We start from the raw sequence: 55,304 nt of genomic DNA, 5'->3' as shown, positions 1-55,304 counted from the left end.
GGGTGGACGCCGCCGTCAGGGCCCGGCGAGGGGGCGTGCCTGGGCGATGAGCAGCGCGACGTCGTCGTGGACGGCGGGACCGCGCAGTCGCCGGAGCAGCAGGTCGCAGGTCTCCTCCGCGGACCGGCGGGAGGGGGACAGCAGGCGCAGGAGGTCGCCCAGGCGCTGGTCGATGGGATCGTCGCGGGTCTCCACCAGGCCGTCGGTGTACAGGACGAGCTGATCGCCGGGATTCATGGTGAGGGCAGCGGTCTCGAAAGGACCGCTGCCGACTCCCAGCGGCGTGCCGGTGGGCAGGTCGAGCAGTTCGGGCGGTCTGCCGGCGCGCACCAGGACCGGGGGCAGGTGGCCGGCACAGGCGACGTGCAGGCGGGAGTGGTGCGGGTCGTAGACCGCGTACACACACGTGGCGATGTAGGGGTCCAGGCCCTGGGTGATCTTGTCGAGGTGGGTGAGGATCCGGCTCGGGGCGAGGTCGAGGTCGGCGAGGGTGGAGGTGGCGGTGCGCAGCCGGCCCATGGCGGTGGCGGCCGGGATGCCGCTGCCCATGACGTCGCCCACCGATAGGGCGGTCCGGTCGCCGCTGAGGGGCAGGACGTCGTACCAGTCGCCGCCGACTTCGCTGAAGGCCTGGGCGGGCCGGTACCGGGCAGCGATCTCCAGGCCGGGGCGGCGGGGCGAGGGCTGGGGCAGCAGGCTGCGCTGGAGGGTTTCGGCGGCGCTGCGGATGTGCTGGTGCAGGATGGCGTTGTCGATGCTGAGCGCGGCGGAGGAGGCCAGTTCACAGGCGAGGGTGAGATCGTCCTCGTCGAACGGCTGCGGGTTGCGCGCGCGGGCCAGGCCCATCACGCCGATGATCTCTCCGCGCGCGATGAGCGGGACGGCCATGTCGGTGTGGACGCCGGCTTCGGCGAGCAGGCCGGCGGCAGCGTCGTCGGCCGCGATGCGGCTGAGATCGCCGCTGTCGAGGTGGGTGATCAGCAGGGGCTTGCGGGTGCGCAGGCAATGGGCCGCCGGGTGGTCCGCGTGGTACGTGATGAGGTGGCCGGGCCCGATGATCGCCTCGGAGGCTCCCGTGGGGTAGGCGGTCTTCACCGCGAGGGCGCGGAACAGTGCCGGGCCCTCTCCGCGGTCCGGGCGGCCCGTCCGCAGGACGGAGTCCAGGATGTCCACCGCGATCATGTCGGCCAGGTCCGGCACCAGGACGTCCGCGAGTTCCTGGGCGGTCCGCTCCAGCTCCAGGGTGGTCCCGATGCGGGCCGAGCCGTCGGCCATCAGGCGCAGACGCTGCTGGGCGCGCTCGGCCTGCCTGGCTGCTTCGTACCGGTCGGTGACGTCCACCACCACGTTGGCGATTCCGAGCACGTGTCCGCCGTGGTCCTCCAGCCGGTAGAGCGAGACGGCCCAGGCGTGGTCGTTGTCCGGGTCGGCGCGGGTACGGCCCACCACCTGCTCGTCCACCATGGGGCGGCCGGTCTCCAGGACCTCCAGCATCTGGTTCTCCGCGGTGGTGAAGGGCGCGCCGGGCAGGATCTCCCGGAAGTGGCGGCCCACGTGGTCGGCTTCGGGGACGCCGTGCATCGAGGCGAGGGCCCCGTTGACGGCCACGTAGCGCAGTCGGGTGTCCAGGACGGACAGGCCGATCGGCGCCTGGGTGACCAGCTGGCTGGACAGGGCCACCTTGCGCTCCACCTGCCGCACCGTGGCCCTGTCGGTGGCCAGTCCCAGAGCGTAGTGATCGCCGAGGTTGTCCGTCAGCCGCATGTTGCGGAACTCGATGATCCGGGTACTGCCGTCCTTCATCCGGATGGGGAAGGGCCCCGCCCAGGGCCGGCCGGTCGCCATCACCTCGGCGAACAGTCCCATCCCCGCCGCGCGGTCTTCGGGGTGGAGAAGCAGGGTGGCCGCGTACTGCCCGACCGCTTCGTCGCCGGTGTAACCGAACAGTTCCTCGGCCTGGGGACTCCACATGTCGATCCGGCCGTCGGCCTCCACGAGCACCGCGGCGACGCCCAGCAGGTCCAGCAGCCCGCTCGGGTCCGATGCCGCCTTCTCCGGATCAGCCGCTCGCTCCGGAGGCTGCTTCGCTCGGCTCATCACATTCGCCCCTTAGGCTTGTCGACCTCACCGGCGCACCCGCCTGCATCAGCAGACGTCCACGGCGGCCTCCTTGCAGGTCAGCAACCCGTTCACGATGCGCTACGCGACCTGCGAACGGCCAGGGGACGCGCCGGGCGGGCGCCGTGCGCAGGCGAACCTCACGGCCCCGGGGCGACCAGTACGAAGATCACGCGTGCCCGGTTGGCTGGGTCTTTCCTTACTCTTCCACCCTTCCACACCTGCCGGCTCCGGCCGAGGAGATCAGCCTCCGGTCGGCCCGCCGCGCGGGGCCGGAAGCTCCCGCCCCAGGCGTGCGAGCGGGGAGAGGACCATCGCCACCGGGGACAGCATCATGCCCGCGGCCGCCACGAGCAGGCCGGTGCGCAGCCCCCACTCCCCCGCGAGGAATCCGCCGCACAGGGAGCCGAGCGGGGTCAGCCCCATGCCGGCGAACGTGATCGTGGCGGCCGCGCGGCCCTGCATCCCGGCCGGCGTGACGGCCTGGCGGACGGCCATGATCGTGACGTTCACCAACTGGCCGCCGAACCCGGACACGAAGCCGACCACGAGCAGCGCGGGAACCGTCGTCGCGGAAGAGCCGTGCAGAGCGGGCACCCACAGGAACACGCCGTCGCCGAGCGCGGCCGCGCATACGAGCACCGGGCCGTGACCGAACCGTCCCGGCAACCGGGCCGCCAGCACCGCCCCCAGCAGCGCGCCCGGCCCCGCCGCCGCGAGCGCAAGCCCCACGACGGTGCCCGACAGGTGCAGTTCCCGCGGCAGGAACAGCAGGTAGACCGTCATCATGGCCGCGAAGGAGAACTGGAACGCGGCCGAGGCCAGGCACACGGCACGGAGCACGGGGTCGCGGGCGACGAAGCGCAGGCCCTCATGGATCCGGTGCCGGACCCGCGGCGGATGGTCCGGGGGCTTCGGGACCGCCTCGGCCCGGCGGATCCGCCGGATCGACAGGAACGACAGCGCGAAGAACAACGCGCCGGAGGCGACGGCGATCGGCGCCGACAGCAGGGACACCAGCGCACCGCCGAGAGCGGGGCCGCCGATCTGCGCGGCGGACCGGCTGCCCTCCAGCGCGCTGTTGCCGCGCAGAAGGTGGTCGCGTGCCACCAGACGTACGAGCGACGCCTGGTACGCCACGTCGAAGAAGACGGACAGGGCCCCGACGGCGAAGGCGAGCACCAGCAGGCCGGGCATGCCGAGCCGGCCGAAGAGGCAGGCCAGGGCCACGGCGCCGAGGGCCAGGGCCCGGCCGGCGTCTGTGAGCACCATCGTCGTACGGGTGTGCCACCTGTCGACCCAGGCACCGGCGAGGAGCGCGAGCAACAGGATCGGCGCCTGCCCCACCGCGCGGAGCACACCCAGCTGGCCTGCGGTGGCGTCGAGTACCAGGACCGCCAGGAGCGGCAGGACCAGCAGACTTGCGTGTTCACCGAGTTGGGAGGCCGTCTGCCCCAGCCAGAGCCGGCGGAAGTCGGCGTCCCGCCACAGGCCGGATGGAGCAGGCCGGGAGGAAGCGGAGGAAGCGGAGGAAGCGGGCGGCACGGGGATCCCTTGTGGAGGCGGCAACGACACCCGCCACCGGGCGCCGGACGGCGCGTCGGCGGTGCGGGCAGGAGAAGGCTCGCTGTGCCACACGGTCGAGGGCGGCACGCGATGACCGGCCGGTCACGGCCGACGACGTCAACGCGCGCTCGGGAAACCGACCATGCCTCAGCTCCTCGTGGGTCGCTCTGCTGCGCGCCGACCCTAGCGTCGGCGGCCCCCGCACCGCACGCGGTTTACACCTGGGCCCGTGACGTGTGGCGCAGGATCTCAGCGGCCAGTCGCTCGTCCAGGTACGACCTCCCTGGGTGCTACGGACACTCCTCGAAGTCGACGTGGAGCCAGGCGCACTTCGCGGCACGGGCTTCGCGAGCCGCGGTGGCGACCAGTGCGGCACCCGCGCCTTGCGCGCGGCGGTGACTCGTATGCGATGAGTCCTGCACCTCGGCGTGACGCTCCACCTGCCCCGCTCAGCACGGGAACGCCAAGCCGCGGTTCGCGATCCCCTCGCCTCGTCGGCAAGATGGGATCATGACCGATATCCGCACACCCCGTCTCCTCCTGCGCCGGTGGCTGGACAACGACCTCGTCCCCCTCTCCGAGATCCATGCCGACCCGGCAGTGATGCAGCGCATCGGCGACGGCTCACCGCGCTCCATGGAGCAGACCGCCCAGGACATCGAGACCTGGGAAGAGGAGTGGGACGAGGAAGGGTTCGGGATGTTCGCCGTCGAACTCCTCGGCTCCGGCGAGCTGGTGGGTGCCGTCGGTCTGTCCGTGCCGGACGCTCCGGCCGAGATCGCCGGCCAGGTGGCGATCAGCTGGCGGCTCGGGCGGGTGTTCTGGGGACAGGGATACACGTCCGAAGCGGCGCATGCCACCCTGGAGTTCGCTCTTCAGGACCGCGGCCTCGACCGGGTGGTGGCCGTGTGCCGCGCGGAGGACGGAGCCTCTGCGAACGTACTCGGCAAACTCGGCCTGGAGCCGGAAGGCACAGCTCAGCACCCGGTCCACGGCCATGACCTCACGGTGTACGGCATCGACCTCACGCAGTACGAGGGGTAGCTCCGGCGCGCGCTCAGCCGCCCGGCGGGCGCACGGCCGCGTCGAGGAGGGGGCCGAGTTCCCGGGCCACGGTCGTCAGGGCTCGGACGTCACGCTCGGCCCGGGCGAGCAGGATCGCCCCCTCCAGGCTGCTGATCATGAGCGTGGCGAGTGCCCCGGCCCGTTCTCCGGGGACGCCCATCTCGGCCAGGGCCTGGGCCACCGCGCCGGTCCACGTGGCGAACGCCGCCGATGCGGCCCTCCGCGTGGAGGGGACCGACTCCGCGCAGTCCACCATGGCGGCCGCCACCGGGCAACCGCCCGCGAAGCCCTCAGCCTCGTACTCGTCGGTCCACTGGCGCACCATCGACGCGAACAGCCCGCTCGGCGTCGGCTCGGGCAGCGCGGCCAGGAAACGGGCGACACGGCCTGCCGCGTAGCCGCCTGCCCAGCCCACTGCCTCATCGACCAACTCCGCCTTCCCGCCGGGAAAGTAGTGCTGGAGCGAACCGCGTGGCGCGGCGGCGTCGAGGGCGACGTCGCGCATGCCGGTGGAGACGACTCCGCCGCGTCGGATGAGCTGAGCCGCGCTGAAGATCATCCGCTCGCGCGGGCCCCGCTCGGCCTTCGCCATCGTCGACCTCCGTCGCCTCTTTCACGCGCTTTCCGGGCTCCACTCTATGACCACCGTCATAAGCACGACTACTATGACCGCTGTCATAGTCGAGGACGGCGGTGGCGGCTCGGCCTCGGCCCGAGCGGGAGGAGGCGATGCGTCATGTACGTCGGTTTCATCGGTCTGGGGGTCATGGGCCGGCCCATGGCACTGAACCTCGCCCGTGCCGGGACACGGCTCGTCGTCTGGAACCGCACCCCCGGGCGATGCGAACCGCTGCGGTCCGCCGGCGCCGAGGTGGCGGCGAGCAGCGCCGAGGTCTTCGGCCGGGCGACCACCGTTTTCCTCATGCTGGCCGACGAGCCGGCCGTGGACGCGGTGGTGGGCCGCGGTACGCCGGGCTTCGCCCAGCGCGTCACCGGCCGGACCGTCGTCCACATGGGCACGACCTCGGCCGCGTACTCCCGCTCCCTCCAGGAGGACATCCGGGCCGCGGGCGGACGTTACGTCGAGGCCCCGGTCTCCGGCAGCCGCGTCCCTGCCGAACGGGGCGAACTGGTGGGGATGCTGGCGGGCGACGACGACGCCGTGACGTCCGTGCGGCCGTTGCTCGGTCCGATGTGCCGGGAGACGTTCGTGTGCGGGCCCGTCCCGGGGGCGCTGCAACTGAAGTTCTCGGTCAACCTGTTTCTGATCACCGTGGTCACGGGCCTTGCCGAGGCATTCCACTTCGCCGAGCGGCACGGGCTCGACCAGCGTCTCTTCCGGGACGTCCTGGACGCCGGTCCCATGGCCAGTGCCGTCTCCCGGGTCAAGGCCTCGAAGTTGCTGGAGCGCGACTTCTCGGTCCAGGCAGCCGCCGCGGACGTCCTCAAGAACAATCGCCTCATCGCCGAAGCCGCCCGCGAGGCGGACCTTGCGTCCCCGCTTCTGGACGTGTGCCACGCCCTCTACACCGAGACCGTCCAACAGGGCCACGGCGGCGAGGACATGGCTGCCGTCCTGCGCGCCTTGGAGGCCCGGACCGACGGAACACCCGTCACGGCGCAGGGAGTCGCCGGCACGTCCGCCCAGGCTCGGTGAGAACGACAGCTACTCATGAGCGCCAGGCGCACAAGGAGGCCGACCGGATGGGACTCATGCTCTGCCCTGGGGACGACGAAGTGACGAGCCCGGACATCTCGTGGTCGTACTACGGGTTCAGCCTGTTCAGGGAGTGGCTGGCCCGGACCGAGGGATTCACCCTCGCGGAGATGGACGGCTTCGGGGGCAACCGGCCGTGGAGCAGCCTGAGCACCACTCTGGCACCGCTGCTCGACCATCGGGACGACGAGGGCGACCTCGCACCCGCTCACTGCGCGGCCATGCTGCCCCGTCTGGAGGCAATCGTCGAGGAGCGGCCGCACGCCGCCGACGATCCCGTTCTCCGGCGACGCATCGATGACACCCGCCGGCTGATCGACGTCATGAAGTACTGCGTGGACAAGGACGTCCCGCTCGTCTTCTGCTGAGCACGGCACGGGACTCGGCGGGTCCGGCAGCCACGTGTCGAAGCGCATGCCGTCGCACTCACCGGCCTCGGCCGCCCGTCATCGACGTCATCAGCGCATGGGTCTCCTCGTGGTTCAGCCTGCCGCAAAGGGGATCCACCACCCGCTGACACCGCGCAGGCCATCGGGGCGAAATCCCGACCCCGGCGAGGACGATGCGCTGTCAGGCATGCGACAGTGCGAAGGACACCAGGAAGCCGCTGACCGTGACCAGCCCGATCGCCAGGTGGGCTTCCTGGAACGCCTCGGGGATCATCGTGTCGGCGATCATGGCCAGGATCGCGCCGGCGGCCACGGCCGTCACCCCCGCGATCACGGTGGGCGAGAAGCCCCCGAGGACGGCGTATCCCAGAACGGCGGAGACGGTGCTCGCGACCGCGATGGCGCCCCACACACCGAAGACGTACGCCTTGCCGCGCCCGGACTTCTTCATCCCCGCCGAACTGGACAGGCCTTCCGGGATGTTGCTGATGAACACCGCCGCGACCGTCACGATGCTCACTGCCCCGCCATCGAGCAGGCTGACGCCGATCACCGCAGACTCGGGCACTCCGTCCAGCAGCGCGCCCAGCGCCAGCGCCAGGCCCGAGCCGCTGTCCTGCTCCTCCGACGGCTGGGTCTGCTCCGTGTGGTGGCCCGATCGCTTGCGATGGCGTGCGCCTCGGCCGGCGAGCCACAGATTGCCCGCCGTGTACGCCGCCGCACCGGCGAGTGTCCCGACCGCCGCCGGCCCCAGCCCGCCTTGCTCGTACGCTTCACCGACCAACTCGAAGGAGACGGCCGAGAGCAGCACACCGGCGCCGAAGGCCATCACCAGCGCGATGACTTTCTGCGACACGCGCATCCCGTAGCCGAACACCGCTCCGAGCAGCAGGGCACTCCCCGCCAGCAACCCCCAGCCACCTGCTTGAATCACTTCGGACATACCGCGCCGCGTACCCGTGGGAGCGTGATCGGCACCTGCGGCAACGGTCCGGGCGGCTTCGCCTCCCCTTCACGTTCACGTCCCCCCTACACGTTCACGTCCCCCGTTCACGTTCACGCGAAGGTGACCCGTATCCCGCCTTCCGCCAGGACGTCGAGGACCAGGGCGACCAGGTCGTACGGTTCGCCCTCCGCGGTGAGGAGCCGGGAGAGATGCTTGCGTGCGGGTGCGACGTCCCGCCAGAGGAGGGTTGCGGGGGCGGTGTACCCGAAGTTGCCCTGGAGGCAGTCCGCCAGGGCGGCCACGCAGCCGCCGAAGTAGCCTCCCGGCCCGTTGAAGGCCTCACCGAGTGCCGGGTAGAGACTCGGCTCGTCGGTGATGTGGCGGCCGTCCAGCTCGTACGACTGTCCGGCCGGCCGGTCCTGGTGCTCGAGTCGGCAGCCGCGCTCGCGGACGAGTTCGAGCCAGGCCTCGCGCTCCCGCGTGTCCAGGCCGGCCCAGGCGCCGGGGGCTCGCGGCGGGCCGGCGAACCAGCGGTCCCAGAGGGGACGGGCGTATCCGGGGACGGGTCTGTCGAGTTCTTCGTCGAGTTCCAGGTCGATGAGATCCGGCCCGTGGGAGGAGGGGCGCCACGCCCGGATCCTGGGCCGCAGCAGCCGGTCGCTGAGCGGCTCGCCGCTGTCGTCCCGGATCTCCAGCCACGCCTCGTCCAGGTCCAGGGCGCGCCGGGTGCCCGTCGCCAGTGCCTGTCGCAGCCGGTCACTCGGCGAGAGACCACGCAGGACGAGCGAGGGGGCGGCCTGCTCGTCCGGCAGGACGCGCGTGAACTCCCGGCACGAGCCCAGCCATCGGTACCCGTCGTGCAGGCGGACCGGAGCCCGGTGCCCTTCCGGCGGGCCCATGCAGTCGTCCAGGCCCGTCAGCACGAGAGCATCCGTTCGCCGTTGCCGTCCCGGACTCTCCGCGTCCTCCAGCAGCCACGGGTCGATCGCTTCGTCCTCCGGCACCAGCCACACCCGGCATCCGACCCAGCCGCGCACCTCGGCACCGTCCGGCACCCAGCCGAAGAGTTCGTAGGTCGCGCGCCCGGGTTCCCTGAAGAGTCCCTCCACCTCGGCGCAGACTCCCCAGACATGGCCGTGCTCCGACTCCGTCAGGGCGTACCGCCGCTGACCGCCTTGCCCTCTGCCTTCATGCACGGGGGGAATCATGCCGTGATCAGGTCCGTCTGTCTCCGCCGTTCGAGCGCCCTCTACGGCGAGCAGCAGCGGATGGTCTTCGGGGCCGTACGTACCGGGCCTTCACACAGATGCCGGCTGCGAGCACCGAGGAGTCCGACGTGCGCGACCCGTGGGTGACGCGGATGCGGAAGAGCTGGTGTACCGCCCCATCCTCCACTGACCGCCCGGTAGCCTCACGCTCATGGACCAACTGCCCGCGAGCGTGGACCACGACATCCTGGCGCACCGGAGCATCGCCGCGATCGCAACGATCCGCGAGACGTTCGGCTGCACGATCCACCAGGCACTCGATGCCTATGTCCAGCGGTACGAGGAACTACGCCGCGACCGTCCGGGCGACTTCCGCCCCTCCTAGGGGTGTCCGTAAAGTCCCGCCTGTCCCGCGACTTTGCGGACGCCCCCTATGAGGCGTTGGCGTGGCGGTGCCAAGCCGGCCTGCGCGGAGCGGCGTGGTGCGCGGGCTCGTCCGGGTGGTCGGCCTGCTGACGCCTCAGCCAGATGGACGTCATGCCGAGCAGAGCGGCGAAGACCACCAGGAACGCCACCGAAGCCCACATCTGCCTGCTGCCGGGGGCGTCCCACCCCGCCGACACGGCCGAAACCGCCCACAGGACGGCGCCCCCGGCGTAGAACGTGCGCATCCTGCGCAGCTGCCGCAGGGCTCGGACGGATTCAGCGTGATCGTTTTCGGTAGCCATGCCGACGCAGGTACCCCGATCCGCGCCGCCTATCAGCCCTCGCCGATTTCCTGCGGCGTGTCCGTGCCCGGACGGAGGTGTGAGAGGAGGTACGGCTCGTCGAGGCGGGCGTCGTCGGCGCGGCCGCGCACCTCGGTCAGCAGCCAGCTCAGCAGCTCGGCGGAGGCGTCGTACTCGTCGTAGCAGCCCATGTGCAGCTCGGTGATCTCGTACTCGACCAGCACGTCGTCGATGAAATGGGCCAGTTGCGCGTCGGCGGCGTCGGTGCGGGTGGCGGTCCAGATGTCCAGCCAGGGGCGCAGGGCACCGGTGGCGACGGTGATGAGGCTGAGGGTGTCCCTGACGGAGACGGGACCGGGACGGCTGTCCAGGGTGGCTCGCCACCAGGCCGCCCAGACGTCGTGGAGCGCACCGGCCAGGGGCGCGTCCCAGGTGGTCCATTCCGCCTCGGCCAGGCGTGAGCCGATGATGTTCTCGTCGACATGGAGCCGCCCGGTGACGGCGGAGCGGATGATGCGTGGGGTGAGGCGGCGGTAGAGACGGGGGAAGTCGTCCCAGTGGCTGGGTACTTTCGCCGCGACGGCGCACAGCAGGTCGTCGGATATCAGGTCGAGCGGTCCGGAGAGTTCGGCCAGCCCCTCGTCGCCGTAGCAGTACGTGCATCCGGCGACCGGGAAGGGTTCCTCCGAGGCGAAAGCGCGGTCCAGGGCGTCGAGCGCCGAGGCGAGCTGCTGTTGGTGGCGGGACATGGCGACCTGCGAGGGGGACTCCGACCGGGTGACCGGCGAAGAGCGCAGGCTATCAGGTGTCGTGCGGGACGCCCGGGCCGTTGGGCGGGCGTACGGTCCGGAAGAGTGTCACGTCAATGCCCGGGGCGCCGGCGCGCGAGATGGACGGTGATGTCGGAGGTCACCTCGACCGTCTCCGGGAGGACCTGCCGGAGCCTGCCGAACACCTGCTCCCGCACCGAGGCCGGCAGGACGAGATAGGCCGAGACGGTCGAGAGCTGCCCGACGTAGTCGCGGGCGGTCATCGTCATCTGCCTTTCGATCGTGGCCTGTTGGACGTCGGTGAACCACCCGGACCGTTGCAGCTCGCTCCCCGGCCACTGCATCTCATGATCGGGAGGCGTCCCGTCGGGGGACGGGATCTCGTCGCTCTCCAGGAACGGTGCCCTCGCCGCGTGGACGGCTTCCCGCACGGCCGGGTCGGCCGGCCGGAACGGCCCGCCGAACGAGGCGAACACGCCACCCGGCTCCAGGAGCGCGGCGATGCGTGACCACCGGCCCTCCGGGTTCGTCCAGTGCAGCGCCGCCGCCGCGTAGACCAGCCCGTAGCGCCGGCCCGGCCGCAGGTCCTCGAACGCGGTACGTACCGTCGTGACGTTCGCCGGCACGTGCTTGCGCAGCTCGGCGAGCATGGATGCGTCGGGCTCGGTCGCGGTGACCGCGATCCCCCGTCGGGCGAACAGCCGGGTTGCCTTACCCGTACCGGCACCGATCTCCAGGGCGATCCGAACCGGGCGGCCCGCGTACGCCGTCACCCTCTCGAACAGCTCCACGGGGTATCCGGGCCGGTACCGCTCGTACGCTTCCGCGACCCCTCCGAAGCTCAGCGCACGATCCGACATGCCGAGCATCCTGGCACACGACGGCTCAGGGGCCCCGGGTGTGGTGGCCCAGCACCCGACCGGGTGTCAGGTGCGACAGCAGTCGGCCGGCCCGCCGGCGCAGCCTTTGAGGCGTCCGGAGGGCGCCGTCGTCGGGCGGGTCGGCTGCGTCGGCTCTGATCACTGGACGACCTTGTCCGTTGTGTCGGTTCCACTGACGATGTACGTTCGCCGAGCCACGAACGTCAGTGTGACCAGAGCTGGTTGAGCGCTTTCACGACGGGATGATGTTGCCCACCAAGACACTGCTGATCCCCACCGAGGACGGCCGGGCCGACGCCTTTGCCGCCCATCCCGACGACGGCGAACGGCACCCCGGGGTGCTGATGTACCCGGACGGCTTCGGCATCCGGCCCGTGCTGCGGGAGATGGCCTGCGAACTCGCCGGGCACGGGTACCACGTGCTCGTTCCCAACGTCTTCTACCGGCACGGCCCGGCTCCGGTGATCGAACTTCCCGAGCACATCGGAGAAGAGGCCCGGCCCGCAATCTTCGCCCGGTTGATGCCCATGATCGAGGAGCACAGCACCGAACGCGTCCTGAGTGACGCCGACGCCTACCTCCGGTTCCTCACCACCCTGCCCGGGGTCGGGGCCGGGCCGGTCGCCGTGACCGGCTACTGCATCGGCGGCCTCCTGGCGATGCGCACCGCCGCGGCCCGTCCCGACCTGGTGGCCGCCGTCGCCGGGTTCCACGGCCCCGTGGCGGTCGACGGGCCCGGGGGTTTGCAGCGCCTCCTGTCCGGAATCACCGGCGAGGTGCTTCTCGGTCACGCCGAGAGCGACCTGACCCCCGAGGCGCTCGGCGAGCTCAACCGTGCGCTGGATGCCGCGGGGCTCTCGTACACCTCCGAGATCTATCCCGGCACGGTCCACGGCTTCACGATGTCCGACACCGACGCCTTCGACCCGACCGCGCTGCGACGCCACTGGGACCAGTTGCTCCCCCTCCTCGGACGCACCCTGGCCGTTCGCTGACACCCGCTCGACATCGCGGCCGGTGCACAGGCCCGGGCCCATCATGAAGGAATGACCGACCGTGACGACTTCCTGGCGTGGGTGAGGACCTCCCTCTACGAGGCGGAGCTCTCGCGCCGCACCGCGGAGACGCCTCTCCCCGCCGGGCGCTCTGGTCGCGCAACGAGCCCGTGAGTGCTCCTGGGCGCGTGGCGGAACGCCTACGGGCAACAGGAGCTGGACGGGCTCTTCACCGACTCGGGGAGGAGCTTCTCCGACTGCACCTCGTGCGTGTTCGAACTTCAGGCGTACGGCGTTTCGGGCGACATGGCCTACACGGCCGGCCTTGAGCACACCTCCGCCTCTGCGGACGGGGAGCCGCGTAGCTGCACACTGCGGGTCACTCAGGTGTATCGCCGCGAAGAGGGCGAGTGGAGGGTGGCCCACCGGCACGGCGACGCGGTGACCGGATAAGAGCTCCCGCCCCGACCGGTGGTCCGCGACCGGCGCCGCACCATTTCGCCGATCGACGCCTCACCGGGGAGCCGCGACCCCCGTCCACGGCTCCCCGGTGCGCTCGGCCCACTCCCGGGCCGCCTCCTGGCGGCCGGTGAGCAGCAGGAGCAGGGCCGTGATCGGACCGCGGACCTCCGGGCCGGCGCCGCGCGTGAACTCGATGTCGGTGGCGACGAGCCGGGCCTTCGGCAGGGGCCACGGGCGGGGCGGGATGCGCATGGTCCACACCCGGTCGGCGGCGTCACGGGCGGCGGCCGGGGGCATCCGGCGCGTCCGGCCGAGCGCGAGGGCGATGTCCTGCCCGTGGACGAGGAGGTCGAGGAGCGGCTCGCGGGGGGAGGTGGTGGGCGCCAGGCGGCGGGAGCCGACGGTCGAGCGGAGGTTGGCGGCGATCTCGGCGACAGGCAGCGCCCCTTCGCGGACCGCGGAGTCGTGGATCATCCGGTTCCAGTTCCCGCGGGCCCGGACCATCTCCCGCACGACCTGCCCGTGGGAGTAGCGCGCCGCGATGGTCAGGTGCGCGGCCACGTCCCGCACTCGCCAGTCCCCGCACCGCGTACGGGTGTCCCACTCCTCGGGGCTCAAGCCGTCCAGCAGATCGGCCAGGGTCGTCCGCTCCTGGTCGACGATCCGCCAGAGCTCGTCGGTGTCCAGCACTGCACTCACGACATCACCCACCCAAATGGTAAGCTTCTCTGACCAAAGTAGTCAGAGAAGCTGACTACTGTCAAGAGGGACGGGGTGTCCACCGGCCATGGGTGCGGGAAGCGAGCCGACGCCGGCGACGGAGAGCGACCTGAACACGGGAGTGCTCTTGTTCCTGCCGTACCGGGCCCTGGAGAACCGCGTCTTCGCCGCGCTCGCCGAGGCCGGTTTCGACGACTTCACGCCCGCCCAGGCCCGGGTCATGCAACGCATCGGCCCGCAGGGCACGCGCCTCACCGAGCTCGCCGAACAGGCCCAGATCACCAAGCAGACCGCGGGCTTCCTCGTCGACCAGCTGGAGAAGGCGGGCTATGTCACCCGGGTGCCCGACCCGACCGACAAGCGGGCCCGCCTCGTCCGCGGCGCGCAGAAGGCCTGGGCGGCCAAGGAGGTCGCCGACGCGGTGGTGGCCGAGGTGGAGAGGGAGTGGGAGGAACACCTGGGCAAGCGGCGGATGCAGCAGCTGCGGGAAGCGCTCACCCTGCTCAGGCAGATCACCGACCCGTGGGCCTGAGGCTGCGCCGCGCGGGCGTCCGGGCCCGCCCTCACCAAGGGCGCAGATGCTCGATCCTGACGTGGTGCCGCTCGGTCAGCCGTCTCGCGATCAACGAGCGGTGGCATGCCTGCGGGTCGCCTTCGACGCAGAGGAGCGCCGCGGTGCCGCTGTCCGGCAGCGCCGACACGATCGGTGTGAGGTCGGCACGGTCGAGGATCTCGGCGGTGTAGCGGCGGACGTACTCGGCGGCGAGTTCGCGGCGTGAGCGTTTGCCAACCCCCTGGCGGGCGTCCTCGGCGTACTGGAGGTGGCGCAGCTCGGTGGTGGGTGCGAGCTCGGGGTGATGCTCGTAGGCGATCCCGGCGTGGGCGAGGGCGGCTTGCAGCCGCAGTGAGTTCGCCCAGGCGTATGCGGGTCCGCGGACGCCACGGCGCTGACGTACGTCGAGCAGGAGGCGGACGTCCGCGCCCCGCAGTCGGCGCAGGAAGGAGTCGCGGTCGAAGCCGTAGACGCCGATCGTCACCATTGCGGGCATCGCCATCCCCCATCCGCCCGCCGCTCGTGCCGGTGCGGCCGGCACGAGCGGCACGAGTGGCGAGGTCGCGTCATGCGACGGCGGTTCCCTCGAGTTCCACCATCTGACCGGAGACGGCCAGCCGTGTCACCCCGAGCATCGTGGTGGCCGGTGCGACCCCGGCGGCGCCCAGCCGCGACGCCAGCACCCCGTAGTGCGGGAACAGCAGATCGACGTCGGTGGTGTAGACGTTGAGCCGGACGAGGTTCGCGAGGGACATGCCGGCCTCACCGAGCACGGCCTCCAGGTTGTCGAGGCTCAGCGCCAGCTGTGCGGCCATGTCACCGTCGTGCTGTGGCTTGCCGTCGCCGTCCATCGCGGTCTGTCCGGAGCAGTACAGGGTCCGGGTGTGCCCGGAGACGACCTCACCCTGGTTGAACCCCAGCTCGGCCGACCACGTCACCGGGTTGATCGCCGTTCGTTCCACTGCCACATCCGCTCCATTCGGGTCATGGGGAGTGCGCGTCTCCCGGCGCGGTTGCCACCGTCGTCGACGTCGCTGGTGAAGAGCCTTCCAACGAATCACGACACCCTCGGTCATGTATTCGTTAAGGTCCTCGTATGCGCGCCGATCGGCTGGTCTCGCTGGTGCTGCTGCTGCGTCAGCGCGGTCGGCTGACCGCGGACACGCTGGCCCGCGAGCTGGAGGTTTCCACCCGCACGGTGCTGCGTGACATCGAGGCGCTGTCGGCAGCCGGAGTCCCGGTCTACGCCGAACGCGGCCGGCACGGCGGGTTCGCGCTGCTGCCCGGTTTCCGGACCGAGCTCACCGGCCTGAACCACGACGAGGCCCTGGCGCTGCTGACCGCCGGATCGGGGCGCGGCGAGCAGGTGTTCGGACTCGGCCCGGCGCTCGCTTCGGCCATGCGCAAGGTGGTCGACGCGCTGCCCGAGAGCCATCAGGCCACCGCGGGGGACGCGGCCCGGCGCTTCCTCGTCGAGCCGGAGACCGATCTCCTCTCGCGCCGGGCGGTCACCGACGAGGTCTCCGACGCGACCATGTTCGAGATCCGGCGCGCGGTGCTCGCCGGACGCAAACTGCGCATCCACTACGCGGCCACGGGCCAGTCACCGCAGTGGCGCACGGTGGACCCCATCGGCCTGGTCACCGTGCGCGACCGCGGCTACCTCCTGGCCACGAGATCCGGCGCGGACCGCACCTACCGGCTGTCGCGGGTGCTCGCGGCCGAGGAGCTCCCCGAAGCCGCGCAACGACCGGACCGGGTCGACCTGGACCGGGTCTGGCGGGAACGCTGTGCCGAGTTCCTCTCCGCCGGCCACATCGCCGTGCTGGTGCGGGTGGACCCGAAGCGGCGGGAAGACCTGCTGAGCAGCGCGGTGGCCGTCCGCACCGCGGAAGTCGACGCCGACGGCCGGCTGCGGCTGGAGGTGACGTTCCAGGATCTACGACACGCCGAGTGGGCACTGTGGCAGCTCGGCACGGACGCGGAAGCCCTGACTCCGGAGGCGTTGCGCACCGCCCTGCGCGACCGCGCCGCCGCGATGGCCGCCCGGTACGCAGACACGCAGGAGACGGTCGCCCCTCCCCGTCCCGGCATGCCGTTGCACGCCGTCAGCGACAGGGCCACCCGGTCCGGCTCCACCGCTGCCCAGGCCGGCAACAACGCCAGGAGCACGAAGAACCACTGAGCGCCCACCCGCACGGGAGGCCCGAAGATGCGGCTACGACCCACGGCGCCCGCAGCGCTTCGCGCCGGCGCTGCGCGCCGCCAAGGACGCCTCACCTTTGATGCGTACCGGTCGGCCGCTATGCGAGCCAGAGGGAGCCACGCCGATGACGCGCCGGCATGATGTCGATCGTGTCCACGGCATCGAGCGCGAGCTCGTCGGCGGTTGCGTTCACCAGCCGCACGAGAGCAGTTGCCTGGGCTCGCAGCCGCTGCCGCGCCCGGCGTTCCTCCGTCGCGGACCACTCGGCCACGGAGCGGTCCCGCTGGTGCCGGGCGAACGAGTAGATCGCGACGGTGCGGCGCACCGCGCGGGGTTGGGGCCGCCTGGACTGTCGTGCGGCGTCGGCGAAGGTGCGCGCGCTGTATCTGAGGTCGTAGAGGACCACGGAGCGCCAGGGTTTCCCTGACGAGCAGGCCTGTGCACCCCGGGAGTGCACAGGGGGAAGGTGATGAGCGGTGCGTGTCACGGGACTCCGATCGCAGCCACCGCCAGGTAGGTCCTGGCGGGCTACCGGAAGCCCATCGGTCCTGTCGAACGCGCGTTTCCCATGGGCGGGACCCTATCTCGCTGCACTCGTACGTGCGGACCGGGAGACGCTCCGACGGGCAGTGGTGCCTCGTCAACCGACCGACATCGAAACAGCTTGGAACGGGCTCGCCCGGGAGCCGGGCAGGGGAATAGCGGCCCGGGCCGTCCCGTTGCCGAAGGCACAAGATCCACAGAGCTGTTGGGGAGGGGTCCATGGCAGTCCATGGCACAGTGGCCGCCGGTTTCGAGGGGGTGCGGGAGGAATTCGCCGCCTTCCTCACGGGCGAGGAACACGCGCCCGGCGCACAGCTGGTGGTACACCAGCGCGGAGAGCGGGTGGTGGACCTGTGGTCGGACGGGGTGACCGGGGAGACGCTGCTCGGGGTCTTCTCGTCCACCAAAGGCGCGGCGTACCTGGTGACCGCGCTCCTGGTCCAGGACGGCGTCCTCGACCTGGACCGCACCGTGGCCTCGTACTGGCCGGACTTCGCCGCCGAGGGCAAAGGCGGGATCACCCTGCGGGAGCTGCTGGCACACCGGGCCGGGGTGATCGGCCTGGATGCCGGGTTCACCCCGCAGGAGCTGGCCGACGACCGGGCGATCGCGGCCCTGCTGGCCGGGCAGCGCCCGTTCTGGCAGCCGGGTCAGTTCTTCGGCTACCACGGGTACACGATCGGTGCGCTGGTCGGCGAAGTGGTGTTCCGGGCCACCGGTCGCACCCTTCAGGAGTGGTACGAGGAGCGGATCCGCGCCCCCTACGGCCTGGACCTGTGGCTGGGCCTGCCGGAATCCGAGGAGCCCCGGTTCCTCAGCACACTGCCGATGCTGCCGACGCCCGAGCAGCAGGCCGAGATCGACGCCTCCCCGTACAGCCCGTACAGCCTGGGCGGCATCGCGTTCAACGAGCACGCGCCGGACAGCGTCGAGCTGGAGGACTTCGCGAACTCGCGCCTCGTCCGCGCGAAGGGCCAGGCGTCAGCGGGCGGTATCGGCTCCGCGCGCGGCTTGGCCGGCATGTATGCGGCGGCCGCGTTCGGCCTGAACGGGGACGGCCCGCTCCTGAAGCCGGACACCGCCGCGGAGTTCGCGCGGGTCCACTCCGAGGGCAATGACCTGGTGAGCGGCTCACAGAAGGCCTTCGGCCTGGGCTTCAACACCATCGGTTGCCACTTCGACTCCGTCGGCGCCGGCGCCTTCGGCCACAGCGGTGCCGCGGGTTCCCTCGCCTTCGCCGACCCCCGTCAGGGCTTCGCGTACGCGTACACCCGCCGCCGCTATGCCTATCCGGGCGGCGCTGCCGCTGAGAACGAGCGCCTGCTGTGGGCGGTGGTCCGGGCCCTGGGGTGACGCAGGAAGCCGTAGCCCGGGGTTCGGCACGGGGCCACGTTCGTCCGGCCCGGCGGTCGGGCGCGGTCGGCTGTGGCAGGATGCCGGCATGGTTCTGATCCGAAAGGGCGATGCCGCGTAGGCGCCCGACGGCCGTCCGCGCCGAGCGGTGGCGGCCCCCCAAGCACATGCCGGTTTGCCGGATTCCGACCGTGTCGGCCCGGACTCGGGCAGCTGTCCGCCGCGTTGAGGCCGAACGCCTGTGGCCCGACGCCGTCGCTGTAGCCCTCCGCCGCTTCGAGAGGGCCTTCAGCCAGCCGGGGCGTTACCTGGAAGGCCCTTACGAAAGTCCCGGCATCGAGATCGAGGACGGCAGAGACGACCTCGAAGAGGTCCTGCGGCACCTGCCCACCGGAGCCCGGGCGGATCTGGGCCGCCTGGTGGAGCGGATCGACGCGGAGTTCGAGCGCCGCACGCTTCCGAATCCGGGGCGGGTGAGCGAGTGGACCGCGGGGCGCTGGTGGTGGTGGCGCCTCCGGGAACGCTGATGCCGGGCGCCCCCCGGCAGGTGCCGCAGCCGGCGGCTGGAGCGGTGAAGCCGGTGATCTTGGGAAGACAGTGGGAGTGATCTTGCTGTTGATCCCAAGAGTCGGGCCCCATGAGCTGGGCCCGAGAGGGGGGATGTCGTGACCGTGCCTCCGCAGCGCACTCTGCGTGTCAAGCGCCGCCGGTATGGGTTCGATCTTCGGTCGACCACCTTGTTCTTCGTGTTTCTCGCGGTGGTCCTGATCGTCCTGGGTCTCGCCGCCCGCGTGGCGGCGGACACCGTCGAGCGGCGTCCGGCCTGGGTGTTCGTCCTGGTCGTGATGGGCGTCGCGGGCTGGCTGGGACTACGGCGCCGGATACGCGTGGCGGGAGTGGCACGCCGGGCCGCCGCGGCACTCGACGAAGCGGCCCGGGAGGCGGCCGAGGAGCTGGAGGCTCCACCGGTTCCCCGCCCGCGGGCGGCGGCCGCCGAGGTCGTCGTCGACTACGACGCCCTGACGCCGGAGGAGTTCGAAGAGGCGATCGCGGCGCTCTGCGCGCGGGAGGGCTGCTCGGGTGTCGAAGTCGTCGGAGGCGCCGGGGACCTGGGCGCCGACGTCGTGGCCGCGACGCCGGACGGGCGCCGGCTCGTCATCCAGTGCAAGCAGTACGGCGAGACCCACCGGGTCGGCTCGCAGGATCTGCAACGCTTCGGCGGCACCTGCTTCACCGTGCACGAGGCCGACGTCGCCGTGCTGGTCAGCACGAGCGACTTCACGGCGCCGGCGCTGGAGTACGCCGAGCAGTGCGGGATCGTGTGTGTGAACCGGGAGACACTGGATGCATGGACGGACGGCACCGGTCCCCGGCCCTGGGACGCGGCCCCGGGCGGCGGGACGGCCGGGTGGGAGACGGCCTCTGCCCAGTTCTGAGATGTGCGGCCCATGTGCCCGATGCCGACGCCGCGTCCACGGAGCAGGTGGTCCGCTCGCCCGGGCCGGCCCGGTGTGTGCCGACACCCACCTCACCGAGACCCGCCGCCGGGCCACCGCCCCCGCATGAGCCCCGTCATCCGGGTGGTGGTCCCTCGCAGGTGATCGGGCGGTATTCCGGGCGCGGCGGGGTAATGGGATGTCGATCAGCACCCTGGAGAGAAGGAGCCGAGATGACCGACGACGCCTACCTGTTCCTGCTTGACGACGCGTCCGCGCAGCTCGGCGTGGTTCCGGCGGCCGTCGGTGAACTCTCGTGCATGGAGACTCCCGCGGTGCGCGCCTGGCTGGACGCTCAGGGAAGCACGCCGACCTCGCCGCACCTGCGTCTGCTGCCGCCGGAGGAGAGGGCGGCCGTGCCCGAGGGAGCGGAGCGGCTGCCCGTCCCGCTGAGCGAGGAGGAGCTGAACCGCCTCCGCCACCAGCTGGCGCCGGAGCCGCTGGCCCGGGTCGAGGAGGAGCTGCTCGCCTACCGCGACTGCGCGGACGGGCGGGACGGCCTGATCGGACGAGCACTGGCAGCCGGTGTGGCGCCGCACCGCATCGTCGAACTGACCGGGGTGGATCCGGCCACGGTGACCGCCGCCGCGAGCAGCTGACGCCGCGGAGCGGGGCACCCCGTCGGACGAGAACCATCTGACGAGGCCGGTCGTCAGCGCGCGTGCCCGCCCCACCCCTGACCGCCGGGGCGGACTGGATCAGCGGCTGCGGGGTGAGGACCTTGTCGCGGGTGGAGCGGCCTGCGCACAGCTTCTTCTCGTCGGCCGTCATCTCGCGGGATCTGACCACGACCGCGCTGTGCTTGCCGTCCGTGCCGTTCGGGGCCGGGCCGGTGACCGTGTCCGGCACGAACCAGCAGGAGTGGCCCCCCTTGGGCTCGTGGTAGCGGGTCTGCCGCGTGCCGGACATCTGCTGCCGTCGTATGCCGCTTCTTCGGCCGGCCCGGCTGTTCCGGAGTCTCCTCCCCCACACCCAGGACACGGCAAAGCCGCCGCCACCGCGTCAAGTTCGCGGCGCCGACGGCAATGTCTCACCGTTCAGTTGAGAGGATCCAGCGTGAGGTAGGCCTGGCGCGGGTTGCCGTCGTGGACGAGCGATTCGTGGTGGCCCACGTCGTCGAACGCGAAGGCGTACGCCTTGCCGTCCGCCATCTGGGCGTGGATCTTGCGCGCGTAGTGATTCGTGACGTTGTCCTTGTAGAAGTCGGTGGCACTGACGTCGGGCTGGTTGGGGTTGACCAGCAGCGTGGAACGGTTGAAGCCGGCGCACAGGGTGCGCGATATCGGCCCGCGCACTTGGTCGTTCGGGGCGTCGAGCCTGCGGTGACAGCCGAAGACGGAAGAGGCGTCCGGCTTCTGGAAGCTGGTGACGACGGCACCGGCGCTGTCCGTGAAGTTCAGGACGCCGCCGGAGACCCGGCCGTAGTACCTCGTGCCGGGCCGGTCGGCGAAGGGGGTGACCGTCAAGGTGGAGCTGGAGTATTTCTGCCAGACACGATTGATGTAGTCGTCCATGACGGTGGCCGGCAGGGCGCCGGTCTCCAAGCCGTACAGCGGTGACAGCGCACGCAGTACGGTGCCGTCGGACCGGGTCTGGATCAGGTTGGCCCAGCCGCCGGGCTGTCCCCTGAGGGCGTTGAAGAAGCCGTTGTATCCGCCGGGCTTGAGCCGGCCGGTGCTCGCGGTGCTGCCGTCGGCTCGCTGCACTCCCACCGCGTAGGGGGCGGAGAACATGTCGACCTGTGTGCTGTTGATCCACAGGCCCGAGTCGTTGAGCGTGTACTCCGACCAGTTGAAGAGGATGTTCCGGTTGGGGTCCGACGGGTTCTGCACGGCCGGCTGGACCAGGCCTCCGGTGGTGAGCCTGAAGACCAGTTTCTGACCGTAGGAGAAGTACACGCGGCCGGAGAACTTCGGCATGCGGATCGTTGCCGACTGACCCGCGGCCGGGCCGGGGATCGAGGCGTCGGGGGCGGGGGTCGGAGGGTTGCCGCCGGCCGGCCACGGGTGGAAGGTGCCGGCCGCGTCGGCCCAGCCCTGCCGGCCGGTCGACAGTTCCGTGCCGAGGTTGTAGATGTACAGCTGCTCGCCTCGGGCCGAGTTGTTGGTGATCTTCAGGGGGATCGTCGCCGGGACGGCGGCATGGGCCGGGGTGCCCGTTCCGGTCGCCAGCAGTGAGCCGGCGAGGACCGTGGCGAGGGACAGCCCCGCGGCCGTGGCCCGGCGCCTGAGAGTTCGCAACACGCACTGCCTCCGTTCGAAAGTTGACCGATTCGAAACTGTGAGAGCGCTCTCAGATTCACCTCTTGGTCCGGACCTGTCAATGCTTCGAACCTGTCGACGGCTCGGACGGTCCGGTCAGCGCGGGCACCCGGGCGGCCTCGGCTCCCCCGGGGCGCCGCGCAGGGATCCGCGCAGGCAGGAGAGGACGACCACGAAGGGCCAGACCGACTGGAGGGTCGTCACCGCCCGCTCGGCCACACCGGCCACGCCGTGGAGGTGCAGCTCGATCAGGAACCAGGCCGCGCCGGCCGCCATGACGGCGGTCGCCCCCAGAGAGGGGGAGGGCCGCAGGGCCCACGGCACGGCGGTACCGGACCGGGCCGCCAGGACGGGCCAGGCCGCCAGGAGGGTGAAGCCGACGGCGGCCACGGAACCATGGCTCAGGGACCCGCCGCTGCTCGGCGCCGGGAACATGGCCACCGCCAGCGCGGACACCCCTCCGCCCGCCAGGGCCGCCCGCCCCGCGGTCGCGGCCGGGCGCAGGCCCCAGGCCGTCAGCAGGTGGCAGAACCCCAGTGCGATGAACGCCGCCGTCATCACCCAGGACCCCGAGTTCCCGGGCGCGGCCAGGACGCTGATGGTCTGGGCGGCGGGGTCGTAGGGGGGACCCTGCAGCGACGCCGCCACCACCCAGCCCACGATCAGGCAGAGCGGCGCACACCCCGACGACACCAGAGCCCACGGAGGAACAGATCGCATCACGACACCGTAAAGCGGGTTATTCGTGTCCCCGGGTTCCGTCGAGCGGCTCGCCCCGCGTGGCGTAGTCTCACAGCCCCTCACCGCCCGGGGGGCGCACGATGGAAGCGTGCGGCCGGGCGTCGGGAGGTGATCGGACAATGGAGCTGACCCTCGTGGTGCTGATCATCATCGTGGGACTGACGTTCGACTTCACCAACGGTTTCCACGACGCCGCGAACGCGATCGCCACCTCCATCTCCACCCGGGCCCTGACGCCGCGTGTGGCCCTCGCCATGGCCGCGGTCATGAACTTCTTCGGTGCCTTCCTCGGCACCGAGGTCGCCCAGACCGTCGGCAGCGGCATCATCGGGGCGCCCGAGGCGACTTCCGGACTGCTGCTCGTCCTGTGCGCGCTCCTCGGCGCCATCGGGTGGAACGTCTTCACCTGGTGGCGGGGGCTGCCCACCTCGTCCTCGCACGCCCTGATCGGCGGGCTGGTCGGGGCCGCGCTCGCCGCGTCGGCCACGGTGCACTGGTCGGGCATCCTGGACAAGGTCATCCTGCCGATGCTGCTGTCCCCGCTGGTCGGCGTGGCGCTCGGGTACCTGCTGCACACCGGCATCCTGTGGGTGTTCCGCCGTTCGACACCCCGGCGCACCATGGGGCGGTTCCGCATGGCGCAGACCGTTTCGGCCGCCGCCATGGGGCTGGGGCACGGTCTGCAGGACGCCCAGAAGACCATGGGGGTCATCGTGCTGGCGCTGGTCACGGCCGGCTGGCAGGACGACTTCTCGGTGCCGGTATGGGTGATCGCGGCCGTGGCGGCCGCCATGGCCGCCGGAACGTACACCGGCGGGCGTCGCATCATCACCACCCTGGGGCGGCGCATCGTCCACCTCGATCCGCCGCGTGGTTTCGCCGCCGAGACCGCTGCCGCGGCCGTCCTCTACACCACCGCGTTCCTGGTGAAGGCGCCGATCTCCACCACGCAGACCATCACCGCCGCCATCCTGGGTTCCGGTGCCACCCGGCGCTTCTCCGCCGTACGCTGGCAGGTGGCCCGTTCGATCGGCACCGCCTGGCTCCTCACGTTTCCCGGCGCGGGGATCCCGGCCGCGGTGCTCTACCTCTTCCTGCACGCCGCCACCCCGGTGTGAGCACAGCCGGAGGCCGCCCATGATCACCCTTCCCGGCCGCCGGGCGTCCGTCGAGCCGCCTGCCGGGGCCCCGTCCGGCCTTCCGGCGCCAGGGCGTTTCGCCCATCTGCACCCGGACGACGGTGCCTGTCTGATGGAGGCCGCCGCGCTGCTGGGCACCGGCCGCTTCACCGACAGCCCGGCCGGCACGCATCCGGCGCTCGCGGCCCTGGCCCGGGTGGTCAACGACAACGTCGGCGACGACGCCCGGCACGCGCTGTGGCCGCTGGCAGCCGACCTCGCCGACGCCCGCCCCGCGGGCCGTGCCTACCCGCCGCTGCTCGTCGGTACGGTCGTGGACGCGGCACGCCGGGTGTGTCCCGCGTCGCGGCGTCTGGCGCGGAACGGGCGTGCGTGCCGGCAGAGGACGGCGCGCCTCGCCGACGCACCCGCCGGTGGCCCGGCGGCCCGGGTCGCCGATCTGCTGTGGTGGCACGGTCCGGGTCGTCGCCGCCTGGAGCAGGCGCTCCGGGTGCTGTGCGCCGCACCGGAGGCCGACCGGCTGTTGTCCCGGCTGCTGCGGCAGGCCGTGACCCGGGCACGGGAGGACGCGGGTGTATCAGCAGCACGGCTGGGAGCCGGTGGGATGGGAGAAGGCCGGGGCCTGGTCGCTGCTCGTCAGCGCGACGTTCGTGCCGGCGGCGGTGGGCGGCGGACGGACAGCGAGGCGGACCGGGCAGCTCCGTAGAGGCTTCCGGAGAGCGTGGAGTCGTCGCGAGAGTGTTCGCCTGCGTATCATCCTATGGACATATTTCGGGTGATTTGCCTTTCGGGTCGTCACCTACCGTGGCCATCCTCGCCGGAGTGATCAATGTCCCGCACCGGCACGACGGACGACGGCGACGAGCTGCTGACCAGGCTCGGGGCCCTGACGGCTCAGGCACGCGCGCAGGCCGAGATGCAGCGGTCCCGGGTCGAGCTGGCGATCGCGCTCCAGCGCGGCATGCTGCCGCGGGACCTGCCCGTCGCCCGCCGGCTGCATCTGGCCGTGCGCTACACACCCGCGTGCCAGGGCCTGAACGTGGGCGGCGACTGGTACGACGCGTTCACCCTGGGCGACGGCCGGATCGGCCTGGCCATCGGTGACGTCCAAGGCCACAACATCGAGGCCGCGGCCTTCATGGGACAGGTGCGGGCCGGGCTGCGGGCGCTGGCCTCCGTCACCGGTGAACCGGGCGAAGTGCTGGCCAGGACCAACGATCTGCTCCTGTCCCTGGGCTCCGACCTGTTCGCCACCTGCACGTTCATGCGGCTCGACCCGTGTGCCGGGGTGCTGGAGAGCGCGCGGGCCGGCCATTTGCCCTGCATCTGGGCCACGGCCGACGGGAAGTCCGGCGTCACCGCGGACGAGGGCGGGCCACCCCTCGGGGTGCAGGCGGGGATGGCGTACCCCGTGACGCGGTACGAGCTCACCACGGGCGGCGTGTTCGTCCTGCTCACGGACGGTGTCGTGGAGGGCCCGTCGATGCGGCTGGAGGAGGGCCTGGACCAGGTGACGCGGCTCGCGGGCATCGCGGCGGTGGCGGGCATGGACGTGGACGCGCTGGCGGCCGCCGTGATCAAGGGGGCCGAGCGTGTGGGGCACGACGACGACGCCGCCGTCCTGGTGGTCGGCCTCGACGGTCCGGACGCTCAGCCATAGGGCCGCACGACACCGGCTCCCACCTCGCTGAGGCGGCGGCCCCGGTGTCTGATGGCTGCTGTGGTGGGTAGCAAGGATCTGCGTACGCCGGTCGTCGTCATTCTGCTGACGCCGGCCGTCGCCGCCTGCTACTACCTGTCGGCGCAGCTGGGGCTGTTGCGTGAACTGGTCGTCGAAGGCGCGGTCGTCACCCCGATCTGGCCGCCCACCGGCGTCTCGGTGGCCTGCCTGCTCCTCCTCGGGCTGCGCTGCTGGCCCGGTATCGCCCTGGGCGCCTTCTTCGTCATCCTCTCCCTCACCTCCCTGACGCCGTCCGCTCTCTGCGTCCTGGCGGGCAACACGGCCGCCCCCGTCGTCGGTTACCTGCTGCTGCGACGGGCCGGCTTCCGCACCGATCTCGCCCGGCTGCGGGACGGTCTGGCCCTGGTCTTCCTGGGCGCGTTCACCGCGATGCTGATCGGCGCGACCACCGGTGCCGGCACCCTGCTCGCCACGGACAAGATCGAACAGTCCGGCTTCTGGGCGGTGTGGCTGGCGTGGTGGGTCGGTGACGCGATGGGCGTGCTCATCGTCACGCCGGTACTGCTCCTGCTGTCCCGGGTGCGCCTGCCCCTGCCCGTGTCGCGCTGGAAGGAGGCCTTGGGCCTCGCGGTCATCGCCTGTTGCCTCGTGCCCGTGGCCGCGCACAGCTCCGTCAGTCTGCTGTTCCTCGTCTATCCCCTGCTGATCTGGGCGGCTTTGCGGTTCCAGCTGGCCGGCAGCCTGCTGTGCGCCCTGTTCGCCTCGGTCATGACCACGGTGGCCGCGACCGACCGGGTCGGGCCGTTCGAACGGCTCAGCCGGATCGAGGTGATGATGAAGCTGCAGGCCTTCAACGGGGCGATGGCACTCACCGCCCTGATCCTGTCCGCAGTGATCACCGAGCAGATCTACACCCGGCGTTCCGTGGAGCGCGCCTGTCAGGAACTGGTGGAGGTGTTGGAGCACCTCACCGCGGGCGAGGCGGCCGACGGCCGGGCTCCGCTGGAGGACCGCGGGCCCGGGCGGCGGGAGTGACCGGCTGAGGCTCCGGGCCCCTCGGCTGTGGGTCACCTAAACATAGGGTGGGCGTCATGACCGAGGTGGAGGTTGTGCAGCTCCTGGTGTCGCCGGCGCACCGGATGTCCGGACGGCCGTCCGACGGGGTGTCCCCCGGTCCGTCCGACGAGCGGGTGACCCGGGTGGAGGTGCGCAGCGGGCTGGGACTGGTCGGCGACCGCTACTACGCCCGGCCCGCCCACCGCAACGCGGCGGTGACGATCATGGCGGCAGAGAACCTCCCGGCCGACGCCGATCTGCGGCACGCACGCCGGAACATCCTGCTCAGGGGCGCCGACATCGATGCGTACGTCGGTGCCACGATCTCGCTCGACTGCGGCACCGGGCCGGTGCTGTTCGCCGTGAAGCGCCCCGCCCGGCCCTGCGCGTGGATGGACGTGACCATCGGCCCCGGGGCGCAGCGTTCCCTGCGCGGCCGGGGCGGCGTACGGTGCAGCCCCTTGAGCGACGGGGTGCTCACGCTCGGCCCGGCCACGTTCCGGGTCGTGGCCGGTGCCGGCGCCCCGGCGTGACGCGCCCCGGCGCGGTCAGCCGCCCGAGGGTGAGGTACGGATGGCGGCGATGTCGAGTTGCAGGCGCACCTTCTCGCTCACCATCGCGCCGCCCTCGGCCAGCCTGCTGTTGTACGTCAGGCCCCAGTCCGACCGGTTGATGGTGGTGGTGCCGTCGAAACCGACCCGGTCATAGCCGAAGGGGTCGGTGACATTCCCGATATACGTCATGTCGAGTACGACGGGCCGGGAGACCCCCTTGATGGTCAGTTCTCCCGACATGCTGAACAGGTCGGCGCCCGTCTGCTGCACCCCCGTGCTGGTGAAGCGCATCCGCGGATAGGTCGCAGCGTCGAGGAAGTCACGGCCGACCAAGTGAGCGTCGCGTTGTTCCACGCCGGTATCCACACTGGCGGTGAACAGAGTGATGTCGGCCCGTGACCGTGTGGGGTCGTACGCGTCGAAGTACAGCCGGCTTTCGTACTCCAGGAAACAACCGCGCACGGTGGTCACCATGGCGTGCCGGACGGAGAAGCCGATCCTGCTGTGCGCGGGGTCGACGACCCATTCACCGGACAGATCGGCCAGGTCGGGGTCCGGCAGCACGGCAGTGGAGGATGCCGGTGCGCCGACGGAGCGCTGTGGGGGGAGCTGTGCCTGCCGGCGGGACGGCACAACGCGGTTGAACAGGTTCATGATTCATCTAGGTACTTGAGTTTGGTTATAGCCGCAAGTCCCCTCCCGATTTGCGGCTGTTGAGAACAAGCCCCTGGCCCCTTTTGCCGCCGCTTTGCACAACATCCACACATCGCTGTCGCGGCGCATCACCGAAACGACCATCCGAAACTCCAGGGATTTTCATTTCGGGCATTTCGGCGAATCGGTCTTACGTCACCTCTATCGCGAGGTCGTTGTCCACGGTGTAGTAAGGGCGGAGAGCGGCGCCGTCCGTCCCGACCGCCGGGTAGACGTACACGTGCTTGCGGTCGGCCACGTCGTCGAGCAGCCGGCCGACCCTGATCGGCGGTGCTCCGTCCGTGGGGCGGACGAAGACGTCCCAGACGCGGGCCGCTCCCCCACCGCCGTCCGCCAGGTCCCCGGGAGCGACGGTGAACGAGAAGCCCTTGGCGTCGTCGGTCCGGGGGCGGACGATCCGGACGGTGTCGGTGCCGCGCAGGCGCAGACGCACGGTGGCGTCCGCGTGGAGGTCTGCGCCGTGCAGGCGGGCCGTGACCGTCATGGCCCGGTCCGTGACGTCGACGGTGCGGGCCTCCGCGTGGGCGGTGCGCCGCCACGCCCTGAGGGCGAGGAAGCCGTCCTTGGTGACGTACGGAATCCTGACCGCCACCGGTGCGGGGCGGTCGCGCAGATGACCGTCGACGAGGCTGCGCAGATCCCGAAGGCCCGGGCGCAGCCGCCGGCGCTCGGCACCGGGTTCGGGCAGCAGGTACACGTCCCAGCGGCCCTCGTCGAGGACGGGATGCGGTTCCAGCACGGCCTGCCGGTGGCCGTCGGACCGGCCGGACTCCAGGTCGAGGAGGTGACGGGCCGTCTCCGAGCACCCCTTCTTGGGCCGCAGCCGCAGGAGGAGCCGGGGGTGCGCAGCGGGGACCGGCGGCAGACGGAAGGTGATCCGGCCGTCGCTGTCGATCACGCAGTCGGCGCGCAGGGGGGAACCGTGCCGGGGGCTCGTCGTCGTGGTCTGCGGGGCGCTCGGCACCGCATCCCGATGCGGCGCACCCGGCGTCACCCCTTCGTGCGGCGCGGCCGGCGTACCCGGCGGCCCCTGCGGCACACCTGGCGTCACGCCCTCGCGCGGCTCCCCCGACGTCCTGTCTTCCGGTGTGCTCATCGGCGTCCCTTCCGTATCGAGCGCAGTACGCCGGAGGCAGCGGCGTGGGCGGCGTCGCGGGCGGCATGGCCGCGGCCGGTCAGGGCGCTCTGGGTGCGGTGGTGCTGCGGGGTGGCCGTCCGGCCGGTGCTCCGGGCCGCGGCGGCGGCCTCCAGGAGGCGTTCGGCCTGGGCGACGACGGGGCCGGGGGCGAAGCGGCGCGCGTTGTCCAGGGCGGCCCGGCTCATACGTCGCCGGCGCTCGTCGTCGCCGACGAGATCCAGCAGGGCCGCGGCGAACGCGTCACGGTCCCCGACCGGTACCAGCCGGCCGTCGGTGCCGTCCGCGATGATCTCGCCGGGACCGTAGGGGCAGTCGGTGCTGACGACGGGCAGTCCGCAGCGCATCGCCTCGACGATGGTCATGCCGAACGGCTCGAAGTTGGACGCGGCCGCGCCGATCGAGCCCTTGGCCCACTCGGCCTCCATGGGGGTGGCGGCGCCCATCAGGAACACGTTGTTCCACATTCCGAGCCGCTCGATGAGCTCCCGCAGCCTGGGCTGCTCCTCGCCCTTGCCGTAGATGCGCAGCTGCCAGTCCGGGTGCACGGCGGCGACCCGGGCGAACGCCTCGATGAGGAGGTCGTAGCGCTTGACCGGGACCAGGCGGCCCGCGGCGATCACCACCTTGGCAGTGCTGTCGGCGGGAGGCAGGGCGGGGTCGGGGACGCTGTTCGGCAGAGCCTCCACATGGACGCCGGGCAGCCACATCTTGCGCCGGTAGGCGGCGGCATCCGCTTCCGTGACGGTGGTGATCACATCGAGGCGGCGGTAGGCGCGGCGCAGGGCGGTGCGCAGCCGCGGCGAGTGGTTGTCGAGCGTGAGGTGCTCCTGGCCGACGCGCAGGACGCGGTGCGGGGCCTGGCGGGCGATGTGCACGTTGAGGCCCGGGCGGGTGCCGATGACGACGTCGGCGTCGAGCGCCGCGAGACACTCACCGATGCGCTGGTCGGTCAGCTCGCTGTACTGCCGGTGGCGGTATTCAGCGGCCGGGAACACCTTCGCCGGTCTCTGGTGCAGCGGATGGTCCGCCTCTTTGCGCAGGTCCACCAGCGCCCGCAGCCGCACCCGCGGATCGGGCACGAGGTTGGGGTGCTCCCGGTGGCGCAACGCGGAGACGATCTCCACGTCGTGCCGTTCGGCCAGGGCCCCTGCCAGGTTGAACGTGGTGGTGATCGTGCCTCCGATCCCGTAGGCGTTGTGAATCAGGAAAGAGATCTTCATGGTGGCCTAGACCGTGTCAACGACCCGAGCGTTGTTCGTCGTTACCACTCTGTTCCCGTGCCCACGGCGGGGCCGGCCCGGCCGATTCCGGAATGATCTCGGACATAAGTGGTCTGGGCCATACCGGTTCGCCCCTGATGTGTGGATAGCTTGATGTGTTTGCCCGCGCATCGTCGCGTCATCGGGTGCACCCTCGTATCGATCTTTTGGAGACTCATGCGCCCCCGTACCACTCTTGTCCCGCGCATCACCTCCCTCCCGCCCGTCGCCCTGGCCGGCGGCGCGCTGGCCGTGGGGGTCGGTGGTCTGTATCTCGCCGGGCTGTTCCTCACGGGCGGCCAGATCGACTCCGGCACGACCGTGCGCGGGGTGGACATCGGGGGGCTGAGCCGGGCGGAGGCGGTGCGGAAGCTCGAACGGGAGCTGGGCGCGGCCGGCGCCCGCGAACTGCCCGTCAAGGTCGGGGACCGCACCGGCCGGGTTGATCCGGAGCGCGCGGGTCTGTCGTACGACGTCGAGGAGACCGTCGACCGGGCGGCGCGCACCGGCGCCGACCCGGTCAGCGTGTTCAGCGGGTTCTTCCGCTCGGGCGGCGACATCGAGCCGGTCGTGCACCTCGACGAGGACGAGGCCCGGGCGGCTCTCGGGCAGCTCGCGAAGGGCCTCGACCAGAAGGTCAGGGACGGCGGCGTCGCGTTCGACGACGGCCGCGTGAAGGCGGTCACGCCGCGGACGGGGTACGCGCTGGACGTGAACGCCGCGGTCCGGCCCCTGCGCGACTCCTTCCTGCGCGGTGACACCGGCACGGCCACTCCCCTGCCCACCCGGGAGACCCGCCCGCAGGTCACCGCCGGTGAGGTGGAACGAGCGGTACGCACCTTCGCGGAGCCGGCGATGTCGGGCCCCGTCACGCTCACCGCCGCCGGCCGGCGGTTCACGGTGGGCCAGGACGTGCTGGGCGCGCATCTGACCATGCGGCCGGACGGCGACGGCGAACTCGGACCGAAGCTCGACGCCAAGGGGCTGCGCGCCGAGCCGTCCGTGGCCGGTCCCCTGGACGGCATCACCACGACCGCCGAGAACGCGACGCTGCGGCCGCAGGGCGACAGGGCCGTGGTCGCCGAGGACGCCACGGTGGGCCGGTCGGTCACCGACAAGGCACTGGGCAAGGCCGTGCTGCCGCTGCTCACCGCGTCGGGCGCCGCCCGCAGCGGCGAGGTGGAGGTCCGCGAGACCCGGCCGGAAGTGACCCGCGAGAACGCCGCCGAGCTGGGGCTGAAGGAGAAGATGTCCTCCTTCACCGTCCACTTCGAACCGGCCGAGTACCGCACGAAGAACATAGGCCGGGCGGTGGAACTCATCAACGGCTCGCTCGTCAGGCCGGACGAGACCTGGAGCTTCAACCGGACCGTCGGTGAGCGCACCGAGGCCAACGGCTTCATGGACGGCATCATCATCCTGGACGACAAGTTCACGAAGGCCTCCGGCGGCGGTGTCTCGTCCGTGGCGACGACCGTGTACAACGCGCTGTTCTTCGCCGGGCTCAAGCCCGTGGAGCACGGAGCGCACTCGTTCTACATCGAGCGCTATCCGGAGGGCCGCGAGGCGACCGTCGCCTGGGGCAGCCTGGACCTGCGGTTCGCCAACGACTCCGGCAACGCCGTGTACATCCAGGCCGAGTCCACGGACACCTCCGTCACCGTCTCCTTCCTCGGCACCCGCAAGTACGACGAGATCAAGTCGGTCACGGGCCCGCGCACCGAGGTGAAGAAGCCCGAGAAGAAGGTGAGCGACGACAAGGAATGTGTCCCGCAGACACCGCTCGAAGGGTTCGACGTCACCGTGGAGCGGGTCTTCTACAACGACGGCCGGGAAGTGAAGCGGGAGCCGTACCGCACGCACTACACGCCGCGTGACGAGATCGTCTGCGAGTGATCCGCTTCCCTGCCGCCTTCCCTGCCGCCTTCTCCGCCGGCTCTTCCTTCCGACCGGAGCGTTGACCCCGCCCCGGCGCGCCAGCACAATGAGCGCGCACTGGTTGAGAGCGCTCTCAAGGGAGATCCATGACTGGCAGACAAGGCCCGGCGCTCAGCCGGCGTTCGCTCATCGGTGCCGGACTCGGCATCAGTGCCGCGGGGCTCGCCGCCGCCGGCTCGGGACAGGCCGTCGCGGCCGGTGCCGCCGGTGCGCGCCCCGCATCGGCCCCGGCCCGGGGACTGGCCTTCCTCGCCGCCGCCATGGACGCCTACCCCGACCACGGCGCCCTGCGCCTGGCCCAGAGCTACACCGACCAGGCCGGCCTGTTCAGCACCGCGTTCACCTATGACAACGCCCTCGCGATCCTCGCCCACCTCGCGGCCCGGACCCCGGCCGGCCTGACCAGGGCCCAGGCGCTGGGCGACGCGCTGCTCCACGCCCAGGGCCACGACCCGGCGTACGACGACGGCAGGCTCCGGCAGGCCTACAACGTCGGGCCGTACACCTTCTACGACGGTTCGCTCCAGCCCGACGGCTTCGTGCGGGCGGACGGCACCGTCAACGTCGGGACGCAGTTCGGCTTCACCGGCACCGCCGTGGGCGACATGGCCTGGGCGGGCATCGCACTGAGCGCCCTCGCCCGGCGTACCGGAGCGCGCCGCTTCCTGGACGGTGCCGTGCGGATCGGCGAGTGGATCGAGCGCACCGGCCGGACCGACGAGCCCCTCGGCGGCTTCAAGTTCGGGGTCGACGGGGCGAATCAGAAGCTGCCGTTCACCTCGACCGAGCACAACACCGACCTGGTCTGCCTGTTCGGGCGGCTCGCCCGGCTCACCGGGGACCGGGTGTGGCTGGAACGACGGGGGCGGGCCGAGGCGTTCGTGCGGCGGATGTGGGAGCCGTCCGGCGGCTTCTTCTACACCGGCACCAACGACGGTGTCACGGTCAACAAGTCCCCCGTCCCGGAGGACACCCAGACCTGGACGCACCTCGCGCTCGGCTCGCGGCGCTACTCCCGTTCGCTGGACTGGGCCGCGGCCGAGCTGGCCGTCACGGACCACTCCGGGCGCATCAACAGCACGGTGCCCGCGGGGCAGTCGTACGAAGGCGTCACCTTCAGTTCCGCGAGCCTCCTGGCGAACGAGGACGCGCCGATCGCGGCCGGCCAGCCCAAGCCCGACCGCAACGGCGTGTGGTTCGAGGGGACGGCCCACCTGGCGCTCGCCCTGCGCGAGAGGGGGGCGCGGGGTGACGAGGGGCGCGCCCGGCGGCTGATCTCGTCCACCGAGCAGGCCCAGGATCTGCTGGGCGGCGGCCAGACCATCGGCGGGAAGGCGTTGCCCGGGCGCTGCGGGGTGGTGTCCGCGAGCAGTCCGCTGGACACCGGATTCGGCTTCGGTTACTACCCGTACCGGCACACGGGGGCGACTGCGTGGTACGTGATGGCGGCGGCGCGGTACAACCCGTTGCGGGCGTGACGGAGCGGCCCGGTCCGCTGTCCTGTGCAGCGGACCGGGCGGGTGGTCAGGCCAGGCGGTGGACCGCCTGGGTGGTGAGTTCGTAGCGGGCACCGACGATCGCCAGCTTGCCGGTGCCGATCCTGGCGGCCAGTTCGGGTTCGGCGGCCAGCCGGGAGCGTACGAGCCGTACGTTGGCGCTCACGGTCGCGTCGATCCGGGCGTCCCCTTCCTCCCCGTGATCGATGGCCGGGCCTATCTGGTCGACGAGGTACTGCATGTGGGCGGGCAGTCTCGTCCCGGACTCCTCCGCCTCGACGGCGGCCCGGACCGCGCCGCACGACTGGTGTCCGAGGACGACGACCAGGGGTATGGCGAGTTCCAGGACGCCGTAGGCGACGCTGCCGAGCACGGCCTCGTCCAGTACCTCACCGGCGGTGCGCACGGTCATCAGGTCGCCGAGACCCTGGTCGAAGACGAGCTCCGGGGGCACGCGCGAGTCGATGCAGCCGAGGACGACCGCGAAGGGGTGCTGGCCGGTGGCCAGCGTCCGGCGCACGGCGGGGTCCTCGTGCGGGTGGCGTTCCCGGAAGGCGCGCCACCGGCGGTTGCCCGCGGCCAGTTCCCGCAGGGCTTCGGCGGGGGTGCCGGGCCTCGGGTGGGTGTCCCGGACGGGGGTGGCGGCGGTGGCCGGCCGGGTGGCGCCGAGGCCGGCGCCGAGCGCTGCGGCCCCGGTCAGGGCGGTGCGCAGCAGGGTGCGGCGGACGGTACCGCCGGTGGTGGGCCGTGCAGCGGCGGAGGGGTGCGGTGCACGGCCGGCGCCTCTGTGGGCAGCGGAATCTGTGTTCACGGCACGAACGTATGCCCGGATCCGGGGGCGAGCGCGTTCCTTGCCCTTTCATGGTGAGAGTTGGGTAAGTGATGTTCTTACCTTGAACGGCTTTTGACGATCCCTCAGGCAACGCTGCCGGGACAACGCGGGACGCCCCGGGCCGAGGGCCCGGGGCGTCCTGTCCTGCGGAGGTGATCAGACCAGGTCGAACCGGTCCAGGTTCATGACCTTGACCCACGCCGCGACGAAGTCGTTGACGAACTTCTCCTTCGCGTCGTCGCTCGCGTAGACCTCGGCCAGGGCGCGCAGCTCGGAGTTCGAGCCGAAGACCAGGTCTGCGCGGGAGCCTGCCCACTTGACCTCGCCGGTGGCGGCGTCGCGGCCCTCGAACGTGGTCTGGTCCTCGGTCGTCGACTTCCACTCGATGCCCAGGTCGAGCAGGTTGACGAAGAAGTCGTTGGTCAGCGAGCCGGGCGTCTTGGTGAAGGCGCCGAGCTGGGACTGCTGGTAGTTGGCGCCCAGCACCCGCAGGCCGCCGACCAGGACGGTCATCTCGGGGGCGCTCAGGGTGAGCAGGTTCGCCCGGTCCAGCAGCAGGAACTCGGCCGGCAGGCGGTTGCCCTTGCCGTGGTAGTTGCGGAACCCGTCTGCGGTCGGCTCCAGCGCCTCGAACGACTCGGCGTCGGTGTGCTCCTCCGTGGCGTCCACACGGCCCGCGGCGAAGGGAACCTGCACCTGGAAGCCGGCTTCCTTGGCGGCCTTCTCGACGGCGGCGGTGCCGCCGAGGACGATCAGGTCGGCCAGGGAGACCTTCTTGGCGCCGGAGTTGAACTCCTGCTGGATGCCCTCCAGGACGCGCAGGACCTGCGCCAGCTCGTCGGGCTCGTTGACCTCCCAGCCGCGCTGCGGCTCCAGGCGGATACGGGCGCCGTTGGCACCGCCGCGCTTGTCGCTGCCGCGGAAGGTGGACGCCGAGGCCCACGCGGTGGACACCAGCTGCGAGACGGACAGGCCCGACTCCAGGAGCTTGGTCTTGAGGGTCTCGACGTCACCGGCGTCGATGGTCTCGCCCTCGGCCTCCGGCAGCGGGTCCTGCCAGATCAGGGTCTCCTGCGGGACCTCCGGGCCGAGGTACAGGGACTTCGGGCCCATGTCACGGTGGGTCAGCTTGAACCAGGCGCGGGCGAAGGCGTCCGCGAACTCCTGCGGGTTCTCGTAGAACCGGCGGGAGATCGGCTCGTAGATCGGGTCGAAGCGCAGCGCCAGGTCCGTGGTGAGCATCTTGGGGCGGTGCTTCTTGGAGGAGTCGTGCGCGTCCGGGACGATCTCCGGGGCGTCCTTGGCCACCCACTGGTTGGCGCCGGCCGGGCTCTGCTCCAGCTCGTACTCGAACTCGAAGAGGTTCTTGAAGAAGCCGTTGCTCCACTGGGTGGGCGTGCTCGTCCAGGTGACCTCCAGGCCGGAGGTGATGGCGTCGCCGCCCTTGCCGGTGCCGTAGGTGCTGCGCCAGCCCAGGCCCTGCTCCTCCATGGAGGCGGCCTCGGGGTCGGCGCCGACGTTGTCGGCCGGGCCGGCGCCGTGGGTCTTGCCGAAGGTGTGGCCACCGGCGATCAGGGCGACGGTCTCCTCGTCGTTCATCGCCATGCGGCGGAACGTCTCACGGATGTCGCGGGCCGCGGCGAGCGGGTCCGGGTTGCCGTTCGGGCCCTCGGGGTTGACGTAGATGAGGCCCATCTGGACGGCGCCGAGCGGGTTCTCCAGCTCACGGTCGCCCGAGTAGCGCTTGTCGTCGAGCCAGGTGGTCTCCGGGCCCCAGTACACGTCCTCCTCGGGCTCCCAGACGTCCTTGCGGCCGCCGGCGAAGCCGAAGGTCTCGAAGCCCATCTGCTCCAGGGCGACGTTGCCGGTGAGGATCATGAGGTCGGCCCAGGAGATGTTCTGGCCGTACTTCTTCTTCACGGGCCACAGCAGACGGCGGGCCTTGTCGAGGTTGCCGTTGTCCGGCCAGCTGTTGAGCGGGGCGAACCGCTGCTGGCCGGCGCCGGCGCCACCGCGGCCGTCGCTGATGCGGTAGGTGCCCGCGCTGTGCCAGGCCATACGGACCATCAGGGGGCCGTAGTTGCCGAAGTCGGCGGGCCACCAGTCCTGCGAGCTGGTGAGCACCTCGGCGATGTCGCGTTTGACGGCGGCGAGGTCCAGGGCCTGGAACGCCTCGGCATAGTCGAAGTCCTCACCGAGGGGGTTGGCCACCTCGGGGTTCTTGGCGAGGATCTTCAGGTTGAGCCGCTCGGGCCACCACTGGCGGTTGCCGCCGCCCTGGGTGGGGTGCAGGGCGCGGCCGTGCGCCACGGGGCAACCGCCTCCCGTCTCCTCCGACTTGGCGTCGGTGACGATCGCGTCGTGGTTCTCAGTCATGGAAATCCTTCCGGACGGGGTGGATCACGGTGCTCGGGGGGATCACAGTGCTCGGGTGGATCACGTGCTCAGGAACTGCGAGCGGTGGAGCAGGCGGGGCACAGGCCCCAGTAGATGACCTCGGCTTCGTCGACGGCGAAGCCGCGGTCGTCGGACGCGGTCAGACAGGGAGCGTGGCCGACCGCGCAGTCGACGTCTGCGACGGCTCCGCACGACCGGCACACGAGGTGGTGGTGGTTGTCGCCGACCCGTCCCTCGTAGAGCGCCGGGCTGCCGGGGGGATCGAGGCGGCGTATCAGTCCCGCCGCGGTGAGGGCGTGCAGCCCCTCGTAGACGGCTTGGACGGAGATGTGGCCCACGCGGCCGCGCACCTCGGAGGCGATGGCCTCGGCGCCGAGGTGATCACCGTCCCGTACGGCTTCGAGCAGCGCGACGCGGGCGGCCGTCACCCTCAGGCCGGCACCGCGCAGTTCCTCGGCGGTGGTCGGGTTCCCGGATGCGGTCATGCGGACAACCTAGCCACACAAACACGACTGGTTCAAGAAAACGAATGGTTCAATTTTGGTGTCGTGCGCGTGGAGCCGTGCGGGACGGCCCACTTGAGGGGTGTGAGTTGAGTCACAGTGACATGATCGCGCCCCGGCCGGCGTCAGGCGGCGCGCACCGCCGCGCCGGTCCGTCGGTCAGGCGTCCGATGAGGTGAGGCGTTCGAGCTGGGCAGCGGCCGTCGCGGCCTTGCGGCCGGCCTCACGGACCCGGCGGTCGGCCGTGCGCGCCCGTTCGCGGGCCGTCCGTTCGGCGAAGCGGGCCTGCTGGTGTTCGCTCCTGATCCGTTCCAGCTCGCCGGTGAGCTCCTCCACGCGCCGCTGGAGGGCGTCCACCTGCTGCTTCGCCTCCCCCGCCGCCTCCCCTGCCGCCGCGGCCTCGTCCCGCAGCTCCCGCAGCTCGCGCTCAGCGGCCTCGACCTCCTTGCGGGCCCGGTCCAGCCGGCGTCGCTGCTGCTCACCCGCCTTTTTGCCCGGACGGGAGGGGGCGGGCGCCGGGGCGGATGCGGGGCGCTGCGGCCGGGCACCCTCGGCCACGGCGGGAAAGCCGACGGCCGCGTCCAGCGGCTTGGTCAGGCGGCCGCCCGCCCAGGCACGCGCGGCTTCGGGGTCGGCCAGGACGGCGTGCAGGGTGTTCTCGACCTCCCGCTGCACACCCTCGCCGATCGGATGGCCGGCCTCTTTCGCGAGCTGCCGGGCCTGCAGGGACAGGGCCCGGATGAGTGCGTGCTGCCGGCGGCTCAGCTCACGCAGCTGCGCACCGTCCAGGTCCTGGTGGGCCTGGCGCAGCCCCTCCCCCAGGCGCAGCAGGGGCTCGACCTCCCCGGGGCTGCTGCGGACCAGCAGGTTGCAGACCCAGGCGGCGAGGCTGGGTCTGCGCAATGCCCCGATCCGTCCGGCGAGTTCCCGGTCGCCGGTGGTGCGGGCGGAGGCCACGGCGGAGGCGCGGGCGGCGGTGAACTCCTCCGGGCGCAGGGCGTACAGCTCGTCGGCCACGGAGTCGTAGTCCATGTGCACCCCTTTCGCGAGGAAGAACCGTTTTTCGCACGGAAGAACCGCTTTCGATCATCTCAGGACCTGCTCCGAGGGGCGCGCGGAGCCCTCGCCGAACGTATCGACGGCCCCCGTTCATGATCCGGAAATCGACGGTTTAACATATGAGCGCCGCCTAGCTCGAAAGATGGACTCGTGACTCTCAACGACGACTCGTTCACCAACTGGAAGAACCGCGAGGAGATCGCGGAGTCGATGATCCCGATCATCGGGAAGCTGCACCGGGAGCGGGACGTGACGGTCCTGCTGCACAGCCGCTCCCTGGTGAACAAGTCGGTGGTCAGCATCCTCAAGACCCACCGGTTCGCCCGGCAGATCGCCGGCGTGGAGCTGTCGGTGACCGACACCCTGCCGTTCCTGCAGACGCTCACCACGCTCGACCTCGGCCCGTCCCAGATCGACATCGGCCTGCTCGCCGAGGCCTACCAGGCCGACGACCGTGGCCTGTCGATCGCGGAGTTCACCGCCGAGGCCGTCGCCGGTGCGACGGGCGCCAACAAGATCGAGCGCCGTGAGGGCCGGGACGTCGTCCTCTACGGCTTCGGCCGCATCGGCCGGCTCGTCGCCCGGCTGCTCATCGAGAAGTCCGGCTCGGGCAACGGTCTGCGGCTGCGGGCCATCGTCGTGCGCGGGGGTGGCGAGCAGGACATCGTCAAGCGTGCCTCGCTGCTGCGCCGCGACTCGATCCACGGTCAGTTCCAGGGCACCATCACCGTCGACGAGGCGAACAGCACGATCGTCGCCAACGGCAACGCGATCAAGGTGATCTACGCGAACGACCCGTCCGAGGTCGACTACACGGCGTACGGCATCAAGGACGCCATCCTCATCGACAACACCGGCAAGTGGCGCGACCGCGAGGGCCTGTCCGGGCACCTGCGCCCCGGTATCGACAAGGTCGTCCTGACCGCGCCGGGCAAGGGCGACGTCCCCAACATCGTGCACGGCGTCAACCACGACACCATCAAGCCGGACGAGCAGATCCTGTCCTGCGCGTCCTGCACCACGAACGCGATCGTGCCGCCGCTGAAGGCGATGGACGACGAGTTCGGCGTGCAGCGCGGCCACGTGGAGACCGTCCACTCGTTCACCAACGACCAGAACCTGCTGGACAACTACCACAAGGCCGACCGCCGCGGCCGGTCCGCGCCGCTCAACATGGTGATCACCGAGACCGGTGCCGCCTCCGCCGTCGCCAAGGCGCTGCCCGACCTCAAGGCGCCCATCACCGGCAGCTCGATCCGCGTCCCGGTGCCGGACGTCTCCATCGCGATCCTCAGCCTGCGGCTCGGCCGGGAGACCACCCGCGAGGAGGTCCTCGACCACCTCCGCGACGTGTCCCTGACCTCGCCGCTCAAGCGCCAGATCGACTTCACCACGGCGCCCGACGCGGTCTCCAGCGACTTCATCGGCTCGCGCCACGCCTCGATCGTCGACGCCGGCGCGACCAAGGTCGACGGCGACAACGCGATCCTCTACCTGTGGTACGACAACGAGTTCGGCTACTCCTGCCAGGTCATCCGTGTCGTGCAGCACGTGTCCGGCGTGGAGTACCCGACGTACCCGGCCCCGGCGGTCTGATCGGCCGGATCCCGGAAGACGGAAGCGCGGGGCGTGCGGGCCCCGCGCTTCCGTGCGTTCAGCGGCGGACCAGCTCGATCCGGTATTCCCGTGTCTGTGAGCCGTCCTCGCCGGTCACGGTCACCGTGTGGACCGTTGTGTCCCCGGCGGTGTCCCTCCGGACCGTCACCTTCGCGTAGGGGTCACGCGGTGTGGCGGTGATCCCGGCGCGGTCCGGGCGGTCGACCGCCACCCGGTAGCCCGTCCGGTCCGGCTCGAAGCCGCTCAGGGGCCTGCCGTCCACCGCGATCGACGCGGCCGCGGCGTCGGCGGAAGCGCCCGGCGCCTTGGCGAGGACCTCGATCTCCCCGAGGGTGATGTAGCCGCCCGGACGGGCCGTCATCACCACGCGCACGCCCGTCACCGGGCCCGCCGCACGCACCGGGACGTCGGCCACCGGTGTCCCCTCGGTGCCGACGGCGACCTGGTCGCTCGCGTCGGACCAGGTGCCGTCGGAACCCCGCACCTGCACCTTGAGGGACTCCGCGAAGCTGACGTTGGTGCCGTCACGGTGGAAGTGGGTCACGACCCGGCTCACATCGCGGGCTTCCGGCAGCGTGAAGGTGATGGTGTCGGAGGGGTTCTTCGTGCCGGACCTCCAGTTCGACCAGGCCTTCTCGGACGTGGTGCCGTTGCGCAGGCCGTCGGCGGAGTAGCCGCTCTCCGTGTAGGTGGCGCCGACCGTCACGCCCTCCGCACGCGCGGCGTCGGCCTCCCGGGGTGCGGTGACCTGGACGCGTACGGTCGCCGCTGCCGTGTCCCCGCCCGGGACACGGGCCGTGCCGCGCAGGGTCACCACGCCGGGGTCGTCGAAGGCGCCCTCGGGTACGGTCTCCCAGGTGACCGGGAGTTCGGCGGTGCCGCCGTGCCGTCCGAGGCCGGTCACCGTGGCCGGCAGGACGGGACGTCCGCCGGTGTAGGTCTTGGCGCGGGCCGGGAGGGTGGAGGCGATGGTGTCCACGGTGACCACCGCTTCGGCCGGGACGGACCGGCCGAGGGCGTCGGTGGCCCGTCCCTTGACGCGGACCGTTCCGGGCTTGCGCCAGCGTGTGTCGGAGGGCGGCGTCCACCGCACGGGGAGCGCGCCCCGCGCTCCGTCACGGAAGACCGGTGTCACGGTTACGGGCAGTTCGGGGGCGCGCCCGGGCACGGTGAACGCCTTCGCCGGCTGCGTACGGAGGACCGTCTCGTCGGTCACTCCCCAGCGCTGGTTGGCGCTCGAGGTCGGGAGGTGGGCCGAGACGCGGGCGCCGTCCGCGGTCGACTGCCCGACGACGTCGAGGAGGCGGCCCGTCGCGGCGTTGACGAAGGTCCAGGTGCCGTCGCCGGTGGTGGACATGATCCACTGTGCGGCCGGGGTGTCCTCGTTCTCGAGTACGGCCTCGTTGTCGCGTACGGCCAGGCGCCTGCCGTTCGCGGCGTTGACGAGGGCGTGGCGTTCACGGTTGCCCTCGCCGCGGGTCAGCTGCTTCACCCGCCACAGCTGGGCATCGGCGGCCGGGTCTGCCGTGCGGACGACGATGCCGTCGCCGTCGGCGGCCGGTGCGAGGGACTTGCCGCTCTGGGTGCCCTGGAGGCGGTAGACGTGGCCGGGCCGGACGAGCCCGGCGTCGGCGGCGGTGCCGGACACGCCGTCGACGAGGAGGGTGGTGACCGACTTGGCCGGGACGGTCACGATGGCCGCGTCGTTCGTCACCTTGACGGGCGTGCCGCGGACGAGCGCGCCGTCGGCGCTGGTCACCACGGGGGTCACGGTGGCGCCGGGGGCGACCCGCCGGAACTTCGAGAGGTCCACGGTCACCGCGCGCGGGGCCGTGCCGTTGTTGACGTGGACCACCGTCGCCCCACGGCCGGACTTGCGTACGGCGGCGACGCTGGAGGGGTCGTCGGACTTGACGAAGTGGTCGCCGGGGCGGATGTGGTGGGTGAAGTTGCGCAGCGTGTGGTACTTGGTGTTGGCCTTGACGGGACAGGTCTCCAGTGTGTCCCCGGCGGTGCAGTTGAACGGGACGTGGATGCTGCCCCAGTTCTTGCCGGCCTGTGCCTGCGGGATGGAGTCCTCGATGGGCTGCCACAACACCCAGGCGGACGGCTCCAGTTCACGGATGTCCTCGACGACGCGGGTGGCGATGCCGAGTCCCGGTTCCATGCCGGTGAAGTCGGTGCCGGTCCCCCAGGTGCCCTCGACCTCGCTCATCCAGAACGGCTTGTCCGCGGCCTTGGCGCTGTCGCGGGCGCTGGTGCGCATGCCGGTGCCGTAGGTGTGCACGTTGAGCTGGTCGACGGCGGCCCGGGCGGTGCTGTCGTAGGCGTTCCAGTTGCGGACGAAGGTGCTGGGGTTGGTCTCGTCCATCGCGGAGATCGTGGCGCGGGTTCGGGCCTTCCCCAGTGCGCGGTGCAGGGCCAGCACGACCTTCTGCTGGAGTTCGGGGCCGGCGTGCGCTCCCTCCTGGCGGCCACCGGTGGGCTGCCCGTCGGGGCCGATCCGGGTGCCCCAGTAGTCGGTGTTGGGCTCGTTGAGCGGGGCGATGGTGTCGAACTTGATGCGGTGCTTCTTCTCCAACTGGTCGGTGACCTTGACCAGATAGGTGGCGAAGTCGTCGACGCGGTCCGCCCGTATCTGGTCGGTGTTCGCGTCGAAGCCGCCCGAGACGTAGCCGCTGACGGTCTGGAACCAGGGCGGCGAGTTGCTGAACGCCTCCCAGCGGGTCACCTTGCTCTTGACGCGGTCCACCCACCAGCGTTGGCCCGGGTCGGCGGACCAGTCCCAGTGCTCCGGGTCGTCGGGGTTCCACCAGTCGGTGTCCTCCCTGGTGGTGCCCTCGGGCGCCTTCCAGAAGCCGTCCATCGTCGCGCCGTTCTTCATGTAGTCCTTGCGGACGTCGGGGGCGTTGCCGCCGCCGATGTTGTAGCGCGCGATGTTCAGGCGGAGTCCGTCCTCGCCGAACAGCATGGCGGCGAGCTTCTGCCGGATGGGTTCGGGGTAGCGGCCGGTGATGTTGGCGAACCAGACGAGGCTCGTCCCCCACCCTTCGAACTCCTGCTGCCGGTAGGACGGATCGATCCGCACCGTGACCGCGCTCGCGGGCGGGTCGGCGGCAGCGGCGGCGGGCGGCACGACCGTGAGGCCCGCACCGAGCGCCAGGGGGACGGTGATCGCCAGTGCCGTCCGGGCGAGGCGATGTCTGCTGGACATGGATTCCCTTCGAGAGCGAACAGAACCGCGCAGAATCAATCGAGTTTCCCGCATGTTTTAGGACGGCAATCAACACGTCAAGAGCTGGGGCGAGTTGAGAACCGGCGCACACCCCTCGACGTGTGCGGGCCGGGCGCCTCAATGAGTTCGGTGGCGGGCGCCGGCCGCGTCGGCGGCCCGGGCACCCCTGAGCCCCTGGCTGACCCCCCGGCTCCCTGGCCCTGTCGGCGCAGGCACCGGTGCTCAACCTCCTGAGCGACCTGCGGAACGAGCTGGGCCCGACGGGCGCCGACGGCGGCGCGTCCTGCTCACCGGTGAACTCCCGTCACCGGCCGACCCGCCCGCGTGCAGGCCGAACAGAGCCGTGCCGCGTCCCCCACGGACGCGGCACGGCCACATGATCTCGGTTTTCGTGAAAGCGACTCAGTGCTTGAAGACGTCCTTCGTCTTCTCCTTGGCCTGGCGGGCGTCACCCTTCGACTGCTCCGCACGGCCCTCGGCCTCCAGCCGCTCGTTGCCCACCGCGCGGCCGATCGCCTCCTTGGCCTTGCCCTTGGCCTGCTCGGCCTTCGCCTTGCCCTTCTGGTCTCCAGCCACGGTTCGCTCACTCCACGTCGTGTCCGACTACGGGTCACCGCACGAGTGACCACAGGGGCGGCGGCCCAAACGTGTCACGGGCCCAAGTCCGTCACCGGCGGTCAGGAGAGCAGCTCACGCACCAGCGCTCCGCCATTGATCGACCGCGCCGAGCCGGGACGGCCGACCGGCCGTTGACCGCCGGCGTTCACCTCGTGAGAGCCTGGGCGTGATCATGACCGGCGTGACGAGCGGGGACAGTGCATGACCATCAACCGGCCGGGGCTGCCCGGGGATCTGCCGTCGCCGGACGTGCTGTGGGCGCGCTGGGCGCTCATCGCCGTACTGGAGGCCACCACGGCGGACGAGCGGAAGGCTCACCACCGTACCGGGACCTGGGTGGACGACACAGGACTCCGTCTGGACGACGCCGGCTGCACGTGGTGGGGGTTCGCACCGCGGGACGCGGGGCGGTACGTGCTCTTCGGCGAGGACGAGTCGAGCGGATGCAAGTGGCACGAACCGCCGGTCGACCTGCTCGCCGGCGCCCCGGCCTGGCTCCCCCACGACGAGCTGGGGGACTACCTGAGCGGCAATGAACTGGGCTGCGTCTACTGGTACGAGAACGGGGCCTGGGCCCGCGCCCCGTACCCCGGCACCCTGGACGACGACGGCCTCGACTGCGGTATGAGCCGCTTCACCGACCGCGACGACGTGCTGCGCACGATCGCCGACGAGGACCACGGCGCCACATCGGCCCGCGAGGCGGAGTCCCTGCTGGCGCACGCCGAGGGCTACCGGCTGACCCCGGAGCTCCTGATGTCCCTCACCAGCACCCCGGAGTGGCGGCAGGGGGACCGGCCCGCCATGGCCCGGGCCCTGGACCTCGCGCGCCTGAACCGGACCTGAGCGCGCGGGTCAGTCGCAGCACCCGCCGGCGGGCTCCGTGACCTCAAGACGGCAGAAGCAGGACGACCGGACCGGTACGTCGGCCAGTGCGCTCGCCGTCTTGAGCTGGTGGGCCACGAGGGCCGCCTCGCCGGTCTTCCCGGTGCGCAGCAGGCACTCGTGGAAGCCGTGCAGCGCCCAGACGTTGCCCGGGTGCTGGAGGGGCCGGGGCAGGGTGTCGTCGAGGCCGAGGTCAGCGCGGTAGACGGCCTCGGCCTCCGCCACGCGGCCCTGCTCCAGCAGCAGCGCGCCGTAGGCGTGGCGGGTGGGCTGCATCCATCCCCAGGGCTCGTCGTAGGGGAGGTTGTCGTCCAGCTCGATGGAGCGCTCCAGGGCGGCGAAGGCGAGGTCGTGGTTGCCCCTGCGGTATTCGAGTTCGCCGTCCAGCATGGCCGCTGCGATCGCGAGGATGTCGTGGCAGGTGTTGTTGAACAGCATCCGTGTCCCGGGCACCCGGCTCACCGCCGCCCGGAAGAGCTCGCGTTCGGTCTCCGCCCGGTCGACCTCGCCGGTGGCGGAGAACGCGACGCCCCGGGCGTAGTGCCGCATCGCGACGGTCACGGCGTAGAGCTCCGGGTCGGCGGGGGCGGGCAGTTCCAGGATCTCGTTCCAGCGGCCGAAGCGGATCAGGACGTGGACGCGCATGGCCAGGAAGGCTTCCAGCCAATCGGCCATCGGGGGGCTCGGCACGCGGAGGAGGTCTTCGGGGATGGCCGCCTCCAGCTGGGCGGCGGTGTCGAGGGCGACCTGCGCCTGACCGAGGAACATGGCGCCGTAGATCTTGAAGTGGTAGTTGTGCGCCCGGTAGAGGGTGTAGAAGTTCATCGCCCCGGCCTGCCGGTGGTACTTCTCGTCGGCGGCGATCGCGTCGCTGTTGGCCGCGACGACCTGGCGGTAGTCACCGCACAGGACGTCCAGGTGTGAGGGCATGTGGCGCAGGTGCCCGGCGTCGGGCACGATGCCGCGCAGCCGGTCGGCGACGGTGAGGGCCTGCTCCGGGGTCGGGGACATCTCCATCAGGTGGATGTAGAGGTGCAGGACCCCCGGGTGTCGTACGCCGGCCTCGGTGGCGAGGGCGCCTTCCAGCACGGCCTTGGCCTCGGTGGTACGGGCCCCCTCGGCGGGCCGGCCGGTCCTGAGGTCCCACAGCTGCCAGGGGGTGAGGTTCATCGCGGCGTCGGCGTGCAGGGTGGCGATGTCCGGGTCGTCGGGCGCCAGTTCGTACACGACGCGCATCGCGTCCGCGTAGGGCTCGTTCCACACCGAGCAGTCCTCGACCGCCTCCGGCTGCGGGTAGCGGGCCCGCAGGGCGCCGATGAGGGCCCGCTCGACCGGGGTGGCGCGGGCGGCCTTCTCGTGAGCGCGTTCCACGGCGGTGTGCGTGCGCTCGACGGTCCTCACCAGTTCCTCACCGTCGAAGAATTCCCAGGGCTTGTTGTAGTTCGGACCGAGCGCGTAGGCGATTCCCCAATACGCCATCGCGCACTCCGGATCGGCCTCGGCCGCCCTTTCGAAGCAGGCGACGGCTTCCTCGTGATGGAAGGCGTACGTCCACACCAGGCCGCGGTCGAACCAGAGTTGGGCATCGGCGGAGGACGTGGTGACGGGACGGCTGTGCGTACCGAGGTCGTAATAGTCGCCCATGAGTTTCTCCTGGAAAAGCGGCCGGGGCCGTGAGAATAGCGGTTGCGGACACGCCCTCGATTTTCCGGTCAATTCTCGTATTTCCAGATTAGCGTTTCGGATAGCCGAGCGGTGCCCCGGCCGCTGGCATCAGACACCGGTCAGCAGCTGCGGTGCCAGGATCTTGATCATGGTGTTGGTCCAGCGGAGCTGCCGGAGCGTCTGCGGGTGGCAGTCGGTCACCACCGCCAGGAGCCGTTCGTCCCGCGTGGCCTGTGCCGCCTGGGCGAGCATCTCCCAGTGGAGCGAGTTCCGCGCGGCCGCCAGGTGCAGGTCACGCAGGTCGTTCAGCAGGAGCAGTCCCGTCTCGGGGCGCCGGCCGAGGGCTTCCGAGGCCTCTTCCCGGAGGGCGGCGAGCGCCCCGGGCGAGGGATTGCCGCGGGGGCCGGGCAGGTCCAGGCCGTGGTCGCGGCCCGCGTCGGCGATCCGGGCGGCGTGCTCGCGGGACCAGCGGGCGATGTCGAGGGCGACGTGATGGAACTCGTGGTCGGTGCGGTGCCGCGCGGCGGCGGCCAGCAGGTCCTGTTCCAGGTCGCGTTCGCCGTCGTGGAGGAGGCGCAGGACGATGCCGGTGCCGATGCCGGTCATGAGCCGCTCCCCTGCGTCGCAGTCCGGGCTCCGGTGGTGTTCGCGCGGCGGGCGACAAAAGTGAGGCGGGCCGCGCCGGTCTTGAACAACGGCTGTTTGGAGACCGGGTCCCAGTCGGTGACGATGGTCTCGTTGGCGGCGCGGCCCGGGCCGTCGTCGGGGGGACGGTGTCCTGCCGGTGTGTCCCAGTAGCCGTAGTGGAAGGGCAGGAACACCGTGCCGTCACGGATGGCGGTGGTGCGCAGCCGGGCCCGTACCGCCCCGCGTGGGGTCGTGACCTGCACCAGGTCGCCGTCGGCCAGACCCTGGGCCGAGGCCTCGGCGGGCGAGATCTCCGCCCAGACGTCCGGGGCGGCGGCGTTCAGCTCGGGCGCGCGGCCCGTCTTCGTCCGGGTGTGGAAGTGGTACACCGTGCGTCCGGTGATCAGTTGCAGGGGGTACTCGGCAGAGGTGTCCTCGTGGGGCGGCAGGTACTCGGCCGCCTTGATCACCGCCTTGCCGTGCGGGTTGAGGGCCCGGTACTCGACCGGTTCCACGCTCGCCCCGGTGACCAGGTCCCGGCCGTAGCTCTCACAGGTGTCGGGGTGGGCGAAGCCGATGCCGTCGGTGTAGAGGCGCGCGGTGCCGCCGGGGCTCTCGCCGGTGCAGGGCCACTGGATGCCGCTGCCGCCGCGCAGCCGGTCGTAGCTCAGGCCCGTGTAGTCACAGGGGCGACCGGCACTGCACCGCTGCCAGGCGGCGAACGCGGATTCGGGGTCGTGCCAGGTGATCAGCGGTCCGCCGTCCTTGTCACGGAAGTCCATGCGGGCGGCGAAGTCGAGGAAGATGTCCAGGTCGGGGCGCGCCTCACCGGGCGGTTCGACGGCCTTCTCCGACAGGTGCACCGTGCGGTCGGCGTTGGTCAGCGTGCCCGTCTTCTCGCCCCAGGTCGCGGCGGGCAGCACCACGTCGGCGAGCTGCGCGGTCTCGGTGAGGAACAGGTCCTGCGCGATCACGAACAGGCTGTCCCGGGCGAGGACCGACCGGATGCGGGACAGCTCCGGCAGGGACACGGCCGGGTTGGTGCCGGTGATCCACAGCATCCGGACCGAGCCCTGTTCGGCGTACCGGAAGATCTGCATCGCGTGAGTGGGCGGGGCGTAGTGCGGGATGGTCTGCGGTGCCACGTTCCACACGGCTGCCAGCTCCGCGACGTGCTCGTCGTTCTGCCAGTTGCGGAAACCCGGCAGGTCACCGTCGGCGCCGCACTCGCGGGTGTTCTCCGCACTGGGCTGGCCGTTCATCTGGAGCAGCCCGCAGCCGGGGCGGCCCAGCATGCCCCGGATCAGGTGCAGGTTGTTGACCTGGACGGCGGCGGCGGTGGCCTGGTGGGACTGGTAGACGCCCTGGAGGACGGTGGACAGCAGCCGCTCGGCACTGCCGAGGATCTCCGCCGCCCGCTCGATCTGCGCGCCCGGCACGTCACAGATGCCGGCCGCCCAGGCGGGTGTGCACTCCTCCACCATGGCGGCGAGTTCGTCGAAGCCGACGGTGTGCGCCTCGATGAAGGACCGGTCGGTACGGCCGGTGCGAATGATCTCGTGCAGCAGCGCGTTGAGCAGCGCGACGTTCGTGCCCGCGCGCGGGGCGAGGTGGACGTCGGACCGCCGGGCGACCGGGGTGTGGCGTGGGTCCACGCAGACCAGGCGGGGCGGGTCCGCGCCCTCCAGGCGGTCCAGCAGGCGCATCCACAGGACCGCCTGCGTCTCCGCCATGTTGTGCCCGAACAGGGCGACGGTGTCGGCGTGGTCGACGTCCTCGTAGGAGCCGGGCTGTCCGTCGCAGCCGAACGTCTCCTTCAGCGCTTCGGCGGCCGCCGCCGTGCACAGCCGGGTGTTTCCGTCCAGGTGGCTGGTGCCGATGCCGGCCCGGGCCAGGACGGCCAGGGTGTAGTACTCCTCCAGGAAGAGCTGCCCGGTGGTGTAGAGGCCGATCGCCCCCGGGCCCTTGTCGTCCAGCAGTTCCCTGGTCCGGGTCGTGATCCGGTTCATGGCGGTGTCCCAGTCGCGCTCCACCAGCCGGCCGTCCTCGCGCACCAGCGGCCTGGTGAGGCGGTCCGGGGAGGCGTTGGCCTGCCAGCCGTAGAGGTCCTTGGGGCCCAGGCGCCCGCGGTTCACCCGGTCCGCGGCCCGGCCCCGGACTCCGACGATGCGTCCCTCGCGCACCGCGATGTCCATCGCGTCGCCGTTGGAGTGGAGCACCGAGGCGGCCTGCACCCAGCGCTCCACGTCCTGTTCGCCGAGTCCCGCCGCGAGACGGGTGTCGGTCCGCGGCGGCCAGGGCGCGCCGGGCCCGTACGGCGTGCGCGCGCCCCAGACGTCCGTGATCCGGTCAGCCGGGGTGTCCACGGTGCACCTCCCACGAAGGATGACCCTGTCGTCCGCGGGTACCCTCGCCGGCATCGGTGACACAAAGCACGCGAACAGCCACTTAAGGTGCATAGACTGACACGGGCGGCGATCATCTTGTCGTTCGATCGTGGGCACCTTCGCCGGTGGGCTGGCACGGCCCAACTCCCGCTCCCTAGGATGTACTTCCTGTCCAGCCAGTCCGTTGGCGCGGCACCTTGCAGGGGGAACGATGCACTCCGAGAAGCAGCTGTCCACCGAGATCGACGCGAACGTGCCGACGGCAGCGCGCATGTACGACCACTACCTGGGCGGCAAGGACAACTACGCGGCGGACCGTGCCGCGTGCGAGGAACTCGACAAGGTCGTCCCCAGCACGCGCCGCCTGGCCCTCAACAACCGGCGGTTCCTCCAGCGGGTCGTGAAGACCCTCTCCGAGGAGTACGGCATCCGGCAGTACCTGGACCACGGATCCGGCCTGCCGACGCAGGACAACGTGCACCAGGTCGCCCAGCGCATCGACCCCACGACCCACGTGGTCTACGTCGACAACGACCCGATGGTGCTGGTGCACGGCCGCGCGCTGCTGGAGCAGGACGAGCGGACGACCGTCATCCACGCGGACATGCGCGAGACCGAGCAGATCTTCGGCCACGCCGACACCAAGCGGCTGATCGACTTCGACGAGCCGGTGTGCGTGCTGTTCAACTCGGTGTTCCACTGCATCCCGGACAGCGACACCGACGGGCCGCTGGCGGTGGCCCGGCGTGTGCGGGAGCGGCTCGCGCCCGGCAGCTTCATGGTGATGTGCCAGCTGGTCAGCGAGGATCCCGAGGTCCGCACCTTCGTCACGAACTTCATGGACCAGGCGACCCAGGGCCACTGGGGCCGCGTGCGCGAGCCGAAGGACGTGGAGACGTACTTCGAGGGCCTGGAGATCCTGGAGCCGGGGCTCGTCGAGGTCTCGACCTGGCGTCCGGACACCGAGGTGGCACCCCGTCAGCTCACCCACGAGTGGATCGAGTTCGGCGGTGTCGGGCGGATCCCGCTGGAGGGGTGACCGGGAGATGTGACCGGAGCGGGACCTCGTGAGGGGCGGCCGCCCCTCACGAGGTCCCGCGGGTCACGGGTAGCGCTGCTCCATCGTCTGCCGCAGCAGCTCCAGCGAGTCACGGGGCTTGAGCGCCTCGTCCGCCAGCCGGTCCAGCGCGATCCGGTACTCCTCCGTCTCGTCGCGGTCCTCCAGGAAGTTCGCGCTCTTGATGTGCTCCAGGTAGACCACGTCGGGCAGATCGAGACCGCCGAAGCGCAGGTACGTGATCGGGATGGCGGGGGCCGAGGCGTTGGTGACGCTCAGCGGCACGATCTGCAACGTCACATTGGACCGTCCGGCCATCTCGACGAGGTGCGCGAGCTGCTCCCGCATCACGTCGGTGCTGCCCAGGACGCGCAGCAGCACGGACTCGTCGATGATCGCCCACAGCTGCGGGGCGTCGGTCCGCAACAGCAGCCGGGCCCGGTGCCTGCGCAGTTCGACGCGACGCTCCACCTCGCTCGCGGGTGCGTTCGGCAGGCCGCGCTCCACCACGGCCCGGGTGTAGGCGGGTGTCTGCAACAGGCCGGGCACGTACTGGATCTCGAAGGTACGGATGGTGGCGGCGGCCTCCTGAAGCCCGACCAACCGGTCGAACCACTCGGGCATCAGCCGCTTGTCGTACCGCTGCCACCAGCCGGGCTCACCGGCCCGCTGCAGCAGCTTGAGCAGCACGGAGACTTCGTAGTCGTCGGTGCCGTACAGCTCCAGCAGGGCGCGGACGTCGTTCTCCGTCGGCGGGCGGCGGCCCTTGCCCGACTCGATACGGGACAGCTTCGCGGCACTGAACCCGACAGCGCGCGCCGCCTGGTCCTGGGCGAGCCCGGCGTCCTCACGGAAGCCGGCGAGCTGCACACCGACGAGCATCTTCAGCAGAGTCGGCGCCGGCTCGCGCCTGTCCAGGTAGGGTTCCAGACGGGAGATGCGATGCGACGCGGCGGACATCCTGACTCCCAGCAGACCGGCACAAGGACGACTAACACTATCGCACTTCACCGGGTCTTCACGCATCTGCCCGCAATGCCCCCGCAGAAGTGGGGAGTTGGGCTCCGCTTCTTCCCGAGGGCATGACGCGCCGCGCGCAACGGGACCGTTCCTACAGCAGGTGGTCGAACTCGCCGTCCTTCGCCCCGGCCAGGAAGGCCGCCACTTCCGCCGACGTGTAGACGAGGGCGGGGCCGTCGGGGTCGCGGGAGTTGCGCAGGGCGATCCCGCCGTCGACGAGGGGGGCGACCTCGACGCAGTTGCCTTCGGCGTTGCTGTGCCGGCTCTTCATCCAGCAGGCTTCCAACGAGCTCGCCCGCACTCCGTTCTGCACTGGTGGCACCGCAGTCTCCTCGCTGTTCTCGTTCCCCGCCGCGCACGGCGTGCCCGGCCGACCGGACGAGTGCGGGCGCGTCCCTTCGACCGCACTCGTCCCGGCTCGCGTACCCACGACGGCTTGATACTCACGCAATTTCTCGTGCAATTGCACGCGAGCGCCTTCAGCGTGGATAATAGCTGCGGCGTCAACCCCCGGGTCGACGCCCCGTCCTGACGTCGCATCAGGGAGATGCCGTGTCACCTGCGCAGCACGTGCTCCGGCCGCCGAGTGGGGCTGCGGCACACGCAGGCGCACCCGCGGCGGACCCCGCATTCCCGGCCGGCCCGCACACGGCCTCTCCGTACGGGGCTCCGCCCTCGGTGCCGACGACACTGCCGCAGTTCTCGGGTGCCCTGTCCGCCTCGGCCACGCTCCAAGTCGAGTGCAGCCGGGAGGGGTTCGCGCGAGCCCGGTCCTTCACCCGCGACACCCTGCACGGCTGGTCGCTCGACCACCGCTGCGACGACGCGACCCTCGTCATCACCGAGCTCACCGCCAACGCCGCCACGCACGCGGCACCGAGAGCCTCGAACGCGCCGGGCGTGCCGGAGATCCGGCTCGGATTCCTCCTGGACCCCGGCCACCTGCTGGTCACCGTCTCCGACCCCGACGACCACCCGCCGGTGTACCGGCCGGCGGGCATCGCCCTGGAGGAGCACGGCCGGGGGCTGTGCATCGTCGACGCCCTGTCCGAGGAGTGGGGCTGGGCCCCCAGTCCCCCGGCGGGCAAGACGGTCTGGGCCAGGATGTCGACCCGGCCCGCCCCACCCTGTCCACCCATCTGACACCACTGCCGCGGAAAGGCCCCTCGCCATGCGCAGCGCTTCGACGGAACACCCGAGCGGCGAGCGCCCCCAGCGCCCCGACGCCCCGGCCCGGAACACGTCGCTCACAGCACTGGACCGCGTGCCGTGGGGCGACATCCAGGACTCCACCGGTTCGGCTGCGGCCATCCCCCAGCTGCTCACCGGCATCGCGGGGGGTGACGCCGACACCGCCCGCTCCGCCCTCGACGACCTGCGGAAACGGATCTGCCAGTTCGGTTTCGTGGTGGAGCAGGCGACCGCGGCCACGGTTCCCTTCCTCTGGGAGCTGGCGAAGCAGCCGCAGGTGACCTGCCGCGCCCAGATCATCCGGCTGCTCAAGAGCATCGCCGACGCACGGCAGTGGGAAAGCACCGCCGCCGTCTATCCGAAGCTGCTGAACCACCGGGAGAACCCGGTGGTGTGGGAGCGTGCGGCGCGCCAGGCGGTGCGGTCCCGGCGCGGTGAGCTGGGCCGGCTGATGGCGGACGAGGACGGTGAGATCGCCCGGGCCACGACCGAGCTGGCCCGCTCACTGGGCGCCTGAGACTGCCGTACGTTCTCCTGTGGGCGGGGCGCACGTTCACCGGAGGGTCGCCGGCCCGTCCGGCCCGCAGACGTGACGAAACGGTGAGGACCCCCTGCCACCATGGGTGATGCCCCTCGCCTCCCGGGGCCGGGCAGTGTAGACATGGCACATGGTCCGACTCGTGGGTCGATCCGGGACTCGATCGCCCCTGCGGCCCGGCGCTGCGCCGTCGGCACGGCAGCGGCGGGAGGCGGGCTCGCCACGGTGGCAACCGGGGGCGGGGCTGCGGTCGGTGCTGGGCGGACGCAGCGTCGCCGGACAGGTGTTCCTGCTCGTCGTGGTGATCGTGCTGCTGCTGGTCGTGGCGGCCGTCGTGGCGCTGGTGCTGCAAGTGCGGCACGACACGACGAAGGAGGCCCGCAACCGTTCGCTCGCCGTCGCGGAGACCTTCGCCAACGCGCCGGGCACCGTCGAGGCGCTCCAGAGTCCTGATCCCACCGCCGTGCTCCAGCCCCGGGCCGAGGCCGCCCGGGAGCGGTCGAAGGTCGACTTCGTCGTCGTCATGAACACCGACGGGATCCGCTACACCCACCCCAAGCCGGACCGGATCGGGAAGAAGTTCGTCGGGACGCTCGCGCCGGCGCTGGCCGGGAAGTCGTTCACCGAGGAGATCGAGGGCACCATCGGCCCGCTCGTGCAGGCCGTGGTTCCGGTGAAGGACCCGGACGGCCGGGTCGTGGGCCTGGTCTCGGCGGGGATCACGACCAAGAACGTCGGCGGCACCGCCGACCGTCAGCTGCCCCTCGTCCTCACGGCCGCCGCGGTCGCGCTCCTCCTGGCGACAGCGGGCGCCGCACTGGTGAGCCGGCGGCTGCTGCGCCAGACCCACGGGCTCGGTCCGCACGAGATGACCCGGATGTACGAACACCACGACGCCGTGCTGCACGCCGTCCGGGAGGGGGTGCTGATCGTCGACGACGGGGGAACCCTGGTCCTCGCCAACGACGAGGCGCACCGGCTGCTCGGGCTGCCCGCCGACGCCGAGGGCCGGCACGTCCTCGGTCTCGGTCTCGACCCGGGCACCGCCGACCTGCTGGCCTCCGGACGCGTCGCCACGGACGAGGTGCACCTCGTCGGGGACCGGCTCCTCGCCGTCAACCAGCGGACGACGGACCGTGCGGGGGTGCCGCCCGGCAGCGTCGCCACCCTGCGCGACTCCACCGAGCTGCGGGCGCTGTCCGGGCGGGCCGAGACAGCGCGGGAACGGCTCAACATGCTGTACGACGCCGGAGTGGGCATCGGGACCAGCCTGGACGTGACCCGCACGGCCGAGGAGCTGACCGAGCTGGCCGTGCCGCGGTTCGCCGACTTCGTCACCGTCGACCTCTTCGACGCGGTGCTGGGCGGCGGGCAGCCGAACGCGGCGGCCTCGCTCAGCCGGACGGCGCTGAGCGGGATCCGCAAGGACGCGCCGCTCTACCCGGCCGGCGAGCGGATCAGGTTCGTCGCATCCTCGCCGCAGGGCCGCAGTCTCGCCACCGGCGGCCCCGTCCTGGAACCCCGGCTGGGCGAGGCCCCGGGCTGGCAGGCACAGGACCTGGAGCGCTCGGCGCAGATCGTCGCGTACGGCATCCACTCGCTGATCACGGTGCCGCTGCGGGCCGGCACCCTGGTGCTGGGCGTGGTCAGCTTCTGGCGCTGCGAGAAGCCGGAGCCCTTCGACGCCGACGAACTTGCCCTGGCGGAGGAACTGGTCGCACGGGCGGCCGTCTCCATCGACAACGCTCGCCGCTACACCCGCGAGCACAGCATGGCGGTGACGCTCCAGCGCAGCCTGCTCCCCCGCAACCTGCCGGAGCAGGACGCCCTGGAGATCGCCTACCGCTATCTGCCCGCGCAGGCCGGGGTGGGCGGTGACTGGTTCGACGTGCTGCCGCTGTCGGGGGCCAGGGTGGCGCTCGTCGTCGGGGACGTCGTCGGTCACGGGCTGCACGCCGCGGCCACGATGGGCCGGCTGCG

At 71.4% G+C, this 55,304-nt stretch carries 53 protein-coding genes and 1 pseudogene; 26 read left to right on the top strand and 28 right to left on the bottom strand.

Features of this window, described 5'->3' with window-relative positions; all coding sequences use genetic code 11:
* Nucleotides 1-15 precede the first annotated feature (15 nt).
* Entirely contained in the window at nt 16-2,097 is a 2,082-nt protein-coding gene (locus GTY56_RS06710; RefSeq protein WP_161363443.1) for a SpoIIE family protein phosphatase, read from the bottom strand.
* Between the two features lie 264 nt (nt 2,098-2,361).
* Complete coding sequence (locus GTY56_RS06705; RefSeq protein WP_161363441.1) at nt 2,362-3,663, bottom strand: MFS transporter; 1,302 nt, start codon at nt 3,661-3,663, stop codon at nt 2,362-2,364.
* Nucleotides 3,664-4,194: 531 nt separating this feature from the next.
* On the opposite strand from GTY56_RS06705, the gene GTY56_RS06695 reads away from it, so the two are divergent.
* Nucleotides 4,195-4,728, top strand: a complete 534-nt coding sequence (locus GTY56_RS06695; RefSeq protein ID WP_161363439.1) for a GNAT family N-acetyltransferase — start codon at nt 4,195-4,197, stop codon at nt 4,726-4,728.
* A gap of 13 nt (nt 4,729-4,741) precedes the next feature.
* On the opposite strand, the gene GTY56_RS06690 is transcribed toward GTY56_RS06695, so the two are convergent.
* On the bottom strand, nt 4,742-5,341 hold the full coding sequence (locus tag GTY56_RS06690; RefSeq protein ID WP_161363437.1) for a TetR/AcrR family transcriptional regulator: 600 nt from the start codon (nt 5,339-5,341) through the stop codon (nt 4,742-4,744).
* Between the two features lie 144 nt (nt 5,342-5,485).
* Between GTY56_RS06690 and GTY56_RS06685 the strand changes: the two genes are divergently transcribed.
* Nucleotides 5,486-6,406 carry an NAD(P)-dependent oxidoreductase gene (locus GTY56_RS06685; protein WP_161363435.1) on the top strand — a complete coding sequence of 307 codons (921 nt, stop codon included), beginning with the start codon at nt 5,486-5,488 and terminating at the stop codon, nt 6,404-6,406.
* A gap of 47 nt (nt 6,407-6,453) precedes the next feature.
* Nucleotides 6,454-6,834, top strand: coding sequence for a hypothetical protein (locus GTY56_RS06680; RefSeq protein ID WP_161363433.1), 381 nt, complete (start codon nt 6,454-6,456; stop codon nt 6,832-6,834).
* A gap of 202 nt (nt 6,835-7,036) precedes the next feature.
* Here the strand turns inward: GTY56_RS06680 and GTY56_RS06675 are convergent, their stop codons facing one another.
* Together GTY56_RS06675 and GTY56_RS06670 are read right to left on the bottom strand one after the other, a co-directional pair.
* The gene (locus GTY56_RS06675) at nt 7,037-7,798 is read right to left on the bottom strand and encodes a ZIP family metal transporter (protein ID WP_161363430.1); all 762 of its coding nucleotides are present in this window, start codon (nt 7,796-7,798) and stop codon (nt 7,037-7,039) included.
* Nucleotides 7,799-7,911: 113 nt separating this feature from the next.
* Entirely contained in the window at nt 7,912-9,009 is a 1,098-nt protein-coding gene (locus tag GTY56_RS06670) for a barstar family protein (protein WP_161363429.1), read from the bottom strand.
* A gap of 36 nt (nt 9,010-9,045) precedes the next feature.
* Here GTY56_RS06670 and GTY56_RS40375 point away from each other — a divergent pair.
* Together GTY56_RS40375 and GTY56_RS39805 are read left to right on the top strand one after the other, a co-directional pair.
* Nucleotides 9,046-9,197 (top strand): annotated as a pseudogene (locus tag GTY56_RS40375) (dihydrofolate reductase family protein); the annotation flags it as partial.
* A 23-nt stretch (nt 9,198-9,220) separates the two neighbouring features.
* Nucleotides 9,221-9,394 (top strand): hypothetical protein, encoded by a 174-nt coding sequence (locus GTY56_RS39805; RefSeq protein WP_202509811.1) that lies wholly within the window; start codon nt 9,221-9,223, stop codon nt 9,392-9,394.
* 46 nt (nt 9,395-9,440) lie between these two features.
* On the opposite strand, the gene GTY56_RS06660 is transcribed toward GTY56_RS39805, so the two are convergent.
* The 3 genes from GTY56_RS06660 to GTY56_RS06650 all read right to left on the bottom strand — a co-directional run bounded on the left by GTY56_RS06660 (nt 9,441) and on the right by GTY56_RS06650 (nt 11,367).
* Nucleotides 9,441-9,737, bottom strand: coding sequence for a hypothetical protein (locus GTY56_RS06660; RefSeq protein WP_161363427.1), 297 nt, complete (start codon nt 9,735-9,737; stop codon nt 9,441-9,443).
* Nucleotides 9,738-9,769: 32 nt separating this feature from the next.
* Complete coding sequence (locus GTY56_RS06655; RefSeq protein ID WP_161363425.1) at nt 9,770-10,486, bottom strand: hypothetical protein; 717 nt, start codon at nt 10,484-10,486, stop codon at nt 9,770-9,772.
* Between the two features lie 113 nt (nt 10,487-10,599).
* Entirely contained in the window at nt 10,600-11,367 is a 768-nt protein-coding gene (locus GTY56_RS06650; protein ID WP_161363423.1) for a class I SAM-dependent methyltransferase, read from the bottom strand.
* 269 nt (nt 11,368-11,636) lie between these two features.
* On the opposite strand from GTY56_RS06650, the gene GTY56_RS06645 reads away from it, so the two are divergent.
* Complete coding sequence (locus tag GTY56_RS06645) at nt 11,637-12,383, top strand: dienelactone hydrolase family protein (protein ID WP_161363575.1); 747 nt, start codon at nt 11,637-11,639, stop codon at nt 12,381-12,383.
* 174 nt (nt 12,384-12,557) lie between these two features.
* Nucleotides 12,558-12,836 carry a nuclear transport factor 2 family protein gene (locus GTY56_RS41535; protein WP_202509810.1) on the top strand — a complete coding sequence of 93 codons (279 nt, stop codon included), beginning with the start codon at nt 12,558-12,560 and terminating at the stop codon, nt 12,834-12,836.
* 60 nt (nt 12,837-12,896) lie between these two features.
* Here the strand turns inward: GTY56_RS41535 and GTY56_RS06635 are convergent, their stop codons facing one another.
* The gene (locus tag GTY56_RS06635) at nt 12,897-13,535 is read right to left on the bottom strand and encodes a maleylpyruvate isomerase family mycothiol-dependent enzyme (RefSeq protein ID WP_161363573.1); all 639 of its coding nucleotides are present in this window, start codon (nt 13,533-13,535) and stop codon (nt 12,897-12,899) included.
* 97 nt (nt 13,536-13,632) lie between these two features.
* On the opposite strand from GTY56_RS06635, the gene GTY56_RS06630 reads away from it, so the two are divergent.
* Nucleotides 13,633-14,097: a MarR family winged helix-turn-helix transcriptional regulator gene (locus tag GTY56_RS06630; protein ID WP_161363421.1), complete on the top strand. Its 465-nt coding sequence runs from the start codon at nt 13,633-13,635 to the stop codon at nt 14,095-14,097.
* A gap of 31 nt (nt 14,098-14,128) precedes the next feature.
* Here the strand turns inward: GTY56_RS06630 and GTY56_RS06625 are convergent, their stop codons facing one another.
* Both GTY56_RS06625 and GTY56_RS06620 read right to left on the bottom strand, forming a co-directional pair.
* On the bottom strand, nt 14,129-14,620 hold the full coding sequence (locus GTY56_RS06625; protein ID WP_237524406.1) for a DUF488 domain-containing protein: 492 nt from the start codon (nt 14,618-14,620) through the stop codon (nt 14,129-14,131).
* Nucleotides 14,621-14,684: 64 nt separating this feature from the next.
* Nucleotides 14,685-15,080, bottom strand: coding sequence for a Rid family hydrolase (locus GTY56_RS06620; RefSeq protein ID WP_161363569.1), 396 nt, complete (start codon nt 15,078-15,080; stop codon nt 14,685-14,687).
* A gap of 134 nt (nt 15,081-15,214) precedes the next feature.
* On the opposite strand from GTY56_RS06620, the gene GTY56_RS06615 reads away from it, so the two are divergent.
* The gene (locus GTY56_RS06615; protein ID WP_161363419.1) at nt 15,215-16,303 is read left to right on the top strand and encodes a helix-turn-helix transcriptional regulator; all 1,089 of its coding nucleotides are present in this window, start codon (nt 15,215-15,217) and stop codon (nt 16,301-16,303) included.
* Nucleotides 16,304-16,421: 118 nt separating this feature from the next.
* Here the strand turns inward: GTY56_RS06615 and GTY56_RS06610 are convergent, their stop codons facing one another.
* Entirely contained in the window at nt 16,422-16,730 is a 309-nt protein-coding gene (locus tag GTY56_RS06610) for a hypothetical protein (protein WP_161363417.1), read from the bottom strand.
* Nucleotides 16,731-17,086: 356 nt separating this feature from the next.
* On the opposite strand from GTY56_RS06610, the gene GTY56_RS06605 reads away from it, so the two are divergent.
* The 4 genes from GTY56_RS06605 to GTY56_RS06590 all read left to right on the top strand — a co-directional run bounded on the left by GTY56_RS06605 (nt 17,087) and on the right by GTY56_RS06590 (nt 20,315).
* Nucleotides 17,087-18,220, top strand: coding sequence for a serine hydrolase domain-containing protein (locus GTY56_RS06605; RefSeq protein WP_161363415.1), 1,134 nt, complete (start codon nt 17,087-17,089; stop codon nt 18,218-18,220).
* 191 nt (nt 18,221-18,411) lie between these two features.
* Nucleotides 18,412-18,747, top strand: a complete 336-nt coding sequence (locus GTY56_RS06600) for a hypothetical protein (protein WP_346345429.1) — start codon at nt 18,412-18,414, stop codon at nt 18,745-18,747.
* Between the two features lie 138 nt (nt 18,748-18,885).
* On the top strand, nt 18,886-19,656 hold the full coding sequence (locus GTY56_RS06595) for a restriction endonuclease (RefSeq protein ID WP_161363414.1): 771 nt from the start codon (nt 18,886-18,888) through the stop codon (nt 19,654-19,656).
* A gap of 233 nt (nt 19,657-19,889) precedes the next feature.
* Nucleotides 19,890-20,315: a DUF6003 family protein gene (locus GTY56_RS06590; RefSeq protein WP_161363412.1), complete on the top strand. Its 426-nt coding sequence runs from the start codon at nt 19,890-19,892 to the stop codon at nt 20,313-20,315.
* A gap of 438 nt (nt 20,316-20,753) precedes the next feature.
* On the opposite strand, the gene GTY56_RS06585 is transcribed toward GTY56_RS06590, so the two are convergent.
* Nucleotides 20,754-21,959, bottom strand: coding sequence for a beta-1,3-glucanase family protein (locus tag GTY56_RS06585; RefSeq protein ID WP_161363410.1), 1,206 nt, complete (start codon nt 21,957-21,959; stop codon nt 20,754-20,756).
* Nucleotides 21,960-22,073: 114 nt separating this feature from the next.
* Nucleotides 22,074-22,697, bottom strand: a complete 624-nt coding sequence (locus tag GTY56_RS06580; RefSeq protein WP_161363408.1) for a DUF998 domain-containing protein — start codon at nt 22,695-22,697, stop codon at nt 22,074-22,076.
* Nucleotides 22,698-22,837: 140 nt separating this feature from the next.
* Here GTY56_RS06580 and GTY56_RS06575 point away from each other — a divergent pair, with 140 nt between their 5' ends.
* The 5 genes from GTY56_RS06575 (at nt 22,838) to GTY56_RS06555 (ending at nt 27,127) form a co-directional block, all read left to right on the top strand.
* On the top strand, nt 22,838-23,836 hold the full coding sequence (locus GTY56_RS06575; protein WP_161363406.1) for an inorganic phosphate transporter: 999 nt from the start codon (nt 22,838-22,840) through the stop codon (nt 23,834-23,836).
* Between the two features lie 19 nt (nt 23,837-23,855).
* Nucleotides 23,856-24,563 carry a hypothetical protein gene (locus GTY56_RS06570; protein WP_237524405.1) on the top strand — a complete coding sequence of 236 codons (708 nt, stop codon included), beginning with the start codon at nt 23,856-23,858 and terminating at the stop codon, nt 24,561-24,563.
* 123 nt (nt 24,564-24,686) lie between these two features.
* Nucleotides 24,687-25,517 (top strand): PP2C family protein-serine/threonine phosphatase, encoded by an 831-nt coding sequence (locus tag GTY56_RS06565; RefSeq protein WP_161363404.1) that lies wholly within the window; start codon nt 24,687-24,689, stop codon nt 25,515-25,517.
* A gap of 60 nt (nt 25,518-25,577) precedes the next feature.
* On the top strand, nt 25,578-26,573 hold the full coding sequence (locus GTY56_RS06560; protein ID WP_161363402.1) for an MASE1 domain-containing protein: 996 nt from the start codon (nt 25,578-25,580) through the stop codon (nt 26,571-26,573).
* 56 nt (nt 26,574-26,629) lie between these two features.
* Nucleotides 26,630-27,127 carry a molybdenum cofactor biosysynthesis protein gene (locus tag GTY56_RS06555; protein ID WP_161363400.1) on the top strand — a complete coding sequence of 166 codons (498 nt, stop codon included), beginning with the start codon at nt 26,630-26,632 and terminating at the stop codon, nt 27,125-27,127.
* A gap of 15 nt (nt 27,128-27,142) precedes the next feature.
* Here the strand turns inward: GTY56_RS06555 and GTY56_RS06550 are convergent, their stop codons facing one another.
* The 3 genes from GTY56_RS06550 to GTY56_RS06540 form a co-directional block, all read right to left on the bottom strand.
* A complete protein-coding gene (locus GTY56_RS06550) occupies nt 27,143-27,802 on the bottom strand; it encodes a YceI family protein (protein WP_161363398.1) in 660 nt (219 codons plus the stop codon).
* A gap of 190 nt (nt 27,803-27,992) precedes the next feature.
* A complete protein-coding gene (locus GTY56_RS06545) occupies nt 27,993-28,958 on the bottom strand; it encodes a transferase (protein ID WP_237524404.1) in 966 nt (321 codons plus the stop codon).
* Nucleotides 28,955-30,220 carry a glycosyltransferase family 4 protein gene (locus GTY56_RS06540; RefSeq protein ID WP_161363396.1) on the bottom strand — a complete coding sequence of 422 codons (1,266 nt, stop codon included), beginning with the start codon at nt 30,218-30,220 and terminating at the stop codon, nt 28,955-28,957. The genes GTY56_RS06545 and GTY56_RS06540 overlap by 4 nt, the downstream gene beginning before the upstream one ends.
* Nucleotides 30,221-30,436: 216 nt before the next feature.
* Between GTY56_RS06540 and GTY56_RS06535 the strand changes: the two genes are divergently transcribed.
* The gene (locus tag GTY56_RS06535) at nt 30,437-32,155 is read left to right on the top strand and encodes a VanW family protein (protein WP_161363394.1); all 1,719 of its coding nucleotides are present in this window, start codon (nt 30,437-30,439) and stop codon (nt 32,153-32,155) included.
* 128 nt (nt 32,156-32,283) lie between these two features.
* Entirely contained in the window at nt 32,284-33,675 is a 1,392-nt protein-coding gene (locus tag GTY56_RS06530) for a Tat pathway signal sequence domain protein (RefSeq protein WP_161363391.1), read from the top strand.
* A gap of 46 nt (nt 33,676-33,721) precedes the next feature.
* Here GTY56_RS06530 and GTY56_RS06525 read toward each other — a convergent pair whose 3' ends face one another.
* The 4 genes from GTY56_RS06525 to GTY56_RS06510 form a co-directional block, all read right to left on the bottom strand.
* Nucleotides 33,722-34,504, bottom strand: coding sequence for a carbonic anhydrase (locus tag GTY56_RS06525; protein ID WP_161363389.1), 783 nt, complete (start codon nt 34,502-34,504; stop codon nt 33,722-33,724).
* A gap of 177 nt (nt 34,505-34,681) precedes the next feature.
* On the bottom strand, nt 34,682-36,901 hold the full coding sequence (gene katG / locus GTY56_RS06520; RefSeq protein WP_161363387.1) for a catalase/peroxidase HPI: 2,220 nt from the start codon (nt 36,899-36,901) through the stop codon (nt 34,682-34,684).
* A gap of 68 nt (nt 36,902-36,969) precedes the next feature.
* Nucleotides 36,970-37,407 carry a Fur family transcriptional regulator gene (locus GTY56_RS06515; RefSeq protein ID WP_033308886.1) on the bottom strand — a complete coding sequence of 146 codons (438 nt, stop codon included), beginning with the start codon at nt 37,405-37,407 and terminating at the stop codon, nt 36,970-36,972.
* Nucleotides 37,408-37,584: 177 nt separating this feature from the next.
* Nucleotides 37,585-38,457 carry a hypothetical protein gene (locus tag GTY56_RS06510; RefSeq protein WP_161363385.1) on the bottom strand — a complete coding sequence of 291 codons (873 nt, stop codon included), beginning with the start codon at nt 38,455-38,457 and terminating at the stop codon, nt 37,585-37,587.
* 177 nt (nt 38,458-38,634) lie between these two features.
* Here GTY56_RS06510 and GTY56_RS06505 point away from each other — a divergent pair, with 177 nt between their 5' ends.
* A complete protein-coding gene (locus GTY56_RS06505; RefSeq protein ID WP_161363383.1) occupies nt 38,635-40,080 on the top strand; it encodes a glyceraldehyde-3-phosphate dehydrogenase in 1,446 nt (481 codons plus the stop codon).
* Nucleotides 40,081-40,138: 58 nt separating this feature from the next.
* Here GTY56_RS06505 and GTY56_RS06500 read toward each other — a convergent pair whose 3' ends face one another.
* Complete coding sequence (locus GTY56_RS06500) at nt 40,139-43,315, bottom strand: RICIN domain-containing protein (RefSeq protein WP_161363381.1); 3,177 nt, start codon at nt 43,313-43,315, stop codon at nt 40,139-40,141.
* A 423-nt stretch (nt 43,316-43,738) separates the two neighbouring features.
* Nucleotides 43,739-43,912, bottom strand: a complete 174-nt coding sequence (locus tag GTY56_RS06495; RefSeq protein ID WP_102909563.1) for a CsbD family protein — start codon at nt 43,910-43,912, stop codon at nt 43,739-43,741.
* Between the two features lie 243 nt (nt 43,913-44,155).
* On the opposite strand from GTY56_RS06495, the gene GTY56_RS06490 reads away from it, so the two are divergent.
* On the top strand, nt 44,156-44,800 hold the full coding sequence (locus GTY56_RS06490) for a hypothetical protein (protein WP_161363379.1): 645 nt from the start codon (nt 44,156-44,158) through the stop codon (nt 44,798-44,800).
* A 9-nt stretch (nt 44,801-44,809) separates the two neighbouring features.
* Here the strand turns inward: GTY56_RS06490 and GTY56_RS06485 are convergent, their stop codons facing one another.
* The 3 genes from GTY56_RS06485 to GTY56_RS06475 all read right to left on the bottom strand — a co-directional run bounded on the left by GTY56_RS06485 (nt 44,810) and on the right by GTY56_RS06475 (nt 49,497).
* The gene (locus tag GTY56_RS06485; RefSeq protein WP_161363376.1) at nt 44,810-46,483 is read right to left on the bottom strand and encodes a tetratricopeptide repeat protein; all 1,674 of its coding nucleotides are present in this window, start codon (nt 46,481-46,483) and stop codon (nt 44,810-44,812) included.
* A 129-nt stretch (nt 46,484-46,612) separates the two neighbouring features.
* On the bottom strand, nt 46,613-47,110 hold the full coding sequence (locus GTY56_RS06480) for a hypothetical protein (RefSeq protein WP_161363375.1): 498 nt from the start codon (nt 47,108-47,110) through the stop codon (nt 46,613-46,615).
* Nucleotides 47,107-49,497, bottom strand: a complete 2,391-nt coding sequence (locus tag GTY56_RS06475) for a molybdopterin-dependent oxidoreductase (protein ID WP_161363373.1) — start codon at nt 49,495-49,497, stop codon at nt 47,107-47,109. Before GTY56_RS06475 ends, GTY56_RS06480 begins: the two co-directional genes overlap by 4 nt.
* A 232-nt stretch (nt 49,498-49,729) precedes the next feature.
* Here GTY56_RS06475 and GTY56_RS06470 point away from each other — a divergent pair, with 232 nt between their 5' ends.
* Complete coding sequence (locus tag GTY56_RS06470) at nt 49,730-50,557, top strand: SAM-dependent methyltransferase (RefSeq protein WP_161363371.1); 828 nt, start codon at nt 49,730-49,732, stop codon at nt 50,555-50,557.
* A gap of 63 nt (nt 50,558-50,620) precedes the next feature.
* Here the strand turns inward: GTY56_RS06470 and GTY56_RS06465 are convergent, their stop codons facing one another.
* Together GTY56_RS06465 and GTY56_RS06460 are read right to left on the bottom strand one after the other, a co-directional pair.
* A complete protein-coding gene (locus tag GTY56_RS06465) occupies nt 50,621-51,535 on the bottom strand; it encodes a helix-turn-helix domain-containing protein (RefSeq protein ID WP_161363369.1) in 915 nt (304 codons plus the stop codon).
* A gap of 151 nt (nt 51,536-51,686) precedes the next feature.
* Nucleotides 51,687-51,917: a DUF397 domain-containing protein gene (locus GTY56_RS06460; protein ID WP_062930994.1), complete on the bottom strand. Its 231-nt coding sequence runs from the start codon at nt 51,915-51,917 to the stop codon at nt 51,687-51,689.
* A 206-nt stretch (nt 51,918-52,123) separates the two neighbouring features.
* Here GTY56_RS06460 and GTY56_RS06455 point away from each other — a divergent pair, with 206 nt between their 5' ends.
* The 3 genes from GTY56_RS06455 to GTY56_RS06445 form a co-directional block, all read left to right on the top strand.
* Nucleotides 52,124-52,738: an ATP-binding protein gene (locus tag GTY56_RS06455; RefSeq protein ID WP_161363562.1), complete on the top strand. Its 615-nt coding sequence runs from the start codon at nt 52,124-52,126 to the stop codon at nt 52,736-52,738.
* 28 nt (nt 52,739-52,766) lie between these two features.
* Nucleotides 52,767-53,303 (top strand): hypothetical protein, encoded by a 537-nt coding sequence (locus GTY56_RS06450; protein WP_161363367.1) that lies wholly within the window; start codon nt 52,767-52,769, stop codon nt 53,301-53,303.
* Nucleotides 53,304-53,454: 151 nt separating this feature from the next.
* The coding region (locus GTY56_RS06445) for a GAF domain-containing protein (protein ID WP_202509806.1) at nt 53,455-55,304 on the top strand (1,850 nt) is incomplete at its 3' end.

Origin of the sequence: Streptomyces sp. SID5643 (genome assembly GCF_009872555.1) — a bacterium.
Taxonomy (GTDB): Bacteria; Actinomycetota; Actinomycetes; order Streptomycetales; family Streptomycetaceae; genus Streptomyces; species Streptomyces iakyrus.
The sequence above is the reverse complement of the archived record's forward strand: the minus strand, read 5'-3'. Positions and strand labels throughout refer to the sequence as shown.

Bases quoted from the DNA above. Each gene is read 5' to 3' on its own strand.
- GTY56_RS06630 (WP_161363421.1), top strand. From the start codon at position 13,633: ATGGGTGCGGGAAGCGAGCCGACGCCGGCGACGGAGAGCGACCTGAAC.
- GTY56_RS06590 (WP_161363412.1), top strand. From the start codon at position 19,890: ATGACCGACGACGCCTACCTGTTCCTGCTTGACGACGCGTCCGCGCAG.
- GTY56_RS06465 (WP_161363369.1), bottom strand. From the start codon at position 51,535: ATGTCCGCCGCGTCGCATCGCATCTCCCGTCTGGAACCCTACCTGGAC.
- GTY56_RS06670 (WP_161363429.1), bottom strand. From the start codon at position 9,009: ATGATTCCCCCCGTGCATGAAGGCAGAGGGCAAGGCGGTCAGCGGCGG.
- GTY56_RS06555 (WP_161363400.1), top strand. From the start codon at position 26,630: ATGACCGAGGTGGAGGTTGTGCAGCTCCTGGTGTCGCCGGCGCACCGG.
- GTY56_RS06500 (WP_161363381.1), bottom strand. From the start codon at position 43,315: ATGTCCAGCAGACATCGCCTCGCCCGGACGGCACTGGCGATCACCGTC.
- GTY56_RS06510 (WP_161363385.1), bottom strand. From the start codon at position 38,457: ATGGACTACGACTCCGTGGCCGACGAGCTGTACGCCCTGCGCCCGGAG.
- GTY56_RS06565 (WP_161363404.1), top strand. From the start codon at position 24,687: ATGTCCCGCACCGGCACGACGGACGACGGCGACGAGCTGCTGACCAGG.
- GTY56_RS06535 (WP_161363394.1), top strand. From the start codon at position 30,437: ATGCGCCCCCGTACCACTCTTGTCCCGCGCATCACCTCCCTCCCGCCC.
- GTY56_RS06545 (WP_237524404.1), bottom strand. From the start codon at position 28,958: ATGAGCACACCGGAAGACAGGACGTCGGGGGAGCCGCGCGAGGGCGTG.
- GTY56_RS06530 (WP_161363391.1), top strand. From the start codon at position 32,284: ATGACTGGCAGACAAGGCCCGGCGCTCAGCCGGCGTTCGCTCATCGGT.
- GTY56_RS06575 (WP_161363406.1), top strand. From the start codon at position 22,838: ATGGAGCTGACCCTCGTGGTGCTGATCATCATCGTGGGACTGACGTTC.
- GTY56_RS06540 (WP_161363396.1), bottom strand. From the start codon at position 30,220: ATGAAGATCTCTTTCCTGATTCACAACGCCTACGGGATCGGAGGCACG.
- GTY56_RS06470 (WP_161363371.1), top strand. From the start codon at position 49,730: ATGCACTCCGAGAAGCAGCTGTCCACCGAGATCGACGCGAACGTGCCG.
- GTY56_RS06660 (WP_161363427.1), bottom strand. From the start codon at position 9,737: ATGGCTACCGAAAACGATCACGCTGAATCCGTCCGAGCCCTGCGGCAG.
- GTY56_RS06570 (WP_237524405.1), top strand. From the start codon at position 23,856: ATGATCACCCTTCCCGGCCGCCGGGCGTCCGTCGAGCCGCCTGCCGGG.
- GTY56_RS06615 (WP_161363419.1), top strand. From the start codon at position 15,215: ATGCGCGCCGATCGGCTGGTCTCGCTGGTGCTGCTGCTGCGTCAGCGC.
- GTY56_RS06450 (WP_161363367.1), top strand. From the start codon at position 52,767: ATGCGCAGCGCTTCGACGGAACACCCGAGCGGCGAGCGCCCCCAGCGC.
- GTY56_RS06710 (WP_161363443.1), bottom strand. From the start codon at position 2,097: ATGAGCCGAGCGAAGCAGCCTCCGGAGCGAGCGGCTGATCCGGAGAAG.
- GTY56_RS06655 (WP_161363425.1), bottom strand. From the start codon at position 10,486: ATGTCCCGCCACCAACAGCAGCTCGCCTCGGCGCTCGACGCCCTGGAC.
- GTY56_RS06515 (WP_033308886.1), bottom strand. From the start codon at position 37,407: ATGACCGCATCCGGGAACCCGACCACCGCCGAGGAACTGCGCGGTGCC.
- GTY56_RS06605 (WP_161363415.1), top strand. From the start codon at position 17,087: ATGGCAGTCCATGGCACAGTGGCCGCCGGTTTCGAGGGGGTGCGGGAG.
- GTY56_RS06485 (WP_161363376.1), bottom strand. From the start codon at position 46,483: ATGGGCGACTATTACGACCTCGGTACGCACAGCCGTCCCGTCACCACG.
- GTY56_RS06490 (WP_161363379.1), top strand. From the start codon at position 44,156: ATGACCATCAACCGGCCGGGGCTGCCCGGGGATCTGCCGTCGCCGGAC.
- GTY56_RS06580 (WP_161363408.1), bottom strand. From the start codon at position 22,697: ATGCGATCTGTTCCTCCGTGGGCTCTGGTGTCGTCGGGGTGTGCGCCG.
- katG (WP_161363387.1), bottom strand. From the start codon at position 36,901: ATGACTGAGAACCACGACGCGATCGTCACCGACGCCAAGTCGGAGGAG.
- GTY56_RS06690 (WP_161363437.1), bottom strand. From the start codon at position 5,341: ATGGCGAAGGCCGAGCGGGGCCCGCGCGAGCGGATGATCTTCAGCGCG.
- GTY56_RS06685 (WP_161363435.1), top strand. From the start codon at position 5,486: ATGTACGTCGGTTTCATCGGTCTGGGGGTCATGGGCCGGCCCATGGCA.
- GTY56_RS06480 (WP_161363375.1), bottom strand. From the start codon at position 47,110: ATGACCGGCATCGGCACCGGCATCGTCCTGCGCCTCCTCCACGACGGC.
- GTY56_RS06625 (WP_237524406.1), bottom strand. From the start codon at position 14,620: ATGGCGATGCCCGCAATGGTGACGATCGGCGTCTACGGCTTCGACCGC.
- GTY56_RS39805 (WP_202509811.1), top strand. From the start codon at position 9,221: ATGGACCAACTGCCCGCGAGCGTGGACCACGACATCCTGGCGCACCGG.
- GTY56_RS06675 (WP_161363430.1), bottom strand. From the start codon at position 7,798: ATGTCCGAAGTGATTCAAGCAGGTGGCTGGGGGTTGCTGGCGGGGAGT.
- GTY56_RS06680 (WP_161363433.1), top strand. From the start codon at position 6,454: ATGGGACTCATGCTCTGCCCTGGGGACGACGAAGTGACGAGCCCGGAC.
- GTY56_RS06650 (WP_161363423.1), bottom strand. From the start codon at position 11,367: ATGTCGGATCGTGCGCTGAGCTTCGGAGGGGTCGCGGAAGCGTACGAG.
- GTY56_RS06550 (WP_161363398.1), bottom strand. From the start codon at position 27,802: ATGAACCTGTTCAACCGCGTTGTGCCGTCCCGCCGGCAGGCACAGCTC.
- GTY56_RS06695 (WP_161363439.1), top strand. From the start codon at position 4,195: ATGACCGATATCCGCACACCCCGTCTCCTCCTGCGCCGGTGGCTGGAC.